Origin of the sequence: Zhihengliuella halotolerans (assembly GCF_004217565.1) — a bacterium.
Taxonomy (GTDB): domain Bacteria; phylum Actinomycetota; class Actinomycetes; order Actinomycetales; family Micrococcaceae; genus Zhihengliuella; species Zhihengliuella halotolerans.
The window spans coordinates 688,162-745,832 of the sequence record NZ_SHLA01000001.1 but is presented as its reverse complement, the minus strand read 5'-3'; the positions used below and the strand labels follow the sequence as shown (position 1 = coordinate 745,832).

49 protein-coding genes (2 of these 49 only partly in view) are annotated in these 57,671 nt (G+C 67.6%); 11 read left to right on the top strand and 38 right to left on the bottom strand.

Annotated features, from left to right (window positions below):
* From pgeF to dinB, 16 genes are all read right to left on the bottom strand, one after another.
* A protein-coding gene (gene pgeF / locus EV380_RS03305) for a peptidoglycan editing factor PgeF (RefSeq protein ID WP_130449332.1) crosses the window boundary here: on the bottom strand, nucleotides 1-635 show its 5' portion. The gene continues 112 nt to the left of window position 1, outside the view; only the first 635 of its 747 coding nucleotides appear in the window; the start codon lies at nucleotides 633-635; its stop codon lies off the left edge, out of view.
* An 88-nt stretch (nucleotides 636-723) separates the two neighbouring features.
* Nucleotides 724-2,004, bottom strand: coding sequence for a cell division protein FtsZ (ftsZ, locus tag EV380_RS03300; protein ID WP_102161629.1), 1,281 nt, complete (start codon nucleotides 2,002-2,004; stop codon nucleotides 724-726).
* Between the two features lie 164 nt (nucleotides 2,005-2,168).
* Nucleotides 2,169-2,906, bottom strand: coding sequence for a cell division protein FtsQ/DivIB (locus EV380_RS03295; protein WP_130449330.1), 738 nt, complete (start codon nucleotides 2,904-2,906; stop codon nucleotides 2,169-2,171).
* 2 nt (nucleotides 2,907-2,908) lie between these two features.
* Nucleotides 2,909-4,327 (bottom strand): UDP-N-acetylmuramate--L-alanine ligase, encoded by a 1,419-nt coding sequence (gene murC, locus EV380_RS03290; protein WP_130449328.1) that lies wholly within the window; start codon nucleotides 4,325-4,327, stop codon nucleotides 2,909-2,911.
* A gap of 47 nt (nucleotides 4,328-4,374) precedes the next feature.
* Nucleotides 4,375-5,478, bottom strand: coding sequence for an undecaprenyldiphospho-muramoylpentapeptide beta-N-acetylglucosaminyltransferase (gene murG, locus EV380_RS03285; protein ID WP_130449326.1), 1,104 nt, complete (start codon nucleotides 5,476-5,478; stop codon nucleotides 4,375-4,377).
* Nucleotides 5,475-6,677 carry a putative lipid II flippase FtsW gene (gene ftsW / locus EV380_RS03280; protein ID WP_130449324.1) on the bottom strand — a complete coding sequence of 401 codons (1,203 nt, stop codon included), beginning with the start codon at nucleotides 6,675-6,677 and terminating at the stop codon, nucleotides 5,475-5,477. Before ftsW ends, murG begins: the two co-directional genes overlap by 4 nt.
* A 34-nt stretch (nucleotides 6,678-6,711) precedes the next feature.
* Nucleotides 6,712-8,232 carry a UDP-N-acetylmuramoyl-L-alanine--D-glutamate ligase gene (murD, locus tag EV380_RS03275; RefSeq protein ID WP_102161638.1) on the bottom strand — a complete coding sequence of 507 codons (1,521 nt, stop codon included), beginning with the start codon at nucleotides 8,230-8,232 and terminating at the stop codon, nucleotides 6,712-6,714.
* On the bottom strand, nucleotides 8,233-9,342 hold the full coding sequence (mraY, locus tag EV380_RS03270; RefSeq protein ID WP_102161640.1) for a phospho-N-acetylmuramoyl-pentapeptide-transferase: 1,110 nt from the start codon (nucleotides 9,340-9,342) through the stop codon (nucleotides 8,233-8,235). It abuts the gene before it with no gap.
* Nucleotides 9,339-10,811: a UDP-N-acetylmuramoyl-tripeptide--D-alanyl-D-alanine ligase gene (locus tag EV380_RS03265; RefSeq protein ID WP_130449322.1), complete on the bottom strand. Its 1,473-nt coding sequence runs from the start codon at nucleotides 10,809-10,811 to the stop codon at nucleotides 9,339-9,341. Before EV380_RS03265 ends, mraY begins: the two co-directional genes overlap by 4 nt.
* 2 nt (nucleotides 10,812-10,813) lie before the next feature.
* On the bottom strand, nucleotides 10,814-12,463 hold the full coding sequence (locus EV380_RS03260) for a UDP-N-acetylmuramoyl-L-alanyl-D-glutamate--2,6-diaminopimelate ligase (RefSeq protein ID WP_242607488.1): 1,650 nt from the start codon (nucleotides 12,461-12,463) through the stop codon (nucleotides 10,814-10,816).
* Nucleotides 12,464-12,466: 3 nt separating this feature from the next.
* Nucleotides 12,467-14,335: a peptidoglycan D,D-transpeptidase FtsI family protein gene (locus EV380_RS03255; protein WP_130449320.1), complete on the bottom strand. Its 1,869-nt coding sequence runs from the start codon at nucleotides 14,333-14,335 to the stop codon at nucleotides 12,467-12,469.
* A 49-nt stretch (nucleotides 14,336-14,384) separates the two neighbouring features.
* Complete coding sequence (gene ftsL / locus EV380_RS03250) at nucleotides 14,385-15,191, bottom strand: cell division protein FtsL (protein WP_130449318.1); 807 nt, start codon at nucleotides 15,189-15,191, stop codon at nucleotides 14,385-14,387.
* 5 nt (nucleotides 15,192-15,196) lie between these two features.
* Complete coding sequence (rsmH, locus tag EV380_RS03245) at nucleotides 15,197-16,231, bottom strand: 16S rRNA (cytosine(1402)-N(4))-methyltransferase RsmH (RefSeq protein ID WP_130449316.1); 1,035 nt, start codon at nucleotides 16,229-16,231, stop codon at nucleotides 15,197-15,199.
* Nucleotides 16,232-16,470: 239 nt separating this feature from the next.
* The gene (mraZ, locus tag EV380_RS03240) at nucleotides 16,471-16,902 is read right to left on the bottom strand and encodes a division/cell wall cluster transcriptional repressor MraZ (RefSeq protein WP_102161653.1); all 432 of its coding nucleotides are present in this window, start codon (nucleotides 16,900-16,902) and stop codon (nucleotides 16,471-16,473) included.
* A gap of 392 nt (nucleotides 16,903-17,294) precedes the next feature.
* Nucleotides 17,295-17,657, bottom strand: coding sequence for a DUF3040 domain-containing protein (locus EV380_RS03235; RefSeq protein WP_102161655.1), 363 nt, complete (start codon nucleotides 17,655-17,657; stop codon nucleotides 17,295-17,297).
* Nucleotides 17,658-17,945: 288 nt separating this feature from the next.
* Nucleotides 17,946-19,157 carry a DNA polymerase IV gene (dinB, locus tag EV380_RS03230; RefSeq protein ID WP_130449314.1) on the bottom strand — a complete coding sequence of 404 codons (1,212 nt, stop codon included), beginning with the start codon at nucleotides 19,155-19,157 and terminating at the stop codon, nucleotides 17,946-17,948.
* 77 nt (nucleotides 19,158-19,234) lie between these two features.
* Here dinB and EV380_RS03225 point away from each other — a divergent pair, with 77 nt between their 5' ends.
* The gene (locus EV380_RS03225; RefSeq protein ID WP_130449312.1) at nucleotides 19,235-20,341 is read left to right on the top strand and encodes a polyprenyl synthetase family protein; all 1,107 of its coding nucleotides are present in this window, start codon (nucleotides 19,235-19,237) and stop codon (nucleotides 20,339-20,341) included.
* Nucleotides 20,342-20,353: 12 nt separating this feature from the next.
* Here EV380_RS03225 and EV380_RS03220 read toward each other — a convergent pair whose 3' ends face one another.
* Nucleotides 20,354-20,707 carry an Rv2175c family DNA-binding protein gene (locus tag EV380_RS03220; RefSeq protein WP_102161669.1) on the bottom strand — a complete coding sequence of 118 codons (354 nt, stop codon included), beginning with the start codon at nucleotides 20,705-20,707 and terminating at the stop codon, nucleotides 20,354-20,356.
* Nucleotides 20,708-20,969: 262 nt separating this feature from the next.
* On the opposite strand from EV380_RS03220, the gene EV380_RS03215 reads away from it, so the two are divergent.
* Nucleotides 20,970-22,904, top strand: coding sequence for a LysM peptidoglycan-binding domain-containing protein (locus tag EV380_RS03215; RefSeq protein WP_207219296.1), 1,935 nt, complete (start codon nucleotides 20,970-20,972; stop codon nucleotides 22,902-22,904).
* Between the two features lie 77 nt (nucleotides 22,905-22,981).
* Here the strand turns inward: EV380_RS03215 and EV380_RS03210 are convergent, their stop codons facing one another.
* The 5 genes from EV380_RS03210 to EV380_RS03190 form a co-directional block, all read right to left on the bottom strand.
* Nucleotides 22,982-24,439: a sensor histidine kinase gene (locus EV380_RS03210; protein WP_102158014.1), complete on the bottom strand. Its 1,458-nt coding sequence runs from the start codon at nucleotides 24,437-24,439 to the stop codon at nucleotides 22,982-22,984.
* A 1-nt stretch (nucleotide 24,440) separates the two neighbouring features.
* Entirely contained in the window at nucleotides 24,441-29,273 is a 4,833-nt protein-coding gene (locus tag EV380_RS03205) for an NAD-glutamate dehydrogenase (protein WP_130449308.1), read from the bottom strand.
* Between the two features lie 70 nt (nucleotides 29,274-29,343).
* Nucleotides 29,344-30,606 carry a CpaE/TadZ family protein gene (locus EV380_RS03200; RefSeq protein WP_130449306.1) on the bottom strand — a complete coding sequence of 421 codons (1,263 nt, stop codon included), beginning with the start codon at nucleotides 30,604-30,606 and terminating at the stop codon, nucleotides 29,344-29,346.
* The gene (locus EV380_RS03195; protein ID WP_130449304.1) at nucleotides 30,603-31,259 is read right to left on the bottom strand and encodes a CpaB family protein; all 657 of its coding nucleotides are present in this window, start codon (nucleotides 31,257-31,259) and stop codon (nucleotides 30,603-30,605) included. The genes EV380_RS03200 and EV380_RS03195 overlap by 4 nt, the downstream gene beginning before the upstream one ends.
* A 130-nt stretch (nucleotides 31,260-31,389) precedes the next feature.
* Complete coding sequence (locus tag EV380_RS03190; protein ID WP_102158018.1) at nucleotides 31,390-31,932, bottom strand: hypothetical protein; 543 nt, start codon at nucleotides 31,930-31,932, stop codon at nucleotides 31,390-31,392.
* Nucleotides 31,933-32,128: 196 nt separating this feature from the next.
* Here EV380_RS03190 and EV380_RS03185 point away from each other — a divergent pair, with 196 nt between their 5' ends.
* Both EV380_RS03185 and EV380_RS03180 read left to right on the top strand, forming a co-directional pair.
* A complete protein-coding gene (locus EV380_RS03185; protein ID WP_130449302.1) occupies nucleotides 32,129-33,079 on the top strand; it encodes a LysM peptidoglycan-binding domain-containing protein in 951 nt (316 codons plus the stop codon).
* A 41-nt stretch (nucleotides 33,080-33,120) separates the two neighbouring features.
* Nucleotides 33,121-33,810 (top strand): Rv3235 family protein, encoded by a 690-nt coding sequence (locus tag EV380_RS03180; RefSeq protein WP_130449300.1) that lies wholly within the window; start codon nucleotides 33,121-33,123, stop codon nucleotides 33,808-33,810.
* Nucleotides 33,811-33,852: 42 nt separating this feature from the next.
* On the opposite strand, the gene secA is transcribed toward EV380_RS03180, so the two are convergent.
* From secA to mtrA, 6 genes are all read right to left on the bottom strand, one after another.
* On the bottom strand, nucleotides 33,853-36,573 hold the full coding sequence (gene secA / locus EV380_RS03175; RefSeq protein ID WP_130449298.1) for a preprotein translocase subunit SecA: 2,721 nt from the start codon (nucleotides 36,571-36,573) through the stop codon (nucleotides 33,853-33,855).
* Nucleotides 36,574-36,769: 196 nt separating this feature from the next.
* Entirely contained in the window at nucleotides 36,770-37,453 is a 684-nt protein-coding gene (hpf, locus tag EV380_RS03170) for a ribosome hibernation-promoting factor, HPF/YfiA family (RefSeq protein ID WP_102158022.1), read from the bottom strand.
* 113 nt (nucleotides 37,454-37,566) lie between these two features.
* A complete protein-coding gene (locus tag EV380_RS03165) occupies nucleotides 37,567-38,268 on the bottom strand; it encodes a ComF family protein (RefSeq protein WP_242607487.1) in 702 nt (233 codons plus the stop codon).
* Between the two features lie 418 nt (nucleotides 38,269-38,686).
* Nucleotides 38,687-40,396: an LpqB family beta-propeller domain-containing protein gene (locus EV380_RS03160; RefSeq protein ID WP_130449296.1), complete on the bottom strand. Its 1,710-nt coding sequence runs from the start codon at nucleotides 40,394-40,396 to the stop codon at nucleotides 38,687-38,689.
* A gap of 5 nt (nucleotides 40,397-40,401) precedes the next feature.
* Nucleotides 40,402-42,009 carry an MtrAB system histidine kinase MtrB gene (gene mtrB / locus EV380_RS03155; RefSeq protein WP_130449294.1) on the bottom strand — a complete coding sequence of 536 codons (1,608 nt, stop codon included), beginning with the start codon at nucleotides 42,007-42,009 and terminating at the stop codon, nucleotides 40,402-40,404.
* Between the two features lie 26 nt (nucleotides 42,010-42,035).
* Nucleotides 42,036-42,713, bottom strand: a complete 678-nt coding sequence (gene mtrA / locus EV380_RS03150) for an MtrAB system response regulator MtrA (RefSeq protein ID WP_102158026.1) — start codon at nucleotides 42,711-42,713, stop codon at nucleotides 42,036-42,038.
* Nucleotides 42,714-42,911: 198 nt separating this feature from the next.
* Here mtrA and EV380_RS03145 point away from each other — a divergent pair, with 198 nt between their 5' ends.
* Nucleotides 42,912-43,949: a hypothetical protein gene (locus tag EV380_RS03145; RefSeq protein WP_130449292.1), complete on the top strand. Its 1,038-nt coding sequence runs from the start codon at nucleotides 42,912-42,914 to the stop codon at nucleotides 43,947-43,949.
* On the opposite strand, the gene EV380_RS03140 is transcribed toward EV380_RS03145, so the two are convergent.
* Together EV380_RS03140 and EV380_RS03135 are read right to left on the bottom strand one after the other, a co-directional pair.
* The gene (locus EV380_RS03140; protein WP_130449290.1) at nucleotides 43,946-45,004 is read right to left on the bottom strand and encodes a uroporphyrinogen decarboxylase/cobalamine-independent methonine synthase family protein; all 1,059 of its coding nucleotides are present in this window, start codon (nucleotides 45,002-45,004) and stop codon (nucleotides 43,946-43,948) included. The genes EV380_RS03145 and EV380_RS03140 overlap by 4 nt on opposite strands.
* A 17-nt stretch (nucleotides 45,005-45,021) precedes the next feature.
* A complete protein-coding gene (locus tag EV380_RS03135) occupies nucleotides 45,022-45,426 on the bottom strand; it encodes a chorismate mutase (RefSeq protein ID WP_102158029.1) in 405 nt (134 codons plus the stop codon).
* A 162-nt stretch (nucleotides 45,427-45,588) separates the two neighbouring features.
* On the opposite strand from EV380_RS03135, the gene EV380_RS03130 reads away from it, so the two are divergent.
* Nucleotides 45,589-45,960 carry a hypothetical protein gene (locus EV380_RS03130; RefSeq protein WP_102158030.1) on the top strand — a complete coding sequence of 124 codons (372 nt, stop codon included), beginning with the start codon at nucleotides 45,589-45,591 and terminating at the stop codon, nucleotides 45,958-45,960.
* Between the two features lie 180 nt (nucleotides 45,961-46,140).
* Here the strand turns inward: EV380_RS03130 and EV380_RS03125 are convergent, their stop codons facing one another.
* The 6 genes from EV380_RS03125 to EV380_RS03100 form a co-directional block, all read right to left on the bottom strand.
* Nucleotides 46,141-47,793 (bottom strand): HNH endonuclease signature motif containing protein, encoded by a 1,653-nt coding sequence (locus tag EV380_RS03125; RefSeq protein WP_130449288.1) that lies wholly within the window; start codon nucleotides 47,791-47,793, stop codon nucleotides 46,141-46,143.
* 165 nt (nucleotides 47,794-47,958) lie between these two features.
* On the bottom strand, nucleotides 47,959-48,168 hold the full coding sequence (locus EV380_RS03120) for a hypothetical protein (RefSeq protein WP_130449286.1): 210 nt from the start codon (nucleotides 48,166-48,168) through the stop codon (nucleotides 47,959-47,961).
* A 236-nt stretch (nucleotides 48,169-48,404) separates the two neighbouring features.
* A complete protein-coding gene (locus tag EV380_RS03115) occupies nucleotides 48,405-49,400 on the bottom strand; it encodes a CPBP family intramembrane glutamic endopeptidase (protein ID WP_130449284.1) in 996 nt (331 codons plus the stop codon).
* Between the two features lie 9 nt (nucleotides 49,401-49,409).
* Complete coding sequence (gene mnmA / locus EV380_RS03110; protein WP_130449282.1) at nucleotides 49,410-50,555, bottom strand: tRNA 2-thiouridine(34) synthase MnmA; 1,146 nt, start codon at nucleotides 50,553-50,555, stop codon at nucleotides 49,410-49,412.
* Nucleotides 50,552-51,790, bottom strand: coding sequence for a cysteine desulfurase family protein (locus EV380_RS03105; protein ID WP_278030531.1), 1,239 nt, complete (start codon nucleotides 51,788-51,790; stop codon nucleotides 50,552-50,554). The genes mnmA and EV380_RS03105 overlap by 4 nt, the downstream gene beginning before the upstream one ends.
* A gap of 110 nt (nucleotides 51,791-51,900) precedes the next feature.
* Nucleotides 51,901-52,716 (bottom strand): hypothetical protein, encoded by an 816-nt coding sequence (locus EV380_RS03100; RefSeq protein ID WP_130449280.1) that lies wholly within the window; start codon nucleotides 52,714-52,716, stop codon nucleotides 51,901-51,903.
* A gap of 108 nt (nucleotides 52,717-52,824) precedes the next feature.
* Here EV380_RS03100 and folP point away from each other — a divergent pair, with 108 nt between their 5' ends.
* The 5 genes from folP (at nucleotide 52,825) to EV380_RS03075 (ending at nucleotide 56,762) form a co-directional block, all read left to right on the top strand.
* On the top strand, nucleotides 52,825-53,748 hold the full coding sequence (folP, locus tag EV380_RS03095) for a dihydropteroate synthase (RefSeq protein WP_130452074.1): 924 nt from the start codon (nucleotides 52,825-52,827) through the stop codon (nucleotides 53,746-53,748).
* A gap of 9 nt (nucleotides 53,749-53,757) precedes the next feature.
* A complete protein-coding gene (locus tag EV380_RS03090) occupies nucleotides 53,758-54,468 on the top strand; it encodes a pyrimidine reductase family protein (protein ID WP_207219294.1) in 711 nt (236 codons plus the stop codon).
* A 173-nt stretch (nucleotides 54,469-54,641) separates the two neighbouring features.
* Nucleotides 54,642-55,580, top strand: a complete 939-nt coding sequence (locus EV380_RS03085; RefSeq protein ID WP_102160043.1) for a J domain-containing protein — start codon at nucleotides 54,642-54,644, stop codon at nucleotides 55,578-55,580.
* Between the two features lie 25 nt (nucleotides 55,581-55,605).
* Nucleotides 55,606-56,079 (top strand): tRNA (cytidine(34)-2'-O)-methyltransferase, encoded by a 474-nt coding sequence (locus EV380_RS03080; RefSeq protein WP_130449278.1) that lies wholly within the window; start codon nucleotides 55,606-55,608, stop codon nucleotides 56,077-56,079.
* Between the two features lie 122 nt (nucleotides 56,080-56,201).
* Complete coding sequence (locus tag EV380_RS03075) at nucleotides 56,202-56,762, top strand: anti-sigma factor (RefSeq protein ID WP_165391880.1); 561 nt, start codon at nucleotides 56,202-56,204, stop codon at nucleotides 56,760-56,762.
* A gap of 59 nt (nucleotides 56,763-56,821) precedes the next feature.
* On the opposite strand, the gene EV380_RS03070 is transcribed toward EV380_RS03075, so the two are convergent.
* Both EV380_RS03070 and EV380_RS03065 read right to left on the bottom strand, forming a co-directional pair.
* A complete protein-coding gene (locus EV380_RS03070) occupies nucleotides 56,822-57,583 on the bottom strand; it encodes a PIG-L deacetylase family protein (protein WP_242607486.1) in 762 nt (253 codons plus the stop codon).
* On the bottom strand, nucleotides 57,580-57,671 hold the end of the coding sequence (locus tag EV380_RS03065) for an electron transfer flavoprotein subunit alpha/FixB family protein (RefSeq protein WP_130449274.1). The gene runs 862 nt beyond the window's last position; only the last 92 of its 954 coding nucleotides appear in the window; its start codon lies beyond the right edge, outside the window — the gene reads right to left on this strand; it ends in the stop codon at nucleotides 57,580-57,582. The genes EV380_RS03070 and EV380_RS03065 overlap by 4 nt, the downstream gene beginning before the upstream one ends.

Below are 57,671 nucleotides of genomic sequence, written 5' to 3'. Positions count from 1 at the left end.
AGCGTGCACACGCCCGAAGCGACGACGTCGACCCCCAGCGCGCGCAGTTGCCGGGCCGCGGCCCCTGGGAGGTCGAGGCCGTCAGATCCGCCGCGCGTGGTGCTGCCGATGCCAGGCAGCAAGCGTTCAGCATCGGCCCGCATCGACGCGGGCACCTCGTAGCAGCGACCGCAGATCGACGGCCCGATCCAGGCGGTCAGGCGCGCCGGGGCAGCGCCCGCGTCCACCGCTTCGCGCAGGCGGTCGACCGTCTCGGGCAGGATCCCATCCAGCAGGCCCCGCCGCCCGGCGTGGGCGGCACCGAGGGCCACGCTCTCCCCGGATACGGCCGCGAAGACCACCGGCAGGCAGTCCGCGACCATGACGGCCAGCGGGAGGTCGGCCGCGGCCGTGACGAGCGCGTCCGCCGTGGGCCCGGGCCGCTCGGGCGTCTCGAGGCGCGCGACGACGGTCGAGTGCACTTGATCCATGAACTGCGCGGCGGCCGGGAGCCCCAACTCTGCGACCAATCGGGCGCGGCGGGCGGCAACCGTCTCCGGATCGTCGCCGACGTGCAGGGCCAGGTTGCCCTCTTCGCGCGTCGTGAATGCCACCCGGACAAGGCCGCCGTCGACGGCCTGGCTGTACTGCGGCATGGGACTCCTCGCCCTTCGAGGTTGATGGTTTCTTTAACGCCGCTGGCCGACCGGGCGGTGCCCGGCCGGCCAGCGGCAGTCCGTGCTCTTACTTCAGGAAGTCGGGCACGTCCAGATCGTCGCTCTCCGACGCACTGAGGTCCTGGTCGACGACCGTCGGCAGGTCCTCGTACTGCTGCGCGGGCCGCGCCTCGGCCTGAGCCGGCTCAGCGGCCGACTGAGCCGACGCGGGTGCCGGAGACGTGGCCGCCGGCGGGTTCAGCGGCATGGTGCCCGGTACGGACTGACCGTTCGACGACGAGTTCAGCGGCATCGTGCCCGGGACGGAGGACGCCTGACTAGCGGCCGCGGCCGGCGCGGCCTGGGCGGCCACCGTCTGCGGGTTCGCGTAGCCCTGGCTGTTCGCCGGGGCGTTCGTCACGTCCACCTGGTCGAATCCGGCGGCGATCACGGTCACCCGCGCCTCGTCTCCCAGCGCGTCGTCGATGACCGCACCGAAGATGATGTTGGCCTCCGGGTGGGCGACCTCCTGCACCAGGCGCGCCGCTTCGTTGATCTCGAAGAGGCCGAGGTCGGAACCACCCTGGATCGACAGCAGGACGCCGTGCGCCCCGTCGATCGAGGCCTCGAGCAGCGGCGAGGCGATGGCGAGTTCGGCGGCCTTGACCGCTCGATCCTCACCTCGTGCCGAACCGATGCCCATCAGCGCGGAGCCGGCGCCCTGCATGACGGACTTCACGTCGGCGAAGTCGAGGTTGATCAGGCCCGGAGTCGTGATCAGGTCCGTGATGCCCTGCACGCCGGAGAGCAGCACCTGGTCCGCCGAGCGGAACGCGTCCAGGACCGAGACGTTGCGGTCGCTGATGGAGAGCAGTCGGTCGTTGGGGATGACGATGAGCGTGTCGACCTCGTCGCGCAGGGCGTCGATTCCGGCCTCGGCCGAGGTCGCACGACGGCGACCCTCGAACGTGAACGGGCGCGTCACCACGCCGATGGTCAGCGCGCCGAGCGAACGGGCGATGCGGGCGACGACGGGCGCGCCGCCGGTACCCGTGCCGCCGCCCTCGCCTGCGGTCACGAAGACCATGTCGGCCCCGCGCAGGACCTCTTCGATCTCCTCCGCGTGGTCCTCGGCGGCCTGGCGGCCCACCTCTGGGTTGGCACCGGCGCCGAGGCCGCGGGTGAGCTCGCGGCCGACGTCGAGCTTGACGTCGGCGTCGCTCATCAGCAGCGCCTGCGCGTCGGTGTTGATCGCAATGAATTCGACGCCACGGAGGCCGACTTCGATCATCCGGTTGACGGCGTTGACGCCGCCACCGCCGATGCCGACGACCTTGATGACGGCGAGGTAATTCTGGGGAGCTGCCACGTCCTGTATCCCTTGCTCGGTGTGTGCTGTGCGGGTGTGCTGTTCGACGTTCAACCCTAACCTTGAGGTTGAGGGTTATAGTTATGTCAAGCTGCTGCTAAGTAGACGCTATGGTTCCTGCGGGCCCGAAGCAACGACCGGGGCCGCGTGTCGGAGCACTGATCTCAACGGGTTACCGGACGCTCCGGGCTGGAGACGTCGTAGACCTTCACCGCCGGCTGATTCTTAGGCGGTTCGATACCCAGCAGAGCCGTCAGGACGCTCGCCTTCTCGACGTTGTTCTCCGCACTCCCCCAGCGCACCCTCTCGCCCGTGGTCAATTCGAGCTCGACGGAGTCGATCGTCTTGGCTGTGGCGTACTTCAGCTGTGCGAGCACCTCTTCCGGCAAGGACGACAGCACCGACGTGATGGTTTCGAAGAGCTCCGGCTTCGAGCTCGACGACACCCCGGAGATGAGCGGGAGGTCGAAGTCCCCGCGGTTCTCGACGGTCTTCAGATAGCGGCCGTCCGCGGCGACCAGTTTGTACGCCCCCTTGCGTCCCGTCATGGCGACCGGCTGGTACTCGGTCACGATCACGTGCAGCGTATCGGGCGCTTCGGCCTGGATGACGACGTCCTCGACGGCACGCTGATCCTGCAGCAGCTCGAGCACCGTTCCCGGGCCCACGCGCGGCAACGGGACACCTTCGAGGGCGCGCAGGTCTTCGGCGAGGTGCTCCGAACGCGCCAGCTCGTTGCCACTGATCTCGACCCGCTCGATCGCCAGCAGCGGCGAATACAGCAGCACGCCGATGAGAACCAGCACGACGGCGAGGGTCGCGGAACCGCCGACAAGCAGCCGCTTCTTCCACACCCGACCGGGCTGCGGCGGGAATTCGACGACGTTGTGCTCGGCACCCACCGCTACCCCGCCGGCGCCGCGGTCGCGCGCAGCGAGTCGAGGATCCGAGGGCCGTACTCCGTGACGTCGCCGGCGCCGATCGTCATGACGATGTCGCCCGGTGCCGCGGCCTCGGCGAGCCGGGCGGCGGCCTCCTCCGCTGCGACGGCGCCGCCCGCCGTGTCCAGCGCGGCGGTCACCAGGGCGCTCGTCACGCCCTCAATCGGCGCTTCGCGCGCCGGGTAGATCTCGAGCACATGGGCTGAATCGGCCAGGGAGAGCGCTGCGGCGAAATCAGCGGCGAATTCCTTCGTCCGCGAGAACAGGTGCGGCTGGAAGAGAACGTGCACGCGGTGACCGTCCGCGACGGCCCGCCCCGCCCGCAGCGCCGCGGTGACCTCCGTGGGGTGGTGGGCGTAGTCGTCGTAGACGCGGACCCCGGACGCCTCCCCGCGGTACTCGAATCGCCGCGCAGCCCCCGAGAAAGCGGCGAGCCCGGCCACGGCCCGGGCCGGCTCCATGCCGAGTTCTGCGCCGACCGCGAAGGCCGCGGCGGCGTTGAGCAGGTTGTGGTCGCCCGGGACGGCCAGGTCCATCCGAGCGGATCCACCGTCGCCGAAGTGGAGGTCGCAGCCGTAGCGCAGCCCCTCGGCGTGGGCGTCCGCGAGCCGGAAGTCCGCGCCGGAGGCGAAGCCGTACGTCTGCACGCGGACATCGGGACGTTCGCGGCGCACGCGGGCGGCGAGGGCCGCGGCGCCGTCGTCGTCGGCACAGGCGATGAGTAGCCCGCCGACGGGCAGGAGGGAGACGAAGCGGTAGAAACTCTCGTGCACGGCCTCGGCCGTGCCGTAGTGGTCGAGGTGGTCGGCCTCGACATTCGTGACGACGGCGACGTCCGGTGCGTAGTTCATGAACGAGCCGTCGGACTCGTCGGCCTCGGCGACGAAGATTCGGCCATCGCCGAGCTCGGCGTTCACGCCGAGGCCTCCGACGTTCGCGCCGATCGCGAACGACGGCGCCATACCGGCCTCGCGCAGCATGACGGCGACGAGCGACGTCGTCGTGGTCTTGCCGTGAGTTCCGGCGACGGTGACGACCCGGTGACCCTCCATCGTCGCGGCGAGGCCCTCTGATCGGTGCAGGATCCGCACGCCGCGGCGCACGGCCTCGTCGTACTCGGGATTGCCGGCCTTGATGATCGAGGATGCGACGACGGTGTCGACGTCGCCGAGGTTCTCGGCCGCGTACCCGACGTGCACGCGCGCGCCGCCGCCGGCGAGCTCGCGCAGAACCGGCAGCTCCTTCGCATCCGTGCCCGAAATCGTGGCACCACGTGCCTGCATCAGGCGCGCCACCGCGGAAACCCCGACCCCGCCGAGGCCCAGGAAGTGCACGCGCCCGAGATCCTCGAGACGGCGTGGCTGTTCAACGTTCTGCGTCATCGCGTCCTTCTCTTCTTCCCTGATCTCCACCATCGTCACTCCCGCGCTCAGGCGCCCGCGGCCGCTTCGAGGACGAGCTGCGCCACGGATTCCGCAGCGTCGCGCCGGCCGTGTCCCGCGGCGGCCCGCCCCATCTGCTCGAGCCGGTCGGCATCCGCGAGTAGCTCCAGCACGGTTTCGCGCACGTAGTCCGCCGTGAAGTCCGCGTTGTCGACCATGATCGCACCACCGGCGTCGACGAGCGGACGCCCGTTGTGGCGCTGCTCTCCATTGCCGATGGGCAGCGGGACCAGGACCGCGGGCAGACCGACGGCCGCCAGCTCGCACACGGTACCGGCGCCGGAACGACAGACCATGAGGTCGGCCGCCGCGTAGGCGCGCTCCATGCCGTCCACGTATTCGACCTGCACATAGCCCGGCGCTGTCAACGGGGCGCCGTCGGCGCCGCGAATCTGCTTGTCTCGGCCGGTGACATGCAGGACCTGGATCGCCGGTTCGGCATTTCCGATGGCCTCGAGCGCGCCGACGAGAGCCTGGTTCAGCGAGACCGCGCCCGAGGATCCGCCCGTCACGACCAGAGTCGTCGCCTCCGGGTCGAGGCCGAGGGAGAGCCGGGCCTCCCGCCGCGCAGCGTCGCGGTCGAGCCGCGCGATTTCGCGTCGCATCGGCATCCCCACGACCTGCGCGTTGCGCAGGTTGGTGCCCGCGAACGCCGCGGCCACGCGGGCCGCGAACCGGGCGCCGACCTTGTTGGCCAGACCGGCGCGGGCGTTGGCCTCATGGATGACGACGGGGACTCCGCGCCGTCTGGCCGCGAGGTAAACCGGCGTGCACACGTACCCGCCCACGCCCACGACGACGTCGGCACCGGCCGCATCGATGATCTCGCCGGCATGCCGCACGGCCCGGGCGAACCGGAACGGCAGCTTCAGGAGCGCCATCGACGGGCGGCGCGGCATCGGGACGCGCTCGATGGTTTCGAGCGTGTAGCCGGCAGCGGGCACGAGACGCGTCTCCATGCCGGAGGCCGTGCCCACGGTGGTGATCCTCGTCGTCGGGTCGGCGTCAGAAAGGGCGCCCGCGATCGCAAGCAGGGGCGAGATGTGGCCGGCGGTGCCGCCGCCGGCCAGGACTACCGAAATGGCGTTCATGCGCTCTGGTGTGTCTTTCGTCGTGTCGTGCTCGGGGGTTCGTTGTTCGCGCTCTGCCGTGCGAAGGCCAGCACCACGCCGACTGCGCAGAGGCAGATGACGAGCGCGTTGCCGCCGTAGGAGATGAAGGGAAGGGGAATGCCGATCACCGGCAGCAGGCCGGTGACCATGCCCATGTTGATGAAGGCCTGCCCGATGAACCACGCCATGATACCGCCGGTGGCGACGCGAACGAACGTGTCATGGCTTTGGAAAGCCACCCGGTACATCGCGATGGCCATCACCGCGAAGAGCACGACGATCACCAGGGCTCCCACGAGCCCGAGCTCCTCGCCGATGATCGCCAGAATGTAGTCGGTCTGCGCCTCGGGCAGGTAGTTCCACTTCTGCCGGGACTGGCCGAGGCCCACGCCCCACCAGCCGCCGGAGGCGAGCGCATAGAAACCGTGCATCGGCTGATAGCAGGCGCTGTTGCCTTCGCAGTCGATCTGAAGCCACGCGTTGAGCCGGCCCATGCGGTTGTCGGAGAAGGCGAAGACGGCGATGACGCCGACGATGCCGGCCAGGCCGCCCAGGACGAAGATGCGCTTGGGCGCCCCGCCCAGGAAGAGAAGCGTGGCCACAATGAGTACGAACACGAGCAGGGTGCCGACGTCGTGCCCGAGCAGGACGAACAACAGGATGAGCGCCGCTCCGGGGAAGACGACCGGGACGAGCGCGTGTTTCCAGTCGCCGACGAGCCGGGACTTCGTGGCGAGTACATGGGCGCCCCAGATCGCCATCGCGAGCTTGGCCGACTCGGCGGGCTGCGCGCGGATACCGCCGAGTTCGATCCAGTTGCGGTTGCCGTTGACCGTCACGCCGAGGGGTGTGAGTACGAGGAGCAGCAGGACGAGGGCAAGACCCAGCAGCGGCCAGGCCGCGCGTCGGTACAAGCGAACGGGCATCCGGGCGAGGACGAGCATCAGGGCGATGCCGACGAGGGCGAAGACGCCCTGGCGAATGAACAGGCCGTAGGAGCTGGACTCCTTGGAGATCGCGGAGACCGACGAGGAAGAGAGGACCATGAGCAGTCCGATTGCGGTCAGCGCGAGCGAACTGCCCAGGATCATGTAGTAGCCGGTGTTGCGCCCGCCACCCTCTTGGCCTTCGATCAGGCCCCAGAAGCGCGTGAGGCCGCCGGCACGTCGGGTCTTCACGTGGGGTTCCTCCGACTCCGCCTCGTGGCCCCCGTCAGGACGCGGGCCGTTCCATCAAACCACGCACCGCCTCGATGAAAGCGTTGCCCCGCTGCGCATAGGACGCGAACTGGTCCATCGACGCGGCGGCCGGTGCCATGAGGACCGTGTCCCCGGGCTGCGCCGCTTCGGCGGCGAGTTCAACGGCCTGGGCCATGACTCGCACCCCGGAGCCGGTGCTCGCATCGGACGGTCCTGCACCACCAGTGTCTCTCACGGAGGCCGGCAATACGGGAACATCGGGAGCGTGTTCTCGCAGCGCCGCCTCGAGATCATCGGTATTCGCGCCGATCAGCACGACGGCGCGCAGGCGGTCCGCGTGCTCGGCGACGAGCGCGTCGTACTCGACGCCCTTGGACAGGCCCCCGGCGATCCAGACCACGGAGCGGAAGGAGCCCAGGGACGCTGCCGCGGCGTGCGGGTTGGTCGCTTTGGAGTCGTTGATCCAGAGGATGTCGTCGCGGCGGGCCACGGCCTGGATCCGATGGTCTCCGGGTTGGTAGGCCCGCAAGCCGTCGCGGACGGCGTCGGCCGGCACTCCGTAGGCGCGGACGAGTGCGGCTGCGGCCAGCGCATTGGCGACGTTGTGTCGTGCGGCGACCTCGCCGACGTCGTCGATGGTCGCGAGCTCGATGGCGGAGTTCGCCCGATCCTCGAGGTACGCGCGGTCCACGAGCAGCCCCTCGGCGAGCCCGACCATGCTGCGCGCCGGCACGCCCGTGGTGAAGCCGATGGCCCGGCAGCCCTCGACGACGTCGGCGTCCTCGACCATCCGCATGGTCACGGGCGCGTCGGCGTTGAAGACGGCGGCGACGCGCGTGCGCTCGTAGATCCTGGCCTTCGCGGCCTGGTACTCCTCGAACGAGCCGTGCCAGTCGACGTGGTCCTCGGCGATGTTCAGGACGGCGGAGGCCAGCGGCGACATCGTGTAGGTGTAGTGCAGCTGGAAGCTGGAGAGCTCCACGACGAGCACGTCGAAACCCTGCGGGTCGCGGATCGCGTCGAGGATCGGCGTTCCGACATTGCCGACGGCCAGCGCGCGCAGGCCCGCGGCCCGCAGCATCGACTCGGCCATCGAGACCGTCGTCGTCTTCCCGTTGGTCCCCGTCAGCACGAGCCACTCGGCGGTCCGGCGGCCTTCGCGCTCGCGCACCCTCCAGGCGAGCTCGACGTCGCCCCAGACGGGAATCCCGGCGTCCGTCGCGGCGGCGATGAGCGGCTGACGCGGGTTCCACCCCGGCGACGTCACGACGAGCTCGGGCGCCTCACCGTCGATGAGCGGCAGCTGGTCCTGCTGGCCGGCGCCGAGCAGGATGTCGGCGGCGCCGACGATGCGCAGGGTGTCGGCCCGCTGGCGGTTCTCCTCCGAATCGTTGCCGTCGACGACGACGACGCGCGCGCCGAGTTCGATGAGCGTGTCGGCAGCGGAGAACCCGCTGAGACCCAGCCCGGTCACCACGACGCGCAGGCCGGACCAGTCGGCGTCCCAGCCGTTGAGTCGGTTCGGGTCCGCCATCTAGAGTCCCACCACCCATTCGGCGTAGAAGATGCCCAGGCCCGCGGCGACGAAGAGTCCGGCGAGGATCCAGAAGCGGACGACGACGGTGACCTCCGCCCAGCCCTTGAGCTCGAAGTGGTGCTGCAGCGGCGCCATCAGGAAGACGCGCTTGCCGCCGGAGAGCTTGAAGTAGCCGACCTGGATGATGACCGAGAGCGTGATGAGCACGAACAGTCCGGCCAGGACGACCAGCAGCAACTCGGTGCGCGAGAGGATCGCGAACGCGGCGAGGGCGCCGCCGATGGCGAGCGAGCCGGTGTCGCCCATGAAGATGTGGGCCGGCGACGTGTTCCACCAGAGGAAGCCGATGAGCGCGCCGCACAGGATCGCGCCGAGCAGGGCCAGATCCATCGGGTCGCGGACCTCGTAGCAGACCGAGCCGATCGCCCGGGAGGAGCCGCAGGACTGGTTGTACTGCCAGATGCCCATGAGCGTGTACGCGCCGAAGACCATGATGGACGCGCCGGCGGCCAGACCGTCGAGCCCGTCGGTGACGTTGACGCCGTTGGTGGTGGCGGTGACGATGAGGTTCGACCAGATGACGAAGAGGATCGCGCCGATGATCGGTCCGAAGAACGCGAAATCGAGCCACGGGATGTCGCGGATGAAGGAGATCTGGGTCGACGCCGGGGTCAGCCCCTTCTCGTTGGGGAACTGCAGGGCGAGCAGGGCGAAGCCGATGCCGACGACGGCCTGTCCCAGGATCTTCTCCCACGCGCGCAGGCCGAGACTGCGCTGCTTGGAGATCTTGATGAAATCGTCGACGAACCCGACGAGTCCCATACCGACCATGAGGAACATCAGCAGCAGGCCCGACGTCGTCGGCCCCGTCGCGTGATCACTCGTGAGGGCGCGGATCCCGTGGGTGATGAAGTACGAGAGCACGACGGCGAGCACGATCATCGCCCCGCCCATCGTCGGTGTGCCGCGCTTGGTGTGGTGCGACGTCGGGCCGTCGTCGCGCACGAACTGGCCGTACCGCTTGTAGACCAGCAGTTTGATCAGCAGCGGTGTGCCGACGAACGTGAGAATCAAGGCCAGGCTGGCGCCCATCAGCAGTGCGATCATCGAATGGTCTCCTCTGGGGCGGTGGCTGCGGTCGCCGATTGTGCGATGCGGTCACCCAGGTGCCGCAGTCCGGCCGAATTGGATGATTTGAACAAGACGATATCTCCGCTGGCGAGCTGTTCGGCGAGCAGCACCTCGGCTTCCTCGACCGTCTCGACGTAGTGGGCCTCGTCTCCCCAGCTGCCCTCGAGCACCGCGGAGTTGTAGGCGGGTTTGGCCTCCGAACCCACGACGACGAGCTTCTTGATGTTCAGGCGCACGGCCTGACGGCCGAGAATGTCGTGCTCGAGCACCGAGTCTTCGCCGAGTTCCAGCATGGGGCCGATGACGGCCCACGTCCTGCGGGCTGTGCCGGTGTCGTCGGGCACTCCGAGCTCCGCGAGGGTCTGGAGTGCGGCGCGCATCGACTCAGGGTTGGCGTTGTAGGCGTCGTTGATGACGCTCACGCCGTCGGCGCGTTCGGTGCGCTCCATGCGCCAGCGGCTGCGTGGCCCGCGCCCGGCGAGCTGCGCGACGATCGTCTCGGCGTCTACCCCGATCGCGTAGGCAGCAGCAGCGGCGGCCAGGACGTTGTAGACGTGGTGGCGGCCGATGAGGCCGCTCGCGAGCGGGAACGCGCGGCCGTCAGGGAAAACGATGTCGAACGCCGGCTGACCGGCCGCGGTGACCTCGACGTTGCGCGCGGTGACGATGTCGATGCCGTCGACGGATTCCGCGTCGATGCCGAAGCCGATGACCTTTGCCGCAGTGCGCTCGCGCATGCGGGCGACCCGCGCGTCGTCGAGGTTGATGATCGCGGTGCCGTCGGCGCCGAGTGCCTCGACAAGTTCGCCTTTGGCCTGTTCGATGTTCTCGACGCCGCCGAACTCGCCAGCGTGGGCGCTGCCGACGCAGAGGACGACCCCGGTGTCCGGGTGCACCATGTCCGTGAGGTAGGTGATGTGCCCGACGCCGGTCGCGCCCATCTCGATCACGAGGTTTCTGGTGTCCTCTGTCGCGCGGAAGACCGTCAGCGGCACCCCGACTTCGCCGTTGTAGGAGCCGATCGGGGCGACCGTCTCCCCCGTCGTCTCGAGGATCGACGCGAGCAGGTCCTTCGTCGTCGTCTTGCCGGCGGAACCGGTGATGCCGACGACGCGTGCGCCGCGGGCCTTGAGCCGGGCCACCAGGTGGGCGGCGATGGCCCCCATCGCCTCCACGGCGTCGTCGACGATCACGGCGGGGTGCTCTTTGCCGTCGGCGTCACGGGTCGTGCGCTCGGTCAGAGCCAGGACCGCGCCGGCGGCGAAGGCCGCGTCGAGGAAGTGGTGGCCGTCGGAGAACTCTCCGGGCTTGGCGACGAAAAGCCACCCCGGCTGGATCTCCCGCGAGTCCGTATCGACGCCGAGGATGCGCGTCTCAGCGGCGGCGGACGCGCTCAGGCGACCGCCGGTGATCTCGGCGATCTGGGCAGTGTTGAGTTCAATCATGGCTATGAGGACTTTACTCCCTCGGGGGACGGACCCCGGAACTGGTCTGGTGTGGTGCCGCTCTCGATGCGCTCGGGGACGAGCACGTCGTAGCCGGCGTCAGCCAGCGCCCGACGCAGTTCTACCCGGTCATCGAGCGCGTGGTCGACGCCGGCGATCTCCTGGACCGTCTCGTGTCCGCGGCCCGCGATGAGGATCGTGTCCTGGGGGCGCGCCAGGCGCACGGCCTCCGCGATCGCGTCCGCCCGAGGGGCGGACTCCACGACCTCGGCGGCCAGCCCCTCCGCGCGGACGGCGTCCCTGGCGCCGGCGATCACGGCGGCTCTGATTCCGGAGGCCTCCTCGCCGTGCGGGTCATCGTCCGTGACGACGACGACGTCGCCGTGCCGTGCGGCGACAGCGCCCATGATGGGGCGTTTGGTCGCATCGCGGTCCCCCGTGGCCCCGAAGACGACGATGACGCGCCCGTCGCCCGACGCCGGCCGCACGGCGTCGATGGCGCGCTCGAGGGCGTCTGCGTTGTGGGCGAAGTCGACGACGGCGGCGGGCCGGGTGGCGATGACCTGCATCCGGCCGGGGACCTCGACGGTGAGCGGGTCGCCGGCCTCGAGGGCCTCCTGCAAGGTGGGGATCTCCACGCCGGAGGCCGCGAGCATCACCACGGCCAAAGCGGCATTGGAGACGTTGAAGAGCCCTGGCAGCCCGGTGCCAGCACGCAGGGTCGCTCCGTCGGGACCGTGCAGGTCGAAGGCATGGCCCAGCCCGTCCGGGCGGACGTTCTCGACGCGCCAGTCCGCGTCCGTGCCGCCGGCCGTGGCCAGGCTCAGCGTCGGAGCGCCGGCCGCCCTGCGCTCGGCGGCGAGTCGGGCTCCCCACTCGTCGTCCACGGTGACGACGGCGTGCCGGCTCGTGGCGGCGTTGAAGAGGCCGGCTTTCGAGGCGAAGTAGTCCTCCATCGTCCCGTGCAGGTCGAGGTGGTCCTGGGTCAGATTCGTGAACCCGGCGACCAGATACATCAAGCCCGCGACGCGCTCGAAGTCCAGAGAGTGCGAGGAGACCTCCATCGCGGCTGCGGTGATCCCGGATTCGCGCATCCGGGCCATCAGCGCGTGCAGCTGCGGGGCTTCGGGCGTCGTGAGCACGGACGGGATGGGCGTCGTGCCGGCGACGATCTCGATGGTGCCGATCAGCCCCGTCTGGTGGCCGAGAGCACGCAGCAGTGAGCGCAGGAAGTAGGTCGTGGTCGTCTTGCCGTTGGTGCCGGTCACTCCGAACAGAGCGGGGGCCTCCGCGCGCGTCCCGTAGACACGGGCGGCGACGGCGCCGATCACGGGGCGCACCGCCGTCGTCCTGAGCACGGGCAGGCCCGCCTCGGCGGCGAGGACCGCACCGGCGTCGTCCGTCAGAATCGCGGCGGCACCATTTGCGGCTGCCTGCGCGGAGAAACGGGCCCCGTGCACGCGCGCGCCGGGAAGCGCCACGTACAGGTCGCCGGGCAGTACGGCGCGCGAGTCGAGGCAGACGCCCGTCACCGCAACTCCGGCGACGTCGTCGACGATCATCCCCGCGGCGGCGGCGATCTCCGCGAGCGCGACTGGCTCCTGGTGGGCCGGGCGGAATGGCCGCTCGGCCTCCTGCTGGTCGGTCCCCACGCCTTACTCCCAGCCGTATTTCTGCCGGTCTCCGACGAAGACGTTGTACGGGTCGGGCTTGCCGTCCGACGGCGGGACTTCATAGGTGTTCAGGGTCTGCTCCATGATGGTCTTAAAGGTATCGGTGACGTGCCAGTCCCTCCAGTTGCCCTTGGGCCGGTGCATCGAGACGGCGACGACGTACTGCGGGTCCTCGAGCGGCGCGACACCGGCGAACGAGCTCGTGTGGCCGTCGTAGCCGCCCGACGGGCCGGCCGCCTGGCCGGTGCCCGTCTTGCCGCCGACGCGATAGCCATCGATCTTGGCACCCTGGGCCGTGCCCGACTCGACGACGGTCTCCATCATGCGCAGCATGGTGTCCGAGGTCTCCTCGGAGACGACGCGTTCCGGCTTGTTCTCGGGGACCGGGTGCTCCGTCCCGTCGGCATCGATGTACGAATCGATGAGCTGCGGTTCGATCATCAGGCCGCCGTTGGCGATCCCCTGGAACTGCATCGCGGTGTGCAGCACCGTCTGCGTGTACGCCTGGCCGAACATCGTCGTGAACTGCTGGCGTCGATCCCAGACCGAGGGCTCCGCGAAGATGCCGGGGCTCACCGGCAGCCCGATGTCGATCGTGTCGCCGATGCCGAACTTCCGGAAGAAATCGTAGCGGTCCTCGTTGGAGAGGCGTTCGCCGATCATCACCGTGCCGGTGTTGTAGGAACGGGCGAAGATGCCGGCAGCCGTCATCGGGTAGGTGGCGTGCTTGAGCGAGTCGTTGATCTTCTCGTTCTGGGTCGTGTAGGAGTTGGCGACCTTGAACTCCTCCAGCGGCGAGACGACGCCGGCGTCGAGCGCGGCGGCGAACGTCGCGAGCTTCCCCGTGGACCCCGGCTCGAAAGCCTGCGTCAGCGCGGTGGAGGTGCGGTACTTCGCGTCGCTGGCGGCGGGATCGTTCGGGTCGACGGAGTGCGAGTCCGCGATCGCGAGGATTTTCCCGGACTTGATGTCGATGACGACGGCGACCACGAAATCGGGGTTGAACTGCTCCTGCTTGGCCATCACCGCGTTCTGGGCGGCCCACTGGATATCGCTGTTGAGGGCCAGCTTCACGTCCTGGCCGTCGATCGCGGGCGTCTCCGAATAGGCCGCCGTCGGGATGCGCACGCCGTCGGCTCCGACCTCGAAGGTGCGCTCGCCCGGAGTGCCCGCGAGGTGCTCCTCCTGACTCAATTCGAGCCCCTCGGCGCCCTTGTCCTGGCCTGCCTTGCTCTGTTCGGCCGCACTCAGGAAGCCGAGCAGCGGGCCGGCGACGGAGCCGTTGGGGTACTGTCGATCGCTGCGCTGCTCAGTGACCAAGCCCGGGATTCCCAGCTCGACCACCGCGTTCCTGACCTCGGGGGTCACGCCCTTCGCGACCACCGAGTAGCGCTTGGGCTTCTCGGGGTCCTCCGGCACGAGCGAGGCGGTGAGAGTCTCTTCGCTCACGCCGACGATACCGCTGAGGGCCTCGATGGTCTCCGCCATCGTGACGTCCTCGCGATCCCCGGTCTCCGGATTCCGGCGCTGGAACTCGTCCTCGTACCATTTCTGGTCGACGACGAGGTCGTAGCGAATCACGGAGGTGGCGAGCACCCGTCCCTCGGAGTCGACGATGTCACCGCGCGTCGGCGCGATGAGTGCGGTGCGGGTCCGGTTGTTCGTCGCTTCCTGGGCGATTGCCTCGGGGTCTAGCCCCTGGACGAAGAAGAGCCGGCCGGTCAGCAGGAGCAGCAATACGAGGCACGCAGTGAGGCCGACGCGGAGGCGACGATGCGCCACGGTCTCGTCGGTTTGACCTTTCAGGCCGTTGCGCCCGACGCGCCCCGTTCCATACTTTCTCCCCGCCATGGCTGCTGTTCCCGCCTTCTCTTGTCGTCTTCCGCGCGCTGAGCCGCCTCTACTCCCCGGACTGCAGAGACGGGGCCGGAATGGTTCCGCCGTTGAGCTCCGCCTCTGAGAATTCCGGGCGTTCCCCGTCAGCTGTTGCTGGAGCCCCGCCGCCGGCGTTTCCAGCGGATGCCTGCTTGTCGTCGGCCTGAGTCTGCGGAGCCGCTGCCTGCTGCGCCGGCTCGTCGACCTTCTTCGCAGGCGTTTCGGCTGCCTTCTGCTCGCCGCCGGCGGCGCCCGCGGATTCGGGTTTCTTCGCCACCGGTGCCTCGATCGGCGCCGGCGGCTTGTTCACGAGTGACGTTACTGCGTCCCCCTTCTCGGCCGGCGTAGCGACACCTGAGACTTCTCTGGTCTCGATATTGACGGACGCCACGTGTCCGGACGGAACCATACCGAGGTCGGCGGCCTTCGCCGCCACATTCTGGGGGGCTTCGAGGTACTGCACCTTCTGGTTCAGGGCCTCGTTCTCCTGCGTCAGGGTACGTTCGGTCGAGCGCAGCTTGACGAGTTCGTACTGGCCGCTGGAGACCTGGATGTTCAGCAGCAGCACGGAGGTCAGGGCCGCCACGAGGAACGTCACGCAGAGAATAAGGAACGGGAGGCGCCGGCTTTTGTCGCCGGCCGGAACGATCGAAAGCGCGGTGCGACGGCGCCCCTCGCCTTCGGTCGGCTTTGGCGCCGGCGGCGCCGCTTCCGGAACGAGCACGCGCGCGGTCGCACCATCGACGCTTCCGGCGTAGTTCGGTGCGGAGTTCATGCTGACCCGGGTGCTGGAGGCCCGCCCGTCACGGCGGATGGTGGCTGGTGCGCGCATGTCCATCAGTCCTTCATGATCCGTTCGACCGCGCGCAGCTTGGCTGAGGCTGCGCGCGGATTTTCTGCGATTTCGTCCGCGGTCGGCTTCTCGGTGCCCTTGGTGAGGGTCCTGAAGCGGGGTTTGTGTTCCTCGAGCTCGACGGGGAACCCGACGGGCGCGGAGGAGGTGGATCCGGTCTGGAAGAACCGTTTGGTGATCTTGTCCTCGAGCGAGTGGTAGCTCATCACGACGACGCGGCCGCCCATCGACGTCACCGACATCGCGGCCGGGAGCGCCCGCTCGAGGACGTCCAGCTCCTCGTTGACGGCGATGCGCAGCGCCTGGAACGTCCGCTTGGCCGGGTGCCCGGCAGTACGGGCCGCGCCGGCGGGGACCACCGTCCGGATGACCTCGACGAGTCGTCCCGTGGTCTCCAGCGGTTGCTCGTCTCGTGCACGGACGATGGCCGAGGCGATGCGCCCCGCGAACTTGTCTTCACCCCACGTGCGGATGATCCGTGCCAGCTCGCCGTGGGTGGCGCTGTTCACGACGTCGGCGGCGGTCTGCCCCCGGGACGTATCCATGCGCATGTCGAGGGGGGCGTCGTACGAGTAGGCGAATCCGCGTTCGCGCTCGTCGAGCTGCAGGGAGGAGACGCCGAGGTCGAAGAGGACCCCGTCGACGACCGCGAATCCCAGGTCGCGGACGACCTCGGCGATCTCGTCGTAGACGGCGTGCACGAGTTCGGTCCGCTCGGCGTACTTTCCCAGCCTCGCGCCGGCGAGGGCCAGCGCCTGCTCGTCGCGATCGAGCCCGACGAGGTGAACATCCTCGAAGCGCTCCAACAGAGCTTCGGAGTGCCCACCCATGCCGAGCGTGCAGTCAACGACGACGGGCGTGCGTCCCGCGCTTCGAGCCGCCTCGATTCCGGGGGCCAACAGGTTCAGGCACCTGTCGAGGAGGACGGGCACGTGCCGCTCATGGGTGGGCTTGGGTCCAGCCTCGGATGGCGAGGACGCGCCACGCGACTCCGCGCGCTCTGCGTCTTCTTCAGCCATCGCCGGCCCCTCTCAGCTCGGGTGTATGTGTGCGGGCCGAAGCCCTCGTGTCCAGCTACTTCCGGGAGCACTCTGCGCCCCGGTGTTGTCCAATCGTTTGCCGTCGGCCTTGGGTCAGATCCCCCACCGCTCCGGTTCCTCCGCCTGACTCCGGGGAAGGTGAGTCAGGTGGTGGACCGGGCGGGGAGAGATCTGGCTCAAGCCCGCCTTTCCGCATTCTCGGACGCCGTTTCGGCGGCCTAGAAGATTCCCGGGAGAACCTCCTCGTCGGTCTCGGAGAACGTCGTCTCCTTCTCTTCGAGGTATGCACCCCACGCCGCGCTGTCCCAGATTTCTGCTCTGGTTCCAGCGCCGATGACGGTGACCTCACGGTCCAGGCCGGCGTAGGCGCGTAGTGAGGACGGAATCGTGACCCGCCCTTGCTTGTCGGGCACCTCGTCCGAGGCCCCCGAGAGGAACACGCGGATGTAGTCGCGCGCCTGGCGAGAAGACAACGGCGCCTGCCGCATCTGCTCGTGTACGCGTTCGAACTCCCGCTGACTGAAGACGTAGATGCACCGCTCCTGGCCCCGCGTCAGAACCAACCCGTTGCCGAGCTCGTCCCGATACTTCGCGGGGAGGATCAGACGCCCCTTCTCGTCGAGACGCGGCGTGTGTGTCCCGAGGAACATACGCACCGCCTTCCCGGCAGAAAGTGCCTCCTTGGCGGATCCACCCCTCCACTGCCCTCTACTGGCCCCCACTTTACTCCACCTTCTACCACTGTCAATGACATCCTGCCGTTTTAGGCTCATCGGGCATGAAGAGGAACCCCGGAATCATGCGGATTCCGGAGGGTGGCGCAAAGTGGAGGACAAATTGGCAGGAAACACCCAGCATCAAGATCGACTCAAGGGAAATCACCCGTTAAACACGAAAACCCGCCGAATCCGGCGGGTTGTGGTGCGAAGTGGAGGGGCGGGTGGGCGGTCGTGGAGGAATCTGGAGCACGTCCAACGGGCACACGAGTCAGCGGCGCGTCGCACCTGCCATCGGCGCGACGCCTACGCCGTAGGGTCCCTCTTTAGAGGTCCTGGTCGCGGCGGCGCTCATCCCACTTGGCTTCGAGGTCAGCCATGAAGTTGCTCGTGCCTTTGCCCGGCCCATTCTTTGTCGGCTTGTCGCTTCCGGCGCTACCGCGCTTGGAGAGCCCGAAGTAGACGCCGATGCACATCAGGGCGAAACCCAGTACGCCGACGATGATGAGCTGACTCGAGATGCCCACGAGAAGCGCGATGACGCCGGCGACGCCGATCAGCGCACCAATCACAATGTTGCGCGTCGAGTAGCCGCCCCCGGACTTCATGGTGGACGCAAATCGCTGATCCTGGTGCAGCTGCTTCTCCAGCTGCTCCAAGAGGCGCTGTTCGTGATCGGAAAGCGGCATTGTCCTTCCCCATTTCTTTCTGTCACTCGTCCGATGCCGGCGGTCTCCGGCAACGGATCGATGACCTCACACACTACGTACATATTTCAACGTCGCGAACTCCGGACTTGTTCCGTCGAAATATCCAGTTTGTTCCGTACCTACAGAGCCCCGCGTCGCAGCCAGTCGACCCGAATCCGCGCGCCTCATCTCGGGGCGCGGAGATTCGCGCCTAGCGCTCGACCTCGCCGACTATGTACATATTCCAAGGATACTGGTGCAACTGCTTTGAGGGTAGTCAGCCCGGCATCAATCGCTCTCGGTTCCGGGTGCGCGGCGTCCGCCGCCGGACGGGGGTTCCAACAGGGTCGCCGGCTTGATGCCGGAATCAGCGAATCGGTCCCGAATCCGGTCCATCGCGGCCTCGGCCAGCTCCCAGTTGGCGTCGGCTCGGTCGAAGCTGAACTGGACCCCGGCCCCCGTCGTCAACTGCTCGGCCCGCAGGCCGACGAGGCGGATAGAATCCCCGTCCTGCCGGAGGGCCTCGAAGAGACCGGTAGCCGCTTCTGCCAGCGCGACCGCGGACGACGACGGCTGCGGCAGTCGCCGACTGCGGCTCACCGTCCTGAAATCGTCGTAGCGGACCTTGATCGCCACGGTTTGGGCCTGCTTGCCCGACCGTCGCATCCGCTCGGCGACGCGGTAGGCCAGGCGCAGGAACTCGGCATGCAGCACCTCGACATCCCGGACGTCGGATGCGAAGGTCTCCTCCGCCCCGATGCTCTTCTCCTCCCTGACCGGTTCGACGGAGCGCTCGTCGCGCCCCCACGCGAGCTCGTAGAGTCGGGCGCCGGTGCTCCCGAGAAGCTTGGTCAGCGTGGCGGGCGGAGTCTGGGCAATGTCGCGCACCGTGTGGATCCCCGCCCTGTCCAGCGATTCCTCCGTCCGGCGCCCGACGCCCCACAACGCGGACACCGGCAGCGTGTGCAAAAAAGCCACGGTCTCGTCGGGGCGGATCACGAGCATCCCGTCAGGTTTGGCCCGTGTGGAAGCGATCTTGGCAACGAACATGTTCTTCGCGACGCCTACGCTCGCAGGCAGCCGCAATTCTGTGCGGATCTGCTCGCGGAGGCGTTGACCGATCTGCGGCGGGGAACCCAGCCGGCGCAGGCTGCCCGTCACGTCGAGGAACGCCTCGTCGACCGAGAGCTGCTGCACGGCAGGGGTGACATCGCGAAATATCTTCATGATCTGTCGCGAGACGAGCTGGTAGCGCTCCTGCCGCGGCGCGATGACGGTGGCCCGCGGAGCGAGTCGCATTGCCGTCGCCATGGGCATGGCCGAACGTACGCCGAGCGCCCTGCACTCGTATGAGGCCGAGAGCACCACCGAACGGCCCTCCGGGTTTCCGACGATCACCTGTTCGCCCTCCAGCTCCGGGCGCTCCAGCAGTTCCACGGACACGAAGAACGCGTCCATGTCGACGTGCAGGATTGCCCGTGGGCGAGCAGACTCATTCATGGTCAACAGCCTATAAAGTGGAAGGGACCCCGCGGCGGTGCCGCGGCCCACACGAAGAATCTCACAGAATCGGCTCCATGACCTCTGGTTCCAGCTCCCAGCCCGCGACGGCAGGTCGCGACCCCTTCGACGTCGCCGCCTTCACTGAACGCGTGAATGCGACGATCGTGTCGTTTCTGGACGAACAGCGAACGGTCATCGGAAGCATCTCCCCGCACGCCGACGAGCTGATCGCCAGCATCAACGACCTCACCGTGAATGGGAAGCGGCTGCGTCCGCGCTTCGCCTATCTCGGGTTCGTCGGCGCTGGCGGCGACGCGGACGACGAGGACGTCGTCCGGATCGGGGCCTCACTGGAACTGTTCCAGGCGGCGGCCCTGATTCACGACGATCTCATCGACCGTTCGGACACTCGGCGAGGCCAGCCGAGCGTGCACCGGCGTTTCGAGGCCCTGCACCGCGACGCCGGGTGGGCGCGCGATGCCGCCCGATTCGGCGAGGCCGCATCCGTCCTCGCAGGCGACCTCTGCCTGTCGCTGAGCGAGCAGATGTTCGGCACGACGACGGCGCCGCCCGCAGCCCGCCGCGTATACGACGCGATGCGGACGCAGGTCATGGCCGGCCAGTTCCTGGACGTGCTCGAGGAATCGGCCGGCCCGTCCTACGGGTCGGACGAGGCCGTCGCCCGCGCGCGCACGATCGTGCGATATAAAAGCGCCAAGTACTCGACGGAGAATCCGATGCTGCTCGGCGGCGCGCTGGCGGGGGCGGGCGATGACCTCCTGAAACAGTATTCGGCGTTCGCTCTGCCCCTCGGCGAGGCGTTCCAGCTGCGCGACGACGTGCTCGGCGTGTTCGGCGACCCCGCCACCACCGGCAAGCCGGCGGGCGACGACTTGCGCGAAGGCAAACGAACGGAGCTCATTGCCCACGCTCTTCTGCTCGGCACAGCGGCCGACTGCGAATTCGTCCAGAAGCGGCTCGGCGCCGACGACCTCACGACGAAAGAGGTCACGAGGATGTGTCGGATCCTGATCGATTCGGGCGCCCTCGCGGCCACAGAAGCCAGCATCAGCGAGCTGTCGGAGCAGGGCTTCGGCGCGCTGGCAGCTCTGCCGGTTCCTGCGGCCGTCCGGGACGCGTTGCGTCACCTTGGTCTGGCCGCCATCCGCCGCACGTCGTAGGCGGCGCTTTCTTTAGAAGCCAGCTGCCTGGGCGCGGCGGCGGATCTCGGTCTTTCGTCCTTCGCGTAGCGCTTCGATGGGCGTTCCCGGCAGGGACTCGTCCGCGGTGAAGAGCCATCCGATGAGCTCCTCGTCGTCGAATCCGGAGTCAGACAGGACCGTGATGGTCCCCTTGAGGCTGTCGAGCACCTCACCGTCTTTGAGGAAAGCCGCCGGAATGGCGCGGATCCGCCGCTCGCCGATGCGGTGCTCCACGAGCGCGCGGTCCCGGATCAGGCTGTGCACCTTGCGGATATCGATGCCCAATGCGTCAGCGACGTCGGGCAGGGGAAGCCAGTCGGCTACTAAGTTCTCAAGATTACTCACCTAACAAGGGTGCCACATGCAGCGGCCGAGGACGCCGAAAACGCGTCGGCGCGGGCGGACGGCCCCGCCTCGAAACGACACGCCCACCAGATAATTTCTCCTTGATAACGGTTTCTTCCCTCATAGGTCGTGGTGTAGATTCACAAGAGTCACACTCGCAACACGAGTCACAGAAGCATCACGGGGAAGATTCTTCTGCGGCACCGCGATCCGACCACGACAGAGGATTCCCATGCCACAGTTCAGCTCCGCTAGCGCACGAATGACCGAGACGAGCCGCACGGGCCGAAGCCGCGTCGCTTCCGGCACCGTAGCCGTCGCGACCCTTCCGGCCGTCATGCTGACCGGGATGGGTGCTGCGGCCCCGGCTCAGGCGGCACCGCCCGCTTCGCCCGCCCAGACGATGTCTCCCAAGACGGCGACCACGGCGAATATCGCCGCCGCGCAGAACCGAATCGCTGCCCACCTCGTGGCCTCCCAGATCCCCTCGAAGATCTCGACCGCGGTGCCGGCCTCCACTCCCAAGTCCGTGACGGTGAAGTCCGGGGACACGCTCTCGCACATTTCCGCGCGAAGCGGGGTCTCCCTCAGCACCATCCTCAAGGCCAACGACCTCTCGAGTTCGTCGGTGATCCGCCCCGGACAGAAGATCAAGCTCTCCGGCGGTTCGACGAACAAGGTCATCGCCTCGGCGGTAGCCTCCAACGGCACTGCCAAGCACTACACGGTGAAGCACGGTGACACGCTTTACGGCGTGGCCGCGCGTTACGACGTATCGCTGTCCAAGCTGCTCGCGATGAATCCGAAGCTCAAGAAAACCGCGATCATCCACCCGGGCCAGCGCGTCGTCGTCGCAACCAACAAGGTCACCACAACTTCGACTTCGAGCTCCTCCAGCTCATCGTCCTCGAGCTCCGCCAAGTCCTACACGATCAAGAGCGGCGACACGCTCTCGGGCATCGCGGCCAGCAACGGCCTGTCCCTGTCCAAGCTGCTCGAGATCAACAACCTCAAGAGCACCTCGACCATCTACGCGGGCAAAACCATCCGCCTCGCGGCCGGCTCCAGCTCCTCCAGCAGCTCCAGCAAGTCGTCGAACTCATCGTCCTCGGGCTCCGCCAAGTCCTACACGATCAAGAGCGGCGACACGCTCTCGGGCATCGCGGCCAGCAACGGCCTGTCCCTGTCCAAGCTGCTCGAGATCAACAACCTCAAGAGCACCTCGACCATCTACGCGGGCAAGACCATCCGCCTCGCGGCCGGCTCCAGCTCCTCCAGCAGCTCGAGCAAGTCGTCGAGCTCCTCCAGCTCATCGTCCTCGAGCTCCGCCAAGTCCTACACGATCAAGAGCGGCGACACGCTCTCGGGCATCGCGGCCAGCAACGGCCTGTCCCTGTCCAAGCTGCTCGAGATCAACAACCTCAAGAGCACCTCGACCATTTACGCGGGCAAAACCATCCGCCTCACGGCCGGCTCCAGCAGCTCGAGCAAGTCGTCGAGCTCCTCCAGCTCGTCCTCCTCCACGTCTTCGTCGTCGTCCTCGCGGACGCACACCGTCGCGTCGGGCGAGACTCTGTCGGGAATCGCCGGTAAGTACGGCGTGGGCCTGAGCAAGCTGCTCTCGACCAACGGCCTGAAGAACACGTCCGTGATCCACCCCGGGAAGAAGCTGAAGGTCCCGGGCTCCGGGTCGACTGAGGCGGCCGGCCAGCTGGTGCCCTCGACGTTCCTGCACTACAAGTACCCGGAAGCGACCGTCAAGAGCGCCAACGAGAACAAGGCAGTCCTGCTCTCACGCGATCTGCCGAATCGGGACGAGATGCGCAGCATCATCGCCTCCACCGCGCGCCAGTTCGGCGTAGACCCGTCGCTGGCGCTGGCCCACGCCTACCAGGAATCCGGCTTCAACGCGACAGCGGTATCCCCCGCCAATGCCATCGGCGCGATGCAGGTCATCCCCTCCTCCGGCGAATGGGCTTCGTCCCTCGTCGGACGCAAGCTGGACCTGCTGAACCCGCACGACAACGCCGTCGCGGGCGTCGCCATCATCGCCGCCCTGCAGCGCACGTCTGACAGCTTCGAAAACGGTATCGCCTCGTACTACCAGGGGCAGGGCTCCGTGCGCCGCAACGGCATGTACGACGACACGAAGGACTACGTGCGCTCGGTCAAGGCCCACCAGAAGAACTTCAAGTAGGCCGCAACAACCGGTTGCATGACGAAGGCCGGGCGGCGACCCCTGATGGGATCGCCGCCCGGCCTTCGGCGTTCCGTCTACGCAGCCCGGTCGACCGGCAGCGTCACCGTGACGCGCGTGCCTTTGCTCCGGCGCGGTTCCCAGCGGATCTGCCCGCCGAGCTCGCTCGTGACCAGCGTGCGTACGATCTGCAATCCGAGACCACTGGTCCCGGGCTCGCCGGTGATGCCGACGCCGTCGTCCGTGATCGTCACGTTCACGATCTCTCGTCCGCCCTCATCGACCGCCCGTTCCGCGTCGAGGCAAACGGTCCCATCATTCTCACCGAGGCCGTGCTCGACCGCGTTGGAGACGAGTTCGTTGATCACCAGCGACAGCGGGGTCGCGATCTCGCTCGGCAGGGCGCCGAACGTTCCCGTCCGCTCGGTCCGCACGATCTGCCCCGGCGACGCGACCTCGGCCGCGAGCCGGAACTGACGGTCGATTAACTCATCGAACTCAACATTCTGCGTCAGTCCCTGCGAAAGCGTCTCATGCACGAGCGCGATCGTCGCGACCCGGCGCATGGCTTGCTCGAGACCGGCCTTGCCCTCGTCGCTCTTCATGCGCCGGGACTGCATGCGCAGTAGGGCGGCGACCGTCTGCAGGTTGTTCTTGACCCGGTGATGGATCTCGCGGATCGTGGCGTCCTTGGTCACCAGTTCCATCTCACGACGGCGCAGCTCGGTGACGTCCCGGCAGAGCAGTACGGCACCGTAGCGGGACGCGCCGTCGCGCAGCGGAATGGCCCGCAGCGACAAGGTGACCCCATGGGCGGAGATCTCCGTTCGCCACGGCATCCGGCCGGAGAGGACCAACGGCAGTGCCTCGTCGGACATCCGCCTGACCTTCAGAAGCGCCGCCGCCAACTCCGGCAAGGACCTCCCCTCGAGGCTGTCGCTGCCGCCGAGCCGGCGGAAGGCCGAGACGCCGTTCGGGCTCGCGTATTCAACCACGCCGTGCCTGTCGAGCCGGATCATCCCATCGCCGACGCGGGGCGCACCCCGGCGCGACCCCGTGGGCGACGTGAAGTCCGGCCAGATGCCCTGGTGGCACATCGTGAGGATGTCCCTGGCACACTGGCGGTACGTGATCTCAAGCCGCGACGGGAGCCGTGAGCCGCCCAGATCCATATGTGTCGTCACGACGGCGAGCGTCCGGCCCGCCCGCCGCAGGGGAACGGCCTCGATCTGCATCGATCCGTCCCCCTTGGCGAGCTGAAACTCGCCCGAGTGCCACGCTCGGTCCACGAGGGACTTGAGGTCCTTGCGGATGCGTTCGCCCACGAAGTCCGTGTGGAAAACCGTGTGGCTCGTCGACGGGCGAACGTGCGCCAAGGCGACGTAGGAGCCATCCGGCCCCGGATGCCAGAGCACGAGGTCCGCGAATGCAAGATCCGCGACAAGCTGCCAGTCCCCCACCAGGAGGTGCAGCCAGTCCTCGTCCCCCGGACCGAAGTCCGCATAGGGCCGGATGGTCTCCGTAATGATCGCCACGTTACCTCCGCACGATTGAGCGCAACAGTCGCAAAGCTACCGACAAGGATGCCATGTCGTCACGTTCCTGACTGTTGACCTCGTCGAAGACGTGCTTGACCCTCGAGAGGTTCTTCTGCTGGGCGACCTCCCAGGCCTCCAGCTGCTCGTCCGGCGTGCCGTCGGGAGTGATGCTCATCGCAGAAAGCGCGATATCGAGCGCCGTCGTGTAGATGTCGTCGCGCAGACCAGCACGCGCCAGCGACTGCCAACGATCCTCCCGCGGCAGCTTGGTGATCCGAACCAGCAGCGAGTCGATCTCGAAGCGCTCGTAGACCGCGTAGTAGACGGCCGCGAGCTTATCGGCGTCGACACCCGTCTCGTGGGCTGCCTGAGCAATGTCCAGCAACGGGAACGTCTCGAACTGTTCCGACCAGCGCTTGGCCAACCCGTCCCCGATCCCCCACTCGGTCGCCAGCTCTCGCAGCTCCGCAACGCGGTCCGCATCGGCGCCGCGCAAGAGTTCCGGCATCCGGGCGCTGAGGCGCTGAACGGTCGGGCGGAACTGGTCGATGACATCCTGCACTCCCATGTCACCGACATGCGAAATGAACCAACGCGTGGTCCGGTCCAACATGCGCCGGACGTCCAGCTGGAATTCGCACCACTGCTCGGTCGGGAAGGAGACGGGCAGTTCATGCACGTCACGGAAAACCTGATCGAATTCGTAGATCTTCTCGAGGGCAACGAACGCCCTCGCCACCGTCGCTTCGGAGGCACCCGTCTCTTCCACCACGCGGAAGGCGAAGGTGATCCCGCCGCGGTTGACGATGTCGTTCGCGATGGTTGTCGCGACGATCTCCTGGCGCAGCGGATGGGCCAGAATGTCGTCGCGGAAGCGCTCCCGCAGTTGCGAGGGGAAGTAGTCGAGAAGCGTCTGGTCGAAATACGGATCGTCGGCGAGACGCGCCTCGGTCAGTGCCGACGTCAGATTGATCTTGGCGTAGGCGGCGAGCACCGAGAGTTCGGGCGATGTCAGTCCCTGTCCGGCGGACCGCCGTCGTGCGAGCTCCGTTTCGGATGGCAGGAACTCCAGCTCGCGATCGAGGCCCGCGTTCTCCTCCAGCCAGTCCATCAAACGCTCGAAGCTCGCGTTCCACGAACTCATCTTCTGACGGTCGTTGACCAGGAGAACGTTCTGATCGAAGTTGGTCTTGAGGACCAAGCTGGCGATTTCGTCGGTCATCGACTCCAGGAACGCGGCGCGATCGTCGGCGGCGAGCTTGCCGCCAGCCACCAGCCGGTCCACGAGGATCTTGATGTTGACCTCGTGGTCCGAGCAATCCACACCGGCGGAATTGTCGATCGCGTCGGTGTTCACGAGCACTCCGTTGAGAGCCGCCTCGACGCGACCCAGCTGGGTCAACCCGAGGTTTCCGCCTTCGCCGATCACGCGTGCCCGCATCTCACTGCCATCCACACGAATCAGGTCGTTGGCGCGATCGCCAACGTCCGTGTGCGATTCGCTGCTCGACTTCACATACGTCCCGATGCCGCCGTTGTAGAACAGGTCGACCGGCGCCCGCAGAATGGCCTTGAGCAGCTCCGGCGGGGTCAGCTTGGTGACGTTCCCGTCAAGGCCCAGGACCTCGCGCACCTGGGGCGACACCGGGATGGTCTTGGCGTGGCGCGGATAGACCCCGCCACCCTCGCTGATGAGGTCCCCGTCGTAGTCGGCCCAGCTCGACCGCGGAAGCCTGAACAGCCGTTGGCGTTCCTCGAACGAGGTGGCCGCGACCGGGGCGGGATCCAGGAAGATGTGCCGATGATCGAAGGCCGCGACGAGGCGAATATGACGCGAGAGCAACATGCCGTTGCCGAAGACGTCGCCGCTCATATCACCGACACCGGCGACCGTGAAGTCCTCCGACTGGGTGTCGAGATCCAGTTCCATGAAGTGGCTCTTGACTGACTCCCACGCGCCACGCGCCGTGATGCCCATGGCCTTGTGGTCGTAGCCTACGGAGCCGCCGGAGGCGAAGGCGTCGCCGAGCCAGTGGCCGACCTCGAGGGAGATCTCGTTGGCGATGTCCGAGAACGTCGCCGTCCCCTTGTCGGCAGCGACAACGAGGTAGGTATCGTCTCCGTCCAGACGGACGACGTCGGCCGGAGGGATCACCGTCTGCGTCCCGTCCGGTGCGATGTCGAGGTTGTCCGTCACCGACAGCAGCGACCGAATGAACACGCGGTACGCGGCCTTACCGGCCTCGAACCACGCACCGCGGTCGACGGCAGGGTCGGGCAACTGCTTCGCGTAGAAGCCGCCCTTGGCGCCGTCCGGCACGATGACGGCATTCTTACTGACCTGAGCCTTGACGAGACCGAGCACCTCCGTACGGAAATCTTCACGACGATCCGACCAGCGCAGTCCGCCTCGGGCGACCGCGCCGAACCGCAGGTGCACGCCCTCGACGCTCGGCGAGTAGACCCAGATCTCGTACTTCGGGCGTGGGAAGGGGGCGCCGTCGATATCCTCCGGGCTGAGTTTGAAGGCCAGCGCGTCGGCGCCCTGAGCGTAGTAATTCGTCCTGAGCGTCGCGGCGATGACGTTCTGGAAGCGGCGCAGCAGGCGGTCGGCGTCCAGCGTCGCAACCTGCTCGAGACCCGTGGCGAGGGCAGTCTGCGCCGAGTCCACGGCGGCGTCTCGTTCGGCGTCGGCCAGGTCCGGTCGGAAGGTCGCGTCGAACAGGTCGATCAGCGCCTGGGACACGTCCGGGTTGGCCAGCAAGGTGTCCCCCATGAACTCGTAAGAGTTCGAGTTGCCGAGCTGCCGCAGGTACTTGGCGTAGGCGCGCAGGATGCTGACCTGGCGCCACGTCATGTGCTGAGCCAGGATGAGGCGATCGAAGACATCCGTCTCGGCGAGGCCCAGAGCGACGGCGCGGTACGCCTCCCCGAGCAGGTCGTAGGCCTCGGACGCGTCTCCGCCCGTCGGGAAGCGGAGGCCGAACACGTAGAGGTAGAGCTCCGTGGAATCGGCGCGACGGATGACGTACGGGGTCTCGTCGATGACCTCCAGTCCCTGATTGGTCAGCACGGGAAGGATCCGGCTCAGCGACATCGTCGCGTCGACGTAGATCTTCAACCGGGCGGTCAAACCGCGCGCAGCCTCCTCGGCGGTGGCCGGGCGGATCCGCACGACGGGGCCTCGGTGGTCCGGCGATTCGAGAAGGGTGAACTCCGCGATGTCATCCAACGCGTCCTCGACCTCGAAGGCGACGCGGTAGGCCGCCGGGAAGGCCGCAGCCCACTGCTGGATGAGCCCCTTGGCCTCGTCCGGGTGGCGCTCGGCCAGTACCTGGGAGACACCTTCGGGCCAGGACCTGACAGCACGGACGAGCCGCTTCTCCAACTGCTTGCGGTCGACGTCCGGGACCTCGCCGCCCTTGGGCAGCCGGATGCGGAAGAAGACGCGCACCAGCGCCGATTCGCTCATGTGCACTTCGAAGTCGAGTGACTCCGAGTTGAACGTCTCCTGCAGCTCGTCCTCGATACGACGCCGGACGTTGGTCGTGTAGCGGTCGCGAGGGACGAACACGAGCGCGGACATGAACCGCCCGTACGTGTCCGGGCGCAGGAAGACTCGCGTCACGCGGCGCTCCTGGAGCTTCAGGATGCCCATGACGGTCTCGTAGAGGTCGTCGACCTCGATCTGGAAGAGCTCGTCCCGCGGGTACGCCTCAAGGATGGCGACGAGGTCCTTGCCGGAGTGGGACTGGGCGGTGAAGCCGGCCCGGCGGCGCACGGCGTCCACTTTCTTCCGGACGACGGGGATGTCCCGCACCGATCGGATGTAGGCGCTCGACGCGAACAGGCCGATGAAACGGCGTTCGCCGGTCACGTTCCCCTGGTCGTCGAAGGACTTCACACCGATGTAATCGAGGTAGACGCTGCGGTCCACGCGCGAGCGCCGGTTGGCCTTCGTGATGACGAGCGGCGACCGTTCCCGCGCGTGGGCACGGCCCAACGAATTCAGCTGCTGCAGAGTCGAATCCGGGTTGCTCCGGCGCATCAGCCCGAGACTGCTGTCGAGTTGAATCTCGAGAGCATCTTCGCCATCGGACCGGATCAGGTCGTACTCGCGGTAGCCCAGGAAGGTGAAGTGTCCGTTGTCGAGCCAGCGGAGCAGGTCCGCCGCCTCTTCGAGCCCGTCCACGTCGAGCATGGCGCGCTTCGCTTCGAGATCGGCGACGATCTCCTGCACCTTGTTGCGCATGAGCTGCCAGTCGTCCACGGAAACGCGGACGTCGGCGAGGGCGGCTTGGACACCGGCGACGATCTCATCGCACTGTTCTTCGGTCTTCTCGTCGGAAAGCTGCACCGCGATCCAGGATTCGATCTTGGTGTCCGCGTCGGCGTTCTGGAGGAACTGGGCCATGCTCGGCAGCGTGGCCGTGTCGCCGCTGGAAATCGGCGCGACCGTCGAAATCGGATCGACGTTGGTCAGTTGACCGGTCGAGTGATCGCGCTGGACGACGAACGTCGGGTGCGTGACCAGCGAAATCGCATACTTCTGCCGGACGATCTCGGCAACTACCGAGTCGACCAGGAACGGCATATCGTCCGTGACGACGTAGACGACGGTTCGACCGTCGTCGTTCCTCGTGGCTACGAGCGCCTGGTCGGGCTGGCGTTCGAACCCGAGCCGGAGATGAGTCTCAACGCGCTGATCGAGATCTACGTCATTGTAGTTCTCGGCGTCCTCTTGGGCGAGGTGCCCATAGTAGGACTCGGCGAATGAGGGAGCGAGTGTGTCAGCGATGAACCGATCGGCCATGCTGGACCCCGTCGACATAATTTAGGCCTCCATGTCAAGACATTTCTGCCGCGTCTTCGCGACATGGGTCCAGCCTATCTCGTCCGCTTTACCCCTGCGGCACACCACCACCGCGCCGACGCGAGAAGAGGTTCCGTCGAGGGGTCACGTCGTTGCCGGCCAGGCGGGCGATCGCTACCCGCAGATCGGAGTCAGGACTCGACTCCGCGAACGCGTTTCCCTTCAGCAGCGCCGCCGCAGTCGACTCGGCGTCCCAGGGAAGGTATCCCCTGATCGGCGTCCGCGGGCCGAAGCGCTCCCACGTTTCGCGAAGCTGACGCTCCGGGTTGGGTCCCAGCGCGGACCGGGACATCTTGTTGAAGATCACCCGCGGCAGCTGGTCAGGCAGCAGCTCCGACAATTGCTCGAGCGCCTTGATCATCCGCGGCACGCCCACGGCATCCGCCTGCCCGACCGCAATCACCTCGTCTGCGTTCTCGAGCACGGCCAACGTCGCGGCGTTCCGCTGCGGTGCGGCGGTATCGAAGGACAGCTCCTCGTCCTGTTCGAGGAATGCCGCCACGTCCACGACGATCACGTCCACGATCGTACGCAAGTAGCTGAGTACTCGCTCGAGCGAAGACTTCCGCAACTCCGGCCAACGCTGCGGGCGAGGCAGCCCCGTCGCCACGCGGATACGCGCCCCAGCGACGGGGAGGACCGGGCAGGCCCGCTCGAAGCTAGCGCGATCCAGCACACCTTGATCGGAGAGGCGACAGAGCTGAGCGATACCGGCGGACTCCTCCATGAGTCCGAGATGGACGGAGACGCTGGCACCGTACGTGTCGGCGTCGACGAGTGCAACCGTCGAACCCGCGAGCGCGGACTCCACCGCGTAGTTGACCGCGAAGGTGGTCCGACCGGGCGCGCCCGTCGGCCCCCACACCGCGATGACCTGGCCCGAGGGCGGTTCGGCGGCGGGCTCCACCATTTCGTCCGGTCCGCGACGGCGCCCGGTGGAGGGTTCAGGCGCAGTCGACATCGTCAGTTCGAAGAGATCGGCGAGTGCCTGCGGCGACGCGGTGGCCGATTCGCACGTCACGCCGAGATCGCGCAGCCGTGCACGCTCGCCCGGGTCGTCGGCAAGTGCCACGACGACGGCGCCGCGCTCGAGTAGTGCGTCGGCAACGTGAGCGTCGACGTCGGGCGACGGCCCTGCGAGCAGGACGGCGTCGGCGAGACCGGATTCCACCAGGGCAATCGTCTCGAAGATATCGTCGCACTGGCGCGCCACCGTGACGGGGCCGCGGATGCCCTCGATCCCGTCACTGACGCCGAGGGTGTCGCCCCACACGACCAGTGAGACGTTCACTCGTCGCCCCCGACTGCGGTGTAGACGACGGTGATCTTCGAATCGTTCGCCAGAGCCCCCAAAAGGGCGGGAAGCTCGTCGTCAGTCACGAGCAGTTCGAGATTGGTACCGCTGGTCCCACCGAATCCTGACTGGATGTCCGACACGGCGGCGACCTCGACCCGTTCGAGAATCCGCTCCGGATCGGAGAAGTTGTTGCCGGTTCCAGCGGGCGCAGCCGACCAGACGTCCACGTGTCCACCGACGCTGATGGCGTTGGAGATCGCACCGGCGACGGGAACCGAGACCGGCTTGCGGCCCTGTTGGTCAGTACCGACGATGGCACGCGCCGGAACGAGCTCGCCAGCCTTGACGAAAGCCGAGGCCCGGGTGCCGCTCTTGAGCGGGTCGCTGGCGGAAACGTACAGGTCCTCGATACCGTCGACGCGCACCTCGACGACTGACAGGTCGTCGACGCTGATCCGCTCCCCCACGGTGAGATCGTCCTTCGCCGCGTAAACGCTGACGGTCCGATCCAGCGCGGTCACGAGTCCGACGACGCCCGCGATGGAGGCGACGACCAGCAACAGCCCGATGATCAGCCGAGGATCGCGCCAGCCTGGTCGTTTAAGTCGTTTCGTCTCGGCCTGGGCTGTTGTGCCTTCTGCGCTCACGCGTCTTCCTTCTCTCGCTTCAGCCCCCAGGTCCTGTGCACTGGTCGCTCGGCTGTCGGGTTAAGACTAGACATGAGATGTATCAGGCTGCGACATGTATGTCATTTTTGTGGATAACCCGGTCTCGTCATCAGGACCTTCGCTGGATGACCGCCACAGCGGCCAGTGGCAGCACCTGACGGGCCGTGATGGCGCCCCGCTCCGGCAGCTCCCCCGGCGCATGTACGGCGACCTGCAGGAAGTCCGTGCCCACGTAGTCGATGGTGCCCGTCACAGCCACCTCGCCGTCCGTGGCGAAAATCGTCACCGCCGACCGGTCGCGGGCGATCGCCCGCAGCGCCAGACGCAGGCTGATGCGGGCCCGGTCGGTCGAGCCGACTCGCTGGCCGCGCCCTTCTATGGAACGGATGGCCCCCGTGAACACGATGTACTCGAGGGCGCCGGACCTGAGTGCTACCCAGCCGGAACCCGAAGTACGCAACACGCCCGAAAAGCGCTGCCCACCCAAGGTGACGAGATCGACCTCCTGCCCCACCCAGGCGACGAGGCGGCCCGCCATCGGAACCTGCGAACGCTCGTAGCTGACCATCTCCTGGATCTCGGCGGTCCGACCGCGCGCAGCCTCGCCGTTGAGCTGAGCCTCAAGATCTGCAAAAAGAGTTTCCCACCGCATGCCTCCACCTTAGATGCCTGATCAGCCCTCGGACGAGGCCGCCCGCACCCCTCGCGTGCGTCGGAATTGCTACGACAGCTCTGGACAGGATAGATCTAAGCTGCAAACATAAAGCTTGTAAAAACATCAAACAGCACCAAAACGCAAGGTTTGGGTGCAGGCCACCTGTTCCGGTGGATGAGCTACGGGAGTACGCATGTGGGGACATGAGGGGACCGAACCACGATCCCTGACGACGGGGCACCAGCAGTGCCGGACGCGGGAGACCGCAGCGCGGGTCAGGGTGTCCCCGGCCGACGTCGTCTTGACCGTCTGCCTGCTCCTGCTGGGCGCCCTCGTCGCCGGGGCCGGGGCGCTCATCTGGCGAAACCAGGTGGGTGGCGCTTTCGACCTCGACCGGATCGCCGCGCACGCCGTACCCCGCAGCCTGAGCGAGCTGGAGAATGTGCTGGCGTTGGCTTTCTGCGCCATCGGCATCCTCACTCTGCTGTGGTGGGCGCTGTCGATGACGGCGGCGATCACCGGCGCCCTCCTGCTGCGCCTCCACAAGCCGCGGGCCGCGCAGCTCGTCGCACGCTGGTCGCCGGCCTGCATGCGCCGAGTGGCCACCGCCGTGCTGGGTGTGCAGCTCATCGCGGCTCCCGGGGCTTTCGCCGCCGACCTCCCCGCTTCCTCTGCCCACGATGACCGGTCCGTGACCACCGAGGCAGCACCGTCTCCCCTCTGGTCGGCAGTCCAGTCCGACGACGTGCCGTCGCCGGCGTGGGGTCCTTCCCTCCATGGTCCCCAGTTGGACCGCGTCCTCGACACGACCCAGCTTGCGGAGGCGGTGACGCCAGTCTCCGCTGAGGTGGAACTGCCCGGAGAGCCAGCACCGTCGCCGGTCTGGACCCCCGGTCGCACCGCGCCGGAGATCGACCGCGTCCTCGGCTCGACCCGCCCGGCGAGCGACGAGGTCGTCGTCACGGCCGGAGACACGTTGTGGAGCATCGCTGCCGCCGCTCTCGGGCCGGAGGCCACGAGCGCCGAGATCGCCGCCGAATGGCCCCGCTGGTACGACATGAACCGTGACGTCATCGGGCCAGACCCCGATCAGTTGGCGGTCGGCTCGGTCCTCACGCCCCCGACGGACACCCCCCTTTCCTAGTATCACCGCAATCGCATTCGACGCACTTCAGAGGAGACATCATGACTGCCCTGGCAAACAACGAAGAGCCGCTGCACTCCGACCGCGACCAGGACGCTCGCGCCCTGCCCGAGCTGCTCGCCGACGCCAACGATCAGAACTCACTGCGTGTTATCCGGCTTTCCGATATCCGCCGCCGGTCGGCGGAGGCGGCCCAGCCGGTACGCCGATTCAGCGACCTCTTCGCGGCCGGCGACGAGTCCTCGGCTCCCGTGACGCCGTTCCCCGCTCTCCGTGCCGAAGAGCGGGGGAACGCCGGCGAGAAGTCCACCGACGCGGAGGCCGAGCGCCCCGCTTCTTGGCCGCCCGCCTCGGATGCCCTGGCCGCTGAACGACTCAAGCGCAGACTCACGGCCGAGTACCGCGAGGTCTCGCACATCGCACGGGTCGTTGGCCAGTGCGCCTTCGAAGTCCTCAATGGCACCCGTTCACTGACGCAGATGAACCGCTGGCTCGATCTGTCCGCCATGGACCGCCTCCGCGAACGGGTCTCGCTGTCGCTGGCGGGCGCTCAGTCGACGTCACGCGTGAAGCGGACGACGACGGTCCGCCGCTCGCGCCTCTGCAGGATCTCGGACGACGTCTACGAGGCGACCGTGACCGTCCAGTGCAACGACCGCATCCGCGCGGCGGCGCTTCGTCTGGAGCGTCGCCGGGGTCAATGGCGGGTTAACGCACTGGAACTCGGCTAGGAACCGTCAAGGTTCCCGCCGAGTTCCAGCGACCGCCAGGGCCTATTTGCGCTTCTTGGCCTTCGTCCGGCGATCCGCGCGATTGCCCGACTTCTCCGCAGACTGACGCTCGACCTTCGTCGCCGCCTGCCCCGTCTCGTTCGGAGCCGTGTACTGCAGGCTCGCGGGCTTAGCCGGAGCATCGAGCCCCGGCGTGACGAAGCTCGGAGTCTCCGTCGCCGATCGAGCATCCTTGACGCCCGGCAGATTCACGCTGGCCTGCTGTTTCGTCTCCACCTTGATGTTGAAGAGCATGCCGATGCTCTCCTCCCGGATGGCCTCCATCATCGTCTGGAACAGGACGAATCCCTCACGCTGATACTCGACCAGCGGATCGCGCTGTGCCATGGCGCGGAGGCCGATACCCTCCTTGAGATAGTCCATCTCGTAGAGGTGCTCCTGCCACTTCCTCCCGATGACGCTCAAGACAACGCGGCGTTCGAGCTCGCGCATATTCTCGGAACCGACCGACTCCTCACGTGCCTCGTACTGAAGACGGGCGTCGGAGAGCAATTCCTCGTGCAGCAGGTCCGACGTCAGGTTGCCGCGTCCGCCTGCCTCCTCCGCCACATCGTCGAGAGTGACCGACACCGGGTACAGCTGCTTGAGGTTGACCCAGAGCTGCTCCAGATTCCACTCATCCGGGTTCCGCTCGCTGGTCGCTTCCTGCACCATCGCTGTGATGACGTCTTCCAGGAAGTGCTGGACCTTCTCGTGGAGGTCGTCTCCCTCGAGGATGCGACGGCGGTCGCCATAGATGGCCTCACGCTGACGGTTCAGCACGTCGTCGTACTTCAAAACGTTCTTGCGCTGCTCGGCGTTGGTGGACTCCACCTGCGCCTGGGCCGTCTCGATGGCCTTTGAAACGATCCGGGACTCGAGCGCCATGTCGTCGGGCAGGTTCGGATTACTCATGATCCGCTGCGCCGCTGCCGCGTTGAACCGCCGCATCAGCTCATCGGTCATCGACAGGTAGAAGCGCGATTCGCCCGGATCTCCCTGACGGCCGGAACGACCGCGCAACTGGTTGTCGATACGCCGGGACTCGTGCCGCTCAGTACCCAACACGTAGAGGCCGCCGAGCTCGCGGACCTCGGACGCCTCGGCCTCCACCCTGGCCTTGGCCTCTTCGAAGACGCCGCTCCAGACCTTCTCGTACTCTTCGGCATTCTCCTCGGGATCGAGTCCGCGGCGACTCATCTCGGAGACCGCCAGGAACTCCGCGTTGCCGCCGAGCATGATGTCGGTACCGCGACCGGCCATGTTCGTGGCCACCGTCAAGGCTGACTTGCGTCCGGCCTGGGCGATGATGGCCGCCTCACGCGCGTGTTGCTTCGCGTTGAGGACCTCGTGGCGAATGCCCGCCTTGGCCAGCTTGCGCGAGAGGTATTCGCTCTTCTCGACGCTCGTCGTGCCGACGAGGACCGGCTGACCGGCCGCGTGGCGTTCGACGAGGTCTTCGACGACGGCGTCGAACTTCGCGATCTCATTCTTGTAGATGAGATCGGCCTGGTCCTTGCGCTGCATCGAACGGTTCGTCGGGATCTCGACGACGCCGAGCTTGTAGGTGCCCATGAACTCCGCGGCTTCGGTCGTCGCCGTGCCCGTCATGCCCGAGAGCTTCTCGTACAGGCGGAAATAGTTCTGCAGGGTGACCGTCGCCATCGTCTGGTTCTCGGCCTTGATCTGCACACCTTCCTTGGCCTCGATGGCCTGGTGCATGCCCTCGTTGTAGCGACGGCCGGCCAGGGTGCGGCCTGTGTGCTCGTCGACAATCAGGATCTCGCCGTTCATGACGACGTAGTCCTTGTCCTTCGTGAACAGCTCGCGCGCTTTGATCGCATTGTTCAGGAAGCCGATCAACGGCGTGTTCGCCGTCTCGTACAGGTTGTCGATGCCGAGGTGGTCCTCGACCTTCTCGATGCCCGGCTCCAGGACGCCCACGGTGCGCTTCTTGATGTCGATCTCGTAGTCGACGTCCACCTCGAGGCGCCGGACGATGCGAGCGAACTCGGTGAACCAGCGATTCACGTCGCCCTGGGCCTGGCCCGAGATGATCAGCGGCGTGCGCGCCTCATCGATCAGGATCGAGTCGACCTCATCGACGACGGCGAAGTGGTGACCGCGCTGGACCAGTTCGTCCTTCGACCACGCCATGTTGTCGCGCAGGAAGTCGAATCCGAATTCGTTGTTGGTGCCGTAGGTGATGTCGGCGTTGTACTGCTCGCGGCGTTTGGCGGGATCCTGCTTGGAGAGGATGCAACCGCTGGTCAACCCGAGGAAACGGAAGACGCGGCCCATGAGGTCCGACTGGTACTCGGCCAGGAAGTCGTTCGTCGTGATGATGTGCACTCCCTGGCCCGTGAGGGCGTTCAGGTAGGCCGGCGCCGTCGCGACAAGAGTCTTGCCTTCACCGGTTTTCATCTCGGCGATGTTCCCGAGGTGCAGGGCCGCACCGCCCATGAGCTGGACGTCGAAATGGCGCATTCCCAGGGTTCGGCCCGCCGCTTCACGAACCGTGGCGAAGGCCTCCGGCAGGAGCGAGTCGAGGCTCTCGCCGTCCTGGTAGCGGGCCTTGAACTTGTCCGTCTCGGCGCGAAGTTCCTCATCCGTGAGGGATCGAAACTCTTCCTCGAGTGCATTGATTGCACTGACGTACCGGCGAAGACGCTTCAACGTCTTCTTGTCGCCGGTGCGCAGGACGCGTTCTAGCAGTGACGCCACGTGGTAGCTCCATATTCTTCGGCACAGGAATTCTGGCTAGGTCAGTCTACGTGAGACACGATCGGACCCCGCCACTTGTTCCCGCTCGGTGAGGCGGATCCGGGCTTTTGCGCCTGATAGCTGAATTTCTCACAAAACGACGCCGGGCGGGGCGCCCATTGGGGACGCTCCGCCCGGCCGTGATTGTCGGACTGGGTTAGATGGCTGCGGCGGCCGCAGCCTGTTCGCGGTAGTGGCGCGTTTCGATGGTCTCTTCATCCTGGCACTCTTCGTCCAGGGTAATGATCCCGTAGGACCAGCCCTTGCGGCGGTACACCACCGACGGACGGTCGGTGGCGTCGTCGACGAACAGGTAGAAGGGGTGGCCGACCATTTCCATCCGGTCGACGGCATCGTCCACGCTCATCTTGCTGGCGGGGAAGATCTTGCGCCGGATCTCCACCGGATTCTCGTCGGGCACCTGCCCGTTCTGCTCGGCGTGCTGGTTCGCCACGGCGACGTGCAAGGGGACGTCGGTCTGGACGGGATCGAGGCCACCCGTGGCTTCGAAAACAGCGGTCGGCGTGTGCCGTCCGTGATGCACCTTCTTCTTGTCGCGCGCTCGACGCAGACGCTCAAGCAACTTGGCGAAAGCCTGATCGAAGGCCGCGAACTTGTCTCCGGCCTTGGACTCGGCGCGGATCGCGGGTCCCCGCGTGACCACCGAGAGCTCAACCGTCAGCTGAGTGTCCGGCTGCTTCGAGTGGGGCTCCTTCGTCACCTTGATGTCGAGCCTCTGGACCTTTGCGGCCAGCTGCTCCACCTTGCCAACCTTCTCCGAGACGTACTCGCGGAATCGATCGGAAACGCTGATGTTGCGTCCGGTGAACGTCATCTCCATGGTGTCCTCCTGCTTCTTCGGGTGACACAACAACGGCTGAAGAGTTTCCTCCTCTCAGCCGCTGAAGATGGGTGCTTACCCTCTCCTCTGAGGTGCCCATACTCCACCGTAATTCACGCCGGCCTAGAATCAACCCTTTCACCGGAGATTTCTAGTTCTCTCTCAGCAGACACGCCCCTCGGGTCATGCGTCGCGGCGATCGAGACGGCGCCCGCCACGTACGCTCCGGCGGCCGTCAGGACGCGGTGCGCCTCCCCCAGAGTCGCCCCCGTGGTCAAGACGTCGTCGACCAGCAGACAGACGCGTCCGGCGACTTCTGACGCCACGACCTTCCTCCGCAGCCGCATCGTTCCGCGGACCGCCGTGCGTGCGCGCCGGCCCCGGCTCTTCTGGTGCGCTCCGCCGCGTTGTGGGTGGGCGCTCAGGGCAGAGCGGGGCACCTGAGCGCCCACCCGGCGGCACAGCGAGTCCGCGGCGGCGGCAACCCTGCGGAGAAAACCTTCAGGCACCAGCTGCGGCCAGGGTTCTCGGACGGAGAGCACGTCGGCAAGGGTGCACCCTGCAGGAAACAGCCCCCGGCGCTCGATCCAGTTCATCAACGCGAGCACGGGCGCGAAGCCGCGTTCGATGAGCGTGGAACGCCGACCCGGGACGGGAACGAGCAGGATCTCCGGCCCTGAGCCGCCATCCCACCAAGCGGCGGCCTCGACCGCCACGGGGTGCATGGCCTGCAGAGCGCCGGCCAGGGCCGGGCCGAGCACCTCCTGGAGTTGAAGGCGCTCCCGGTCCTTATAGGCGAGGATCACGGCGCTCACTTCCCCGGCATAGTGTCCCGCCGCGACAACTGGCACGGGGACGTCGAAATCATCCACGGGCAGTGACTCCGCCGCCTCTTCAACTCGGAGCGGCCTCACCGTGCGTTGCCGGAACCGGGCGTGACAGCGCGGGCAGAGCACGAAATCGGGTCGCCCGCAGCTCACGCAGTCAGTGGGCGCGACCAGACTTGCGAACTCCATCAATGCTGCCCTGACCGCCGCACCACGATCTCCGAGCAGCGCGCGATCCATAATCTGGCCACCCCGGCGCCGTGCTCTTCTGCCTGTCCTCCCGCTCATCGCGCCTCCTCCGCCCTCCGAAAGGACCACGTTGACATCAGCAGACGCGCGCGCGGCGCCGTCCTCGTGGAGTGTGGAGAACCAGCCCCGTCGCCAAGGCTGTGGACGGAGCGTCAGATTATCCCGGGTAGGCCAGGTCGGAGGCCTCTCCATCCTGTTTCTTCCAGACGGACGAGACGCGTGAGTACACCCCGTCGGGTGTCTCCGCGTAGATGATGCGGTTGCCGGGTCCACTGGCGAAGTTAGTCATGCCCAGCAGCGGCGTGAAGAGGTCGGAGCCCCCGTCGAGATCGAGGCGCTCAGCGCTGACGGACTCGTCGTCGCTCTCGTCGTAGACGATCACGGAGCTCGCCGAGTCCCAGACGGCCTTGCTCGCCGGCACGCTGGCCTGCAGAGCGACCGGCTCCGTGAAGCCCCTCGGCACACCGTTGGAATCGCGCACCAGGCCGACGATGAGGACCTCGGATTCGGCACCGTCGTTCGTCACGACGACGGCTCGCGTGCCGTCCAGGGAGACGCGGAAGGACGTGACGGTGAGGTCGTCGAGCCAGTCCGAAGCGATAGTGCGGCTCGCCTTGTCGTGCACCGTCCCATCGACCGGGGCCCGCACGACGGTGACTTCACCCGTCGCCGAGTCGACGGTCCAGTGCCAGCCGTGCACGTCGATGCTCGGCCGGACCAGACGCTGGCCCGTCACGGCAGGCTCCGCCTCGCCGCCGACGACCATGACCATCTGAGTCCGGTCGCGGTTCAGGAACGAGTACTGATTGTCATAGTCCTGGCCTGCAGGGGACATCGCCGGGTCCCGCGGGCCGTAGGCGCTGATGTCCTGCAGATTGCCGATCGCCAGTACGCCGCCGCCCTGGTAGAACACCAGCTGGTCGTCGGCTATGGCGATCTGCGTGTCGCCGACGCTCGGTGCCGCGCTCACGGTCCGAAACTCGCCGGACTGGTCGCCGATCGACACCGGCGTCTGGTTCAGCGTCATGACCACGCTGCTGATTCTGTTGATGCCACGCAGGGTCAGTTCGAGCTGCTGTTTCATGCGCTGTCGGCGGAGGTCGGGCGCGTCCTCGAAGACCTGCTCGGTCAGGTCGACCGTGGCTTGCTGCGCCTCTACGGGAACCGAATTCCTCGCCAGCGCGCTCCCCTCCGGGAAGGCATTGACGACGGCGTTCTCCAGATACGGCGACGGCCCCGCCAGTAGAGCGGTGACGAGCGTGGCAGCCAGCGATTGGCGCGTCGCGTACCAGCGATAGTCCGGCACGGCATAGGTGTAGGTCGGGTCGTAGAAGTACAACGGGTAGGACGCGAAGACCGCGTCGAAGTCGCTCTCCTCGACCATCGTCCCATCGGGCAGATCGGCAATGCGCCACTGACCGTCGATCTCCTGCAGGGTGACTTCGACGGTTTCGATGCGCGGCTGCTCGTGACGTGTCATCCGACCGAACGCATCGATCTCCGCGACGATCGCGAATTCCAGACTGTAACTGCCCGCACCGACATTGGAAGCGATGTTCGGGCGGTCCTCGTAGACGAACGTCCGGGCGGTCGCCAGCCAGCTGCGGGAGAGCTGAGGCGCGAGGAATTGCCGCGCCGTGTCGTAGTCGTCCGCAGGTGAGAGCCCGGCCGTGATGAACCCGGAGATGATGTCCTCGGGTTCGGCGTCCTCCTCAGGCCCGGCAGGGTCGAATGCGTAGTCGATGGCGTCCGGCCGAGTGTTGTCAGGGGCGCTCGTCCCCACGGGCCCGCTCGTCGGAATGGCGGCGCAGCCGGTAACGACGAGGGCCGCGCACGCGAAGACCGCCAGCAGTCGAACAAAGTTCACTCGGATCACGTCGAAACCCCCTCGTGCGTCGATGGTGCCGGTTCATCGGGGGGCAGTGCGAGCGGCGGATCTTTGATGTCCGCGCCGACGCGTCGGGGAAGGGTCAACCTGAAGCACGCGCCCTTGCCGACCTCGCCCCAAGCGTCCAGGTGGCCGCCGTGGAGACGAGTGTCCTCCGTTGCGATGGAGAGGCCGAGGCCGCTGCCGCCCGTCGTGCGGGCACGGGCCGGGTCGGCCCGCCAGAACCTGTCGAATACTCGCTGGGCCTGTTCCTTCGTCATGCCGACGCCGTGATCGCGCACGGCGACGGAGACGGCACTGTCGTTCCCGGCGATGTACACGTCGATGGGCAGACCCTCTGAGTGCTCTACCGCGTTCATGACGAGGTTCCGGATCACGCGTTCGATCCGCCGCGGATCCATCTCCACGATGCAGGTGCCCTCGTTGTGGATGCGCAGCTCGGAACCGAGCTGTTCGCTGTGCGGTCGCGCCGTGTCCAGAACGCGGTTGACGACAGGCATCATGTCGAAGTCATCGGCGTCGAGGGCGGCGGCGCCGGCGTCGAACCGAGAGATCTCAAGGAGGTCGTTGAGGAGCGACTGAAAGCGCTCGACCTCGTTGTAGAGGAGCTCTGCGGAACGCTGGTTGATGGGGTCGAACGAACCACGGGCATCATGCAGCACCTCAGCCGCCATCGCGACCGTCGTCAGGGGTGTGCGGAGTTCGTGGGAGACGTCGGAGACGAACCGCTGCTGCATCTGGGACAGCGTCGCCAGCTGGACGATCTGGTCTTGGAGATTGCCGGCCATGTGGTTGAACGAGATGCCGAGGCGGGCGAGTTCGTCCTCGCCGCTCACCTCCATGCGCTGTTCGAGATGACCCGAAGCCAGCCGCTCGGAGGCCGCGGCCGCCGTGGAGACCGGACGGACGACGAGCCGGGTGGTGTACCAGGCGATGACGCCGATGACAGCCAGAAGAAGGGCTCCGGCCAGGCCGACGGTCCGGTGGAAGAAGCCGAGGGTTTCCTGCACGCTGGAGAGATCGTAGATCAAGTAGAGGCCGTAGTCGCGTCCGGGCGGCAGGGAGACGCGCGTTCCGAAAGCCAGCCCCGGCACCTCTACATTATCCTTGACGTACGACATCGACTCCCAGTAGACGCCTGGGCCCTCGCGAACCGCCTGGTCCAATTCCACCGGGACGACGCTCGTCGTCAGACCGGGGCTGGCAATGGCCGAGACGTACGGATTGTCGTCGGCCGGTAACGGATCCAGGACGAAGAGGCGCTGGACGTTGACGCCGTCGCCTTCGACGCTTTGGAGCGTGTCGGTGACATCGGTCTTGACCTGATCGGGATCCGTGGCCTCGAGCGAATCGAAAGTGGCCTTGACGTTGTTCAGGCCGCTGACCGCTTCCGTCTCGACCTGGCGAAAGCGCTCGTCGAATAGTCCCGTGGCGATCTGCTGGGACAGGAAAAGTCCCGTTGCCCCGAGCGCGAGAGCCGACAGCGTCGCCGTCACGGCGACAACGCGCAACTGAAGGGAGCGCTTCCAGGCCATGCCGGCCAAGCGCCACACGATGCGCGGGCGCCGAAGAAGCCGTCGTGCCCAGGCCATGGTGCGGCCCGGGGCGGGTGTGCTGGTCAGTTGGTCCCCGCCTTGTAGCCGACTCCGCGCACGGTCATGACGACCTCCGGCTTCTCCGGATCGATCTCCACCTTGGAGCGAAGCCGCTGGACGTGGACATTGACGAGGCGCGTGTCGGCGGCGTGGCGGTATCCCCACACCTGCTCGAGGAGCAGTTCGCGACTGAAGACCTGCCACGGCTTGCGAGCCAGCGCGACGAGCAGTTCGAATTCCAGTGGCGTCAGCGAGATCGGCTCACCCGCACGCGTCACGGTGTGGCCGGCCACGTCGACCGTCAGGTCGCCGATGCGCAGCGTCTCCGGTGCGTGCTTCTCCCCCGGGCGCAGACGCGCCTTCACACGCGCGATGAGCTCCGCCGGCTTGAACGGCTTCGGAACATAGTCGTCGGCTCCGGACTCGAGACCCCGGACGACATCGGCCGTGTCGGACTTCGCCGTCAGCATCACGATGGGCACATCGTCCTCTGCGCGAATCTGTCGGCAGACCTCGATGCCGTCGACCCCCGGGAGCATCAGGTCGAGCAGGACGAGGTCAGGCTTCGAATCGCGGAAAGCGTCCAGCGCTTTCGCGCCGTCATTACAGAAGAAGGGTTCGAAGTCATCGTTACGAAGAACGATGCCGATCATCTCCGCGAGCGCGTCGTCGTCGTCAACCACCAAGATCCGGGCTTTCATGACTTCCCTTCGTCGCAAACTAGAAGCGGCGGGGCCGCATACACCTAGCTTTCAGCCTAGCGGGTCACCGCGACCACGACATCCTCCGGCACGCCACCGCTACATATCCGCAATTCAAAATCGGGTTGCTCAATCATCAAATAGAGTGGATGTCGGGAAATACCCGCTCCTTACTCGTCGACCAACGGAGACATCGAGATGACCCACCAGCCCCAACCGTATGCTCCGTTTCCGGTCGCTCCGCGCCCCGGCGCGCTCCCCCTGAGGATTCTGGGCCTCGGCGACTACTTCGAAGCCATCTTCCGCATCATCCGGTTCGGCCCGATGGCGACCCTCCCCATCTTGATTGTGAGTCAAGCAGCCGCGAGCCTGCTGATCTTGTTGGGATTGGGCGTGGTCTTCTCCGACAGCATGTACTTCCTGTCAGGCACTGTCGGGTCGGATGTGCCGCCGATGCCCACCGCCGGCGCACTCGCCGGCGGCTTGACCGTGACCCTGGCCGGAATGCTGATCGGATTGATCGGCCAGTTGCTCACCGTACCGTTCAGTACGGTTACCGCGATACGCGCGGCATCGAACCGGCGCACGTCTCTTGCCGACGCATGGTCGGCGTTTCGGCCGCGGGCCGGCAAGTTCCTCTTCCTGTATTTCCTGATCCTCGTGCCGATCGGCATCGTGGCGACGCTGATCGCCACCGCTCTGGTGGCCGTGTGGTTCTATGCGCTCTTCAACGCTTTCGAGCACGGAACCACCGGCGGCGCCCTCTGGATCGTTCCGCTGGTCGGCATAGGAATGATCGTGCTCGGGACCTGGCTCGCCGTGAAACTCTCCGTCGCGCTGAACGCCCTCTCCGTCGAGGACATCAGCGCCACCGGCGCCATCCGCCGCACCTGGACCCTCACGCGGGGCCTGTGGTGGCGTACCTTCGGAATTCTGCTCTTCTTCGGCGTCCTCACCAGCGTCGCGAGCGGCATGCTGAGCTTCCCCGTCGAACTGGTCACCGGGTTCTCCAGCGCCATGATGGACCTCTCGGGCGCGGGCGAGCTCTCCGCGCTCGTAATCATCGGCATGCTCGTCTCAGCGGCGCTCTCGGGCGCCGCAGCCGCCCTGCAGGTTATCGTGGTCGCTGTTCTCTACATCGACCTCCGCTTCCGCAAGGAGGGACTGCACCAGGCCATCTGGGCGCAAACACAAACCAAGCCCGCGGAGCCGCCGCACAGCGACGGCACCGTCTAGGAATCGACGGCGACTTGGCTCAGCGCGTCGGCTGTCTGGTGGAGGCGGCTCAGGACCGCCCGGACGGCTTCCGGGGCGACGCCGTCGAACCCCTCCGCGGGCATCAAGGTGACGGAAGATAGCTGGGCGTCCGTCAGCCCCAGCCCCCGCCAGGGCCGCCGCACCTGCTCGACACACGCAGTCACGCCCGGCAGCTCGTCGTAGGGCGCGGCCACGTCGAGCAATCCCAGCCACAGGCCCGTCCCGCTCTCGACGAGCCCTGCCAAGGTCTCCCATGCGTGAACGTCGAGCCGGCGCGCAGGCACGGCGAGCGAGTCGATGCCGCTCGCCTCGATCGCCTCGGCGATCGCGCCAAAGGAACGCGCCTCCGCGTCCGTGCCCAGCACGACGGCGGCAGCACCGGCAGCGCGGGCACCTTCGCTCACGCCGCGCAACGTCTGGATCAGTTCATGCCGTGGCACCGAGCGAAGTGTTCGGTAGCCGCTGGCCGTGGGGACGGTACCTTCGAGGACCTCGGTCAGTCCGGGTTCGTCGAGGTGGACCGTCACGCGCTGCGGCCCGGCGCGTCGTATGGCGGCGATGTGCTCGGCCAACCCGACGGACAACGAATCCGCGAGGTCGCGGCGGGCTCCGTGGTCTTGCAGCGCCCGCTCGCCCGACGGCAGATACAGGTCCTTGGCGAGTGAGAGCGGACCGCGAACCCGAATTTTCAGTTCGTCGCCTGGGGCCTCTTCGGTGCCGATGACATCGCCGAGGACATTGATGTCGGTCTTCAGGAGGCTGACCGCCCGCCGGGCTTCGTGGCCAGGCCGATGGGTCAGACGCCATCCGTACGGTCGCACCTCGGCGGTGAGATCGGCGAGGATCGCGACCGCCCGGCCCACCGCGTCGGCACCCACGCCGCGCTCGGGCAGTTCGACGAGGTGCGGCAGGTGGGGATGACCGAGCTCGCCCCGCACGACGCGGGTTGATTCGACGGGATCGACGCCTGTCATCGGGCCGTGTGCGGTCACGCGGACAGCAACTGGGCCCGCCGTTCTCAGCTCTTCAGACATGACTCCCAGCGTATCGGCTACGCGTCCTTCGCCGCATGCGATCGAGAGATGGCCTCATGGTGCCGAATGACTTCGGAGATGATGAAGTTCAAGAATTTCTCGGCGAATGCAGGATCGAGTTGGGCATCCTCGGCGAGCCGTCGCAGGCGGTCGATCTGCGCTGCTTCCCGGCCCGGGTCGCCCGCAGGGAGCCTGTGCACGGCCTTGAGATGGCCGACCCGCTGGGTGGCTTTGAATCGCTCGGCGAGCAGATACACCAACGTTGCGTCGATGTTGTCGATACTGCCGCGCACGGCCAGCAATTCATCCATGACGGCCTGTTCGACCTCACCCCGCAGGGAGCTCGCCCGGGGGTCGTAGTCGCCACTGTGAGGGCCGTCCTCTTGGGCGTCTTCTGTCGACGCCGACTGCGTATCGCTCATGCCGAACAGTCTAGTGGCCGACCCCTTGGAGACGCCCGCTGCCGACCCGACTGTTGCGACGCCGCCCATCGATCCCAGGACCGCCGCCAGCAGCCCGGCCTGTCGGCCGCGGCCGCCGCCTGGAACAGCGTCCTTCAGATTTTGCGGCTATGCTGGCAAGCTATGCTGACCCGCCGAGACGCCGCCATCGCCCTGGACATTCCCCTCGAAATGGCCAAGCGCCACGACCTTCCGGCGAGGCTCTCCGAGTCCGACCTTCAGGCAATACTCTCCGACCCGCCGGCATGGCTGGTGCAGTCCAGGGCGAACCGTCGCGGCAAACGTCCGGTCTGGCTCCATCTGACGTGCACGGTCTGCGGCTTCACCGAGGCGGTCCGCCCGAAGAAGTGGTGGCCGGAATTCGACTTCCTCTATTGCGCCTCTCACCCAGCTCGCGACCTGCCCCCAACGGGACCGGGGCTCGTGCGATGCGAATACGAAGAAGTCGGAACTCGGCTCAATGGCATCGTCGACGAGCCTGGTGACCCTGCCTAGCAACCGGCGGCACGCAAGCATGTGAGTGACTTCTCACCTTCGTGACGGAAGTTCGCTGCGCAACCAATACACGCAGGGAGCATCTCAGCCTCGTCGGCGGTCTGATGTTCGTCCTGCGCGTGTCATCCGCTCCGGCACCGGCACCGGAGCGGTTCGGGGAAGGCTCGCCGGATCACTGGGTCAGGCGGCTTGGTGGTTTCCGCCGGGTGATCCGGGAGGGTCGGGCCGATCGTCTCCGCCGCTGCCGTGTCGGTCGCGACCGGGCACGGTCTCCCGCGCCTGCTGGGCGGCGAGGATCCTGGCCCGTTGCCGGGTGTGCGAGGTCGCGGCGGGTACGAAGGTTCCGCCCGGGTCCAGCCAGGGCGGAGCCTTGACCTGCACCACGCCGTTTCGCATCTGGATGTCCCAGCCGGACTTCTCGAGGCTGTGGTGATGGTGCCAGCAGAGCAGGACCCCGTTCTCGATCGTGGTCTTCCCACCCTTCGCCCAGCCGGTTACGTGGTGGACTTCGCACCAGGCGGCCCGGATCGTGCAGTTCGGGATCACGCATCCGCCGTCTCGGGCCGCGATCGCCCGGCGCTGGTGCCCCGTGAAGGTGCGTTCCTTCGCGCCGAGGCCGATGATGCGGCCGTTGGTGTCGAACACGACTTTCTGCACGGCCCCGGTACACGCGGTGCGGTGGGCGATCCGCGACGAGACCGGCACATCGATGCCCTCGAGCTGGGCGTAGCCCTGCGGATCCAGCAGGTCAGCAGCGTTGACGTGCACTAGCAGGGTGGCGGTGTCACCGCCGAGGTGCGGGGTCTCTTCGCAGCGGGACGCGGCTTGGACCACGGTCATGAGGATGTCGTGGCGCTTCTGCGCCGCGGTGCGCCCATCCAGTACCGGAGCCCCGGCGGTTGCAGCAGTGGTTGCGGGGTCAGTGTTCGAGTCGGCACCCGCCGCGTTTGCCTCGTCGCCGGCAGCCTCGGTGCCGGGGCTGGTGGTGCGGGCGGCGGGGTTCGAGTGCGCGTCGAAGACCCGCAGCAGGTGCGCGGCGACTTCGGGCAGCAACCACCCGGTCAACGGCACCAGCCCGTCCCTGGGAGAACCGAGCGTGAGCGAGCGTTTACCGTGCGCCCGCTCCTCGGCCGGGTCCGGACCGTCCTCATCCAGGCAGGCACCCCACTGATGGGCGAGCTTGAGCATCTGCGGGTAGCTCAACGCCAATCCCTCATCCGGCACCACCGGAACGCCCGAAGAATCCGTGCCGTCCTGTTCAGCTTGGGCCTGCCGGAGTAGCCGGGCGGCCAGGGCGCCGGTGGCCGCGTCCACGAGTTCCGCCTCGGCCTCGGCGAGCATGGCCGGGTCGGCACGCCGGGCGACCTTGTTCAACATCCCCGTCACCAGGGCCGCGGTCTCCGGATCGATCCGGCCTTGATGCAGGGCGGCGGCCACGTGCGGGAACTTCGGCTCCACCGGCGCACCGCTCACGCTGATCGTGGGACGGGTATCCGCGTCCAGGGCGATCCGGCGTTTGAGCTGCCCGTACGAGAGGCGGGTGAGGCGCTGGAGCAACTCGACCTCGGTTCGGCACCCCAACCGCGCCGAGAGCCGGTCCTCACCCAACGATTTCTCCGACCGCACCGCGACCTCACCAGCATTCCGGATTCGGAACGCGTCCAGGTGGCGGCCGGCGGATTCTGCTGCGCGGGTGCCCTGGATCAGTGCCTCGTCATCCTGCCCGGCGATGGCGTCCGGGGCGCCGGCAAGGACCACGGCAGCCACGCGCGCCCGGTCCGCCGGCGAGAGACCGACGTACGTTTCCGGGTTCAACAGGAGGGCTGCTTCCATGAACCAATCCTAGTACAAGGCTTCGAAAAACGGAAGAGATCTTGGCAGATTTTAGAACTACATCCGGTGCGGAAGGCCAGCGTAAAGTCTTAGCTGCGCGCTGCGCGAAGGGACACGAAAGGAGCGGGAAGAGGTGCGGCCCGGGCTCGAGTGTTCGAACACCTCCTACGGGAGGAGCGACGCGAGCATTCCGATGACCTGACCGGCGAAAAGCAGCAGCAGCGGAACCGTGAGCACCGCACCCACTGCGGCGGCGACCTGGGCGTACTTTCGGTTGCGGACTGTTCGGCCGTCGTGCGGTCCGTCGGCACGGAACTCGTAGGTGAGCATTGCGCCCGCGATCATCCCGACAAGGGGCATCACGAATGCAGACACCAAAGCGAGAATAGTCCGCGTTTTCAGGTTTTCCGTGACCGCGGGGATTGGAGTGCTCATTTCGAGAGCATACCCAAGAGGAATGCGGCCGGGGCCTGGATCAGCGCCTCATCACCCTGCTCGACCAACTCATCAGCCGTACCTCCAAGCGCCGCGATCACGACGCAACTCCGATCCGCCGGCGACCAACCGGCGTAAGTCTCTGGGTTCGGCGCGCGGCGGGCCCCGGCTGGCGATCAGCGGCGGGCGGCGCGCCACCACATTGCTAGCGCTGCACTTCCCAAGACGAGCGGCAGGATCCAACCCGTCCAGCCCGTCGGCGGCACCTGCAGGCTCGACAACGCCTCGGGTCGAGCAAAGACGACGCTGAGACCCGCTGCCGCGTTGAGTGACCCGTGGAACAGCGCCGCCGGCCACACGCTGTCGCTGCTCAGACGCATCCACGCGAGCACGGCGCCAAAGGACACCGTCAGCCCGCACATCGCCGCCACGCCCCACCCGCCGGGCAAGTCCGGATAGTTGTAGCCGAGCAGGACCAGCGGCGCATGCCAGACACCCCAGAGCACACCTGAAATCACGACGACGCCAACGGGACCGAACCGCGCGAGACGAGGAACGAGCCAACCTCGCCATCCCAGCTCCTCCCCAAGCTCCGGCACAGCGTTGATGAGGGCGCCGAGCAGGACGTTGACCAGTTGGCCGACGATGAGGATCGCGCCCGGAATCTCGGGCATCGCCACTCCGAGCGCCTCGGACTGCTGCCGCATCAACTCGCGCAGACCGCTCAGGCCCCCGAAATCCGCCGGATAAACTCCCACTACCGCCGCGATTCCGAGCCCGCCGAACATCAGCACGGGCGGCAGCAGCCACGCGAGCACCAGGAAGCCGACCAGCCGGGTCCTCGGCCGCCGGTGTCCGGAGTCGCGCATCGATGTCGTGATGCCCAGCCGGTTAAGCATCGCCCGCACGGTGGCACGACCGGGTCGCCGCGCGTGGCGCCGGCCGTCGTCGTCCTTCGTTCCGCGGCGCAGACCCCACCATCCAAGTGCGACGGCGGCGACTGCCGGGGTGAACATCATGGCGAGCGCAACGAGCGGGAAAAAGGGCTCCGCCAGGCCATCGCCGAGCCACAGCGGCAACGCGACGAGCCAAGCGAGGCCGCAGGCGATGGTGGCGAATGCGACGACGTCGCCGATCTGCCTCACACCGTTCTTCCGATCCTGTGTTTCCATACCGCCAGTCTATGAAACGGCGGACGGGTCCCACTGCCGGCTGCGTGCCGAGTTGATCGTGGCCTGCCCGAGCACGCGCGTGCCCTGGTACAGAACCATGGTCTGCCCAGGGGCGACGCCACGGAGCGGCCCGTCGAGATCGACCACGAGCTCGGTGGCCGCGTCGTCGTCCTCCGTCTCCTCGGTGACGAACGCGCGCGCTGGGACCGGGTCCGCGTGGGCGCGGACCTGGACCATGCACTCGAACTCGTCGCCGGCCTCCGCGGCCGGCAGCGGCAGTCCCGCCCAGCTGATCTTGATCCCGCGCAGGCGGTCGACCTCGAGCAGGTCCTGCGGGCCCACCACGACCTTGTTCTCCTTCGGGCGGATTTCGAGTACGAAGCGCGGCTTCCCGTCCGCGGCCGGCTTGCCGATCTTCAGTCCGCGGCGCTGCCCCACGGTGAAGGCGTTGGCGCCGGGGTGCTTGCCCAGATCGTTGCCTTCGTGGTCCACGATGTCGCCCTCGGTCATCTCGATGCGCTCCTCGAGCCAGCCGCGGGTGTCCCCATCGGGGATGAAGCAGATGTCGTGGCTGTCCGGCTTGTTCGCGACGGTGAAGCCGCGTGCTGCCGCTTCCGCTCGCACCTCCGCCTTCGAGGGGGTGTCCGCGAGCGGGAAGTAGGAGTGCTTGAGCTGCTCGTGGGTCAGGACGCCGAGCACGTAGGACTGGTCCTTGGCCCAGTCGGCGGCGCGGTGCAGCTCGCGGGAGCCGTCGTCGTGTTCGATGACCTTGGCGTAGTGCCCGGTGCAGACCGCGTCGAACCCGAGCGCAAGCGCCTTCTCCAGCAGTGCGGCGAACTTGATGCGCTCGTTGCAGCGCATGCACGGGTTCGGGGTGCGTCCCGCCGCGTATTCGGCAACGAAGTCGTCGACCACATCCTCTTTGAACCGCTCGGAGAAGTCCCACACGTAGTACGGGATGCCGAGCTGGTCGGCGGCGCGCCACGCGTCGTTCGAGTCCTCGACGGTGCAGCAGCCGCGGCTGCCGGTGCGCAGCGTGCCGGGCATGCGGGAAAGCGCCAGGTGCACGCCCACGACGTCGTGCCCGGCGTCGACCGCGCGCGCCGCCGCGACCGCCGAGTCGACGCCGCCGCTCATTGCTGCCAAGACCTTCATGCGTTCAATCCCGTTCCTGCTGTCTGGATGCTGCTCTGTTTGCCGGCCATGCCCGCCTTGCCGGCGCGCGCGTACGCCTCGCCGATCGCGGCGACGAGGATGTCAACGTCGTCGGCCGTCGTCGTATGCCCGAGCGTGAAACGCTGCGCGCCGCGCGCCTGCTCCTCGGTGCGCCCCATGGCCAGCAGCACGTGGCTCGGCCGCGGCACCCCCGCGGTGCACGCGCTACCCGTCGAGGATTGCACGCCGAGCATGTCCAGGACGAACAGCAGGGAGTCCCCCTCGCACCCGGGGAAGGTGAAATGGGCGTTGCCGGGCAGCCGGGTCCCCGCGTGATCGGGATCGGCCGGCCCCGAGAGGGTCGCCTCGGGCGCCGCCTGCCCGACGCCGGCGATCAGGCGATCGCGCAGCGTCGCCAGCCGCTCCGCCTCCGCCGCGAGATGTACGACGGCGTCGCTCGCCGCCGCTGCGAAACCCGCCGCCGCGGCCGCGTTCAGTGTGCCCGAGCGCATCGCGCGCTCGTGGCCGCCGCCGTGCATGACGGGCGTGAGCACGACGTCGCGGCGCACGTAGAGCGCGCCGATCCCGACGGGGCCGCCGATTTTGTGGCCGCTGACGGCCATCGTCGCCAGGGACGCGCCCGCGAAGTCGACGGGGACCGAGCCGAACGCCTGGACGGCATCGCAGTGCACCGGGATGGAGAACTCGTCGGCGATGCGCACGATATCGGCGATGGGCTGGACCGTGCCGACCTCGTTGTTGGCCCACATGCAGGTTACGAGAGCGACCGCGCCGGGGTCGGCCGCCAACTCGGCGTGCAGCCAGTGAAGATCGACGCGGCCGAACTCGTCGACGGGGATCCAGCACGCTTCGGCGCCCTCGTGCGCCTCGAGCCATTCGACGGCGTCGAGAACCGCGTGGTGCTCGACGCTGGAGGCGAAGATCTTGACGCGGCGCGGGTCCGCATCCCTGCGGGACCAGAACAGGCCTTTGACGGCCAGGTTGTCGGCCTCGGTCCCGCCCGACGTGAACACGACCTCGGTCGGGTGCGCCCCGGCGGCCGCGGCGAGCGCCTCACGGGCGTTCTCCACCACACGGTGGGCGCGACGGCCTGCCCCGTGCAGGGACGACGGGTTTCCGGTGCGGGCGAGCTCAGCCGTCATCGCCTCGAGCGCGGCGGGCGCCATCGGGGTCGTCGCCGCGTGGTCGAGGTAGACGGGCGCGGAGGTTCTCACGGGGACTGCTGACACCTCAAGGGGATCGGGGATTCGGCCCTTCCATTCTAGCCCCGCGGCCGTCGCCCGCACCGAGGCCCAATGGTGCCGGCCCGGCCCGGAACAGCCTGCTAGTCCTCGAGGCCCTCCCCCTCGGCCACCAGCGGCAGCTCGGGCAGGGCGTTCAAGGTGTCGCCGTGTTCGTCGAGCCGCGTCGCGGGGTCGACGGCGAGCGCCTCGAAACGCGCATCGTCGCCGGTCGCGGCGGCGACGACGGCGGCGATGAGCCCGGCGCTGCCGCCGATGACCGTGGAGTCCTCGTAGAGCTCGGTACTGATGAACCAGCTCCGGTCCTCGGGCCAGGCCATGTCCGGCGCACGGCGCTCGCTGCTGCGCTCGGACTCGGCCCAGACGGGGTTTCGCACATCCGCCAGTGTGCCGGAGAACACCCAGTAGTCCTGGTATCCGCCGTCGCCGAGTGTGAGCACGTCCTCGCGTTCGGCACGCGTCAAGGCGACCTTGGCGCCGTCGTTCTCTCCCGCCGCGAAGGCGTAGCCCGTCCACAGGGCGAGATAGACGCGCTGGGCCCGAGTCTGCGCGGCGATGACGTCGGCGAGGCCCGCGAGGTCGCCGAGCGGCAGGCCGTCGGTGCGCGGCGGGTCGCCCTCCCAGGCGTCCTCGGCGAGCGCGAATCCGGACTCGTCGATCGCGGCGAGGTTGGCGAACTGGGCGGCCGGGTGCAGGCGGGCCGAGCGCGCGGCCGCGATGGCCGCCCAGCGCACGGGGCGCCCGTCGAAGTCGACGGCGGGGTGGAAGAGGCGCGCGTAGGCTTCGAAGGCACCGGGCAGCTGCGAGGCGGCGGTCGGGTGTTCTTCGGGGTGCGCTGCGGAGGAGCGTGCGTCGGCGATCCACGCGCCGGCCGCCGATCCGGCGAAAGTCAAGGGCATTGCACCAGCCTAGATCCTTCGCCGGGCGCGCCGCACGCGCGCACGGTGGTTGACGGCGCGCGACCTGATAGTAATGAGGTGATCAACCAGAAGGAGCTGAGCTGCGCCATGTTCGAGCCGGAGCTGATTCACCCCGTGCACCGGTTTGCGCACCGGAGCATCGATTTCTCTCGGCGCATCGCCGTCATGGCGATCGTCAACCGCACCCCCGACAGCTTCTACGACGGCGGCGCGAACTTCGCGCTCGACGCGGCCGTGCGCGCGGCCCAGGACGCGGTCGACGCCGGCGCCGACTGGGTGGACATCGGCGGCGTCCCGTTCGCCCCGGGTCCGCCGCTGAGCGCTGCAGAGGAGGCGGAGCGCGTGGTGCCGGTAATCCGCGCCGTGCGTGCGGCGTCCGACGTCGTGATCTCCGCGGACACCTTCCTGCCGCAGGTCGCCGAGGCCGCCATCGGAGCCGGCGCGGACGTCATCAACGACACGACCGGGCTCGCCTACCCGGGGCTCGCCCAGGTGGTGGCGGAGTCCGGCGTGCACGTCGTGCTCACGCACTCGCTCGCCGCGCCGCGCACGAGCTTCGCCCGCCCGGAGTACGGTGACGTCGTCGGTGAGGTCGCGGACTTCCTGCGCCGCCGGATCGACGTCGCGCTCGACGCGGGAATCGCGCCGGAGAAGATCATCATCGACCCGGGCCACGACCTCAACAAGAACACCCTGCACACCCTGGAGATCACGCGGCGATTCACCGAAATCGCATCGCTCGGCTACCCAGCCCTCGCCGCGGTGTCGAACAAGGACTTCATCGGCGAGACGCTGGACCTGCCCAAGCAGGAACGCACTGCAGGGTCCCTCGCAGCGGCGTCAATGTGCGCGCTGAACGGCGCCCGGATCGTGCGTATGCACCACGTCGCCGAGTCCGTGCAGGCCATGCGCCTCATCGAGGCGACCATGGGCTGGCGCGAGCCGGCCTACCTCAGACACAACATGTCGGACGTCAACGAGCCCGCCCACGGCCGTCCGGCCGGAACCTAGGAGCGCACCGTGCAGCAGAGCAGAATGAATGACGAAGACCTCCTGGCCGCGTACGCGCCGCCCGGCGGGACGTTCGTGCGCTTCAACTTCGTCTCGACGATCGACGGCGCGGCCACCCACGACGGCGTCTCCGCCGCGATCGGCGGCGACGCGGACAAGCGCGCGTTCGCGCTGATGCGCCGCTGGGCCGACGTCGTGCTGATCGGCGCGGGCACCATCCGGGCCGAGGGCTACGGCGGCGAGCTGCTCGACGCGGCCGCCCAGCAGTGGCGCATCGCGCGCGGCAAGGCGGCGCACCCTGAGATCGCCGTCGTAAGCGGGAGCCTGGACCTCGATCCCGCCTCCGAGTTCTTCACCCGCGCCCCGGTCCGGCCGATCCTGCTGACGACGGACGCCGCAGCAGCAGACCCGTCGAACGCGCGCCTGGGCGAGGTCGCCGACGTCGTGCCGTTGGGCGCAACGGTGCAGCCGCACGCGGTGATCGACCACCTGGCGGGCCGAGGGCTGGCCATGATCCACTCCGAGGGCGGTCCGCACGTACTCGGCTCATTCATCGCGGCCGACGCCGTCGACTCGCTCTGCCTGACGCTTTCCCCGCTGCTCGCCGGTTCGGACGCAACACGCATCGCGGCCGGGGGTGAGGGCGTGCTGCGACCGATGCGGCTGCAGCACGTCCTGCACGAGGACGGCGAGCTGCTGCTCGAGTACCGCCGCGCGTAGGCGCCGGCAGGGCGTGTTCTCCCAGCGCGGAGTCGCCGCGCGACGGGGGTCGCGGCCGCCGCGCGTGTGCCAGACTATGCACACGGGGCGGCCCGTGGGCCGAGCACGGCCCCGCCGTTTTCGTTCCTACTAGTATCCGTCGGCGTCCGGCCGGCATCATCCGGAGGTGAGACGTGGCTGAAAGACGGACCCACTATGAGGTTCTCGGCGTCCCGCAGAATGCCACGCACGACGAGATCAAGACCGCGTATCGTCGCGCCGCGCGCCGCACCCACCCGGATCACGGGGGTGATGCGGACGAGTTCCGCCGCGTCTCCCTCGCCTACGAGACCCTCGGGGACCCGGCTGCCCGCAGCTCCTACGACCGCAACTACGGCGGGCTCTCCGGCGCGTCGACGCGCACGACGGCGCCGGCGTCTGCGGCGACCCCCGCGTCCGGCTTCACCGCCGGCCCCGCAGGCGGCAGCGGGACGACGCGGGCCACGCAGGCGCCGGTGTACGTGCCGGCCTACGAGGACGGCGTCGTTCCGCCGCTGAGCCGCGAGCTCGCGGAGCAGCGCGTGCACGGCGTGCCCCGCAAGCGCGGCCTGTTCGGCGCCCACGCCCGCCTGCAGCGCGAGGCGCAGACGATCTCGCTCATCAGCAACCAGGTGCTCTCCGTCCTGCCGGCGGCCCGGCTCGTCAACGGCATCCACTCCCCCAGTGACCGCGGCTTCGTCGACCACGCCGTGCTGGCCGGGTACCGCCTCGCGCTCGTGAATTCGATGCTGCTGCCGGAAGGCATCTACCGCTGGGACGGCGAGCACCTTTTTCGCGACGGCAAGCCGGTCAAGCCGCCGCGCCTGGCCCCGGCGGTGAGCCGGATGCAGGCGCTGCTGATGCCCGAGGTCAACGTGACCGGGTGGACCGTCATCCACTCGCCCAACGGCAACCTGCACGAACCCGTGATCGACTACGCGCGCGGCGCCGAGCCGTCGTCGGCCTCCTCGCTGACGCACGTGGTCAACTCGGCGAACCTCGTCCGCGAACTGAAGATGTTCCTCGGTACCGGGCCGACCCCCAACGTCGTGAACGTCCCGGTCCTGGGGCGCCTGCTGGGCGGGATGTATTGACGGCACGCGGGCTATGATGGCAGGCGTGTTCCGCATCCTCTTCTTCACCCCAGAAATCCCGGGCAACACGGGCAATGCCATCCGGCTCGCGGCCGTCACCGGCTCCGAGCTGCATCTGGTGGAGCCCCTCGGCTTCGACTTCGAAGATGCGAAGCTACGCCGCGCCGGCCTCGATTATCACGACCTGGCCCATGTCACCGTGCACCCGTCGCTCGAGGCCGCATTCGAGGCGCTGCTGCCCGCGCGTGTCTTCGCCTTCACGGCCGAGGGCGAGACTCTGTACACCGACGTCGCCTACGAGCCGGGCGACATCCTCCTCTTCGGCCCCGAGTCGGTGGGGCTTCCGGACGCGGTCAAGGCCGACGAACGGGTGACGAATCTCGTGAAGCTCCCGATGATGCCTTCGCGTCGGTCCATGAATCTAGCCAACACCGCTTCCATCGCAGTCTTCGAGGCGTGGAAGCAGCACGGCTTCGCCGGATCGGGCCCGCGCGCCTGACCTCCGGATTCTTCGGGCCGCGCCCACCGTGCCTGCCGCGCGTACACAGTTTCGTCCCCTAGAGTTGAAAGTAACAGTCCGATAACGGACTTTGCGAGCACGAAACGGAACGGATGAACAGCATGCGCGAACGTCCCCTGCACGACGATGCGGATCGGGACCCGAGGGCCGACGAAGAGACCAACCTCGGTCTGGACCTCGTGGACGAGGTGGCCACGACCAAGCGCCGCAGGCGACCGGTGCCCGTCAAACGCGCGGCCCTTTTCGCCATCGCGGCCGCCGTGCTCGTGGCCGGTGTCCTCGCGATCGTCGTCGCCATGATGCCCCGTGACATCGTCGGGGAGGTCCGCGACGCCTCCGACGTCGTCACGGGCACCACCGAGTACGAGGACGGAGGCACGGCCACCCTGTCCGTCTCGGCGGAGGCCGACGCCGGCTTCGTCGAGCTCTCCGACTTCCCGGAACCCGAGTCGGGCCTCGTCTACCAGGCGTGGGTCGTCGACGCGAACACCGGAAACCACAGCCCGCTGGAACCGTTCGAGACAGACGCCGAAGACCCGGTCGTCGGCTTCCAGGGGCTCCGCGACGTCGTCGAGGTCGACATCACCATCGAGCCGGTCGGCGAGGCCGGCATCCCGACGACTGAGCCGATCCTGTCCCTGCCGGTCCCGACCGGAGAATAACCCGGACACGAGAAGGGGGCGTCGCCGCGAAACCGCGGCGACGCCCCCTTCTCGTCGGCTCAGAAACCGGCGATCGTGTCGGGACCGTTGACGACGACGACGTGGAACGCCTCGGCGAGCCGTCCGGGCGCGAGTCCGCCCTCGCGACCCTTGGCCGCGAGCTGGGTCCGCACGAATTCCTCCATGCGCCCCACGTCGGGGTGCTGGCTGAGGTGCTGGCGCAAGGCGGAGACTTTCGCCGGGAGTTGCTCGGTGATGTCCACCCAGTGGTTCTCCCGGCTGCGCGGGGCCGCGTACAACCATAGCCGTTCCAGCTTGAACGCCTCGAGTCCGGCCTCAGCGAGGTGCGGGTACGCGTACGGGTTCTCGACGGCCGGATACACGGCTCGCGTGACGGCCTCGCCGCACGCCAGGTGGTCCGGATGCGAACGCTGCAGGCGGTCCCAGTCGCGCTCGGGGTGCATGGCCAGCACGACGTCGGGGCGCACCTCTCGGATCAGCGCCACCACCTGCTCGATCACCTCGTGCGAGGGTTCGAGATAGCCGTCGCGGTGCCCGAGGAAGTGCACCTTGTCGACGCCGACGAGGGCCGCGGCGTCCTGCTGCTCCCGGCGGCGCATCGCGACGATGGAGCCGCGATGGCCCGGGTCGAACCCGCCGGCGTCGCCGTCGGTCATGAGACAGTACTGCACGTCCACGCCGGCCGCGGTCCAGGCGGCCACGGTCCCGGCCGCGCCGAAGTCGAGATCGTCGGGGTGCGCCGCGAAGCAGAGCACCCGCTCGATCCCCTCCGCGCCGCCGAGGCGACCGGGCCCGCTCACGCCTTGCGTCGCTTGATCTCCTCGGCGGCCTGCGGCAGGATCTCGGTGAGGTCGCCGACGATGCCGAGGTCGGCGATCTCGAAGATCG

Bases quoted from the DNA above. Each gene is read 5' to 3' on its own strand.
- murC (WP_130449328.1), bottom strand. From the start codon at position 4,327: ATGACGCAGAACGTTGAACAGCCACGCCGTCTCGAGGATCTCGGGCGC.
- murG (WP_130449326.1), bottom strand. From the start codon at position 5,478: ATGAACGCCATTTCGGTAGTCCTGGCCGGCGGCGGCACCGCCGGCCAC.
- murD (WP_102161638.1), bottom strand. From the start codon at position 8,232: ATGGCGGACCCGAACCGACTCAACGGCTGGGACGCCGACTGGTCCGGC.
- mraY (WP_102161640.1), bottom strand. From the start codon at position 9,342: ATGATCGCACTGCTGATGGGCGCCAGCCTGGCCTTGATTCTCACGTTC.
- EV380_RS03265 (WP_130449322.1), bottom strand. From the start codon at position 10,811: ATGATTGAACTCAACACTGCCCAGATCGCCGAGATCACCGGCGGTCGC.
- EV380_RS03255 (WP_130449320.1), bottom strand. From the start codon at position 14,335: ATGGCGGGGAGAAAGTATGGAACGGGGCGCGTCGGGCGCAACGGCCTG.
- ftsL (WP_130449318.1), bottom strand. From the start codon at position 15,191: ATGCGCGCACCAGCCACCATCCGCCGTGACGGGCGGGCCTCCAGCACC.
- rsmH (WP_130449316.1), bottom strand. From the start codon at position 16,231: ATGGCTGAAGAAGACGCAGAGCGCGCGGAGTCGCGTGGCGCGTCCTCG.
- mraZ (WP_102161653.1), bottom strand. From the start codon at position 16,902: ATGTTCCTCGGGACACACACGCCGCGTCTCGACGAGAAGGGGCGTCTG.
- EV380_RS03235 (WP_102161655.1), bottom strand. From the start codon at position 17,657: ATGCCGCTTTCCGATCACGAACAGCGCCTCTTGGAGCAGCTGGAGAAG.
- dinB (WP_130449314.1), bottom strand. From the start codon at position 19,157: ATGAATGAGTCTGCTCGCCCACGGGCAATCCTGCACGTCGACATGGAC.
- EV380_RS03225 (WP_130449312.1), top strand. From the start codon at position 19,235: ATGACCTCTGGTTCCAGCTCCCAGCCCGCGACGGCAGGTCGCGACCCC.
- EV380_RS03215 (WP_207219296.1), top strand. From the start codon at position 20,970: ATGACCGAGACGAGCCGCACGGGCCGAAGCCGCGTCGCTTCCGGCACC.
- EV380_RS03205 (WP_130449308.1), bottom strand. From the start codon at position 29,273: ATGTCGACGGGGTCCAGCATGGCCGATCGGTTCATCGCTGACACACTC.
- EV380_RS03190 (WP_102158018.1), bottom strand. From the start codon at position 31,932: ATGCGGTGGGAAACTCTTTTTGCAGATCTTGAGGCTCAGCTCAACGGC.
- EV380_RS03185 (WP_130449302.1), top strand. From the start codon at position 32,129: ATGTGGGGACATGAGGGGACCGAACCACGATCCCTGACGACGGGGCAC.
- EV380_RS03180 (WP_130449300.1), top strand. From the start codon at position 33,121: ATGACTGCCCTGGCAAACAACGAAGAGCCGCTGCACTCCGACCGCGAC.
- hpf (WP_102158022.1), bottom strand. From the start codon at position 37,453: ATGGAGATGACGTTCACCGGACGCAACATCAGCGTTTCCGATCGATTC.
- mtrB (WP_130449294.1), bottom strand. From the start codon at position 42,009: ATGGCCTGGGCACGACGGCTTCTTCGGCGCCCGCGCATCGTGTGGCGC.
- mtrA (WP_102158026.1), bottom strand. From the start codon at position 42,713: ATGAAAGCCCGGATCTTGGTGGTTGACGACGACGACGCGCTCGCGGAG.
- EV380_RS03145 (WP_130449292.1), top strand. From the start codon at position 42,912: ATGACCCACCAGCCCCAACCGTATGCTCCGTTTCCGGTCGCTCCGCGC.
- EV380_RS03140 (WP_130449290.1), bottom strand. From the start codon at position 45,004: ATGTCTGAAGAGCTGAGAACGGCGGGCCCAGTTGCTGTCCGCGTGACC.
- EV380_RS03135 (WP_102158029.1), bottom strand. From the start codon at position 45,426: ATGAGCGATACGCAGTCGGCGTCGACAGAAGACGCCCAAGAGGACGGC.
- EV380_RS03130 (WP_102158030.1), top strand. From the start codon at position 45,589: ATGCTGACCCGCCGAGACGCCGCCATCGCCCTGGACATTCCCCTCGAA.
- EV380_RS03125 (WP_130449288.1), bottom strand. From the start codon at position 47,793: ATGGAAGCAGCCCTCCTGTTGAACCCGGAAACGTACGTCGGTCTCTCG.
- EV380_RS03115 (WP_130449284.1), bottom strand. From the start codon at position 49,400: ATGGAAACACAGGATCGGAAGAACGGTGTGAGGCAGATCGGCGACGTC.
- mnmA (WP_130449282.1), bottom strand. From the start codon at position 50,555: ATGAAGGTCTTGGCAGCAATGAGCGGCGGCGTCGACTCGGCGGTCGCG.
- EV380_RS03100 (WP_130449280.1), bottom strand. From the start codon at position 52,716: ATGCCCTTGACTTTCGCCGGATCGGCGGCCGGCGCGTGGATCGCCGAC.
- folP (WP_130452074.1), top strand. From the start codon at position 52,825: ATGTTCGAGCCGGAGCTGATTCACCCCGTGCACCGGTTTGCGCACCGG.
- EV380_RS03075 (WP_165391880.1), top strand. From the start codon at position 56,202: ATGCGCGAACGTCCCCTGCACGACGATGCGGATCGGGACCCGAGGGCC.